The 57,671-nt window shown below is 41.1% G+C and carries 51 protein-coding genes, 1 pseudogene, 2 riboswitches and 1 other annotated feature (1 of these 55 running past the window's edge); of the genes and pseudogenes, 48 read left to right on the top strand and 4 right to left on the bottom strand.

Translation table 11 applies throughout. The features are described from left to right. The 21 genes from BLT_RS0112375 to BLT_RS0112270 form a co-directional block, all read left to right on the top strand. A protein-coding gene (locus BLT_RS0112375; protein WP_017728113.1) for a spore maturation protein crosses the window boundary here: on the top strand, positions 1-91 show its end. It extends 446 nt beyond the left edge of the window; only the last 91 of its 537 coding nucleotides appear in the window; its start codon lies beyond the left edge, outside the window; the stop codon is at positions 89-91. Between the two features lie 213 nt (positions 92-304). Beyond that, entirely contained in the window at positions 305-1,036 is a 732-nt protein-coding gene (locus BLT_RS0112370) for a pseudouridine synthase (protein ID WP_017728112.1), read from the top strand. A gap of 161 nt (positions 1,037-1,197) precedes the next feature. Next, complete coding sequence (resA, locus tag BLT_RS0112365; protein ID WP_017728111.1) at positions 1,198-1,725, top strand: thiol-disulfide oxidoreductase ResA; 528 nt, start codon at positions 1,198-1,200, stop codon at positions 1,723-1,725. Positions 1,726-1,739: 14 nt separating this feature from the next. Further along, complete coding sequence (gene resB, locus BLT_RS0112360) at positions 1,740-3,395, top strand: cytochrome c biogenesis protein ResB (protein ID WP_017728110.1); 1,656 nt, start codon at positions 1,740-1,742, stop codon at positions 3,393-3,395. Positions 3,396-3,408: 13 nt separating this feature from the next. After that, the gene (gene ccsB, locus BLT_RS0112355) at positions 3,409-4,602 is read left to right on the top strand and encodes a c-type cytochrome biogenesis protein CcsB (RefSeq protein WP_017728109.1); all 1,194 of its coding nucleotides are present in this window, start codon (positions 3,409-3,411) and stop codon (positions 4,600-4,602) included. A 290-nt stretch (positions 4,603-4,892) separates the two neighbouring features. Beyond that, on the top strand, positions 4,893-5,609 hold the full coding sequence (locus BLT_RS0112350) for a response regulator transcription factor (RefSeq protein ID WP_017728108.1): 717 nt from the start codon (positions 4,893-4,895) through the stop codon (positions 5,607-5,609). Beyond that, a complete protein-coding gene (locus tag BLT_RS0112345) occupies positions 5,609-7,387 on the top strand; it encodes an ATP-binding protein (RefSeq protein WP_017728107.1) in 1,779 nt (592 codons plus the stop codon). The genes BLT_RS0112350 and BLT_RS0112345 overlap by 1 nt, the downstream gene beginning before the upstream one ends. 541 nt (positions 7,388-7,928) lie before the next feature. After that, positions 7,929-8,118, top strand: a riboswitch (cobalamin riboswitch). Positions 8,119-8,293: 175 nt separating this feature from the next. Further along, positions 8,294-9,292 (top strand): helical backbone metal receptor, encoded by a 999-nt coding sequence (locus BLT_RS0112335; RefSeq protein ID WP_017728105.1) that lies wholly within the window; start codon positions 8,294-8,296, stop codon positions 9,290-9,292. Continuing rightward, entirely contained in the window at positions 9,255-10,316 is a 1,062-nt protein-coding gene (locus BLT_RS0112330; protein WP_026105103.1) for a FecCD family ABC transporter permease, read from the top strand. Before BLT_RS0112335 ends, BLT_RS0112330 begins: the two co-directional genes overlap by 38 nt. A gap of 14 nt (positions 10,317-10,330) precedes the next feature. Next, positions 10,331-11,800 carry a heme ABC transporter ATP-binding protein gene (locus tag BLT_RS0112325; RefSeq protein WP_017728103.1) on the top strand — a complete coding sequence of 490 codons (1,470 nt, stop codon included), beginning with the start codon at positions 10,331-10,333 and terminating at the stop codon, positions 11,798-11,800. Positions 11,801-11,803: 3 nt separating this feature from the next. After that, positions 11,804-12,760, top strand: coding sequence for an adenosylcobinamide-phosphate synthase CbiB (cbiB, locus tag BLT_RS0112320; protein WP_017728102.1), 957 nt, complete (start codon positions 11,804-11,806; stop codon positions 12,758-12,760). Further along, complete coding sequence (gene cobD / locus BLT_RS0112315) at positions 12,747-13,814, top strand: threonine-phosphate decarboxylase CobD (RefSeq protein WP_017728101.1); 1,068 nt, start codon at positions 12,747-12,749, stop codon at positions 13,812-13,814. The genes cbiB and cobD overlap by 14 nt, the downstream gene beginning before the upstream one ends. A 3-nt stretch (positions 13,815-13,817) precedes the next feature. Beyond that, positions 13,818-14,396 carry a bifunctional adenosylcobinamide kinase/adenosylcobinamide-phosphate guanylyltransferase gene (locus BLT_RS0112310; RefSeq protein ID WP_017728100.1) on the top strand — a complete coding sequence of 193 codons (579 nt, stop codon included), beginning with the start codon at positions 13,818-13,820 and terminating at the stop codon, positions 14,394-14,396. Then, on the top strand, positions 14,393-15,892 hold the full coding sequence (locus tag BLT_RS0112305) for a cobyric acid synthase (RefSeq protein ID WP_017728099.1): 1,500 nt from the start codon (positions 14,393-14,395) through the stop codon (positions 15,890-15,892). The genes BLT_RS0112310 and BLT_RS0112305 overlap by 4 nt, the downstream gene beginning before the upstream one ends. Positions 15,893-15,894: 2 nt before the next feature. After that, complete coding sequence (locus BLT_RS0112300) at positions 15,895-16,686, top strand: adenosylcobinamide-GDP ribazoletransferase (RefSeq protein WP_017728098.1); 792 nt, start codon at positions 15,895-15,897, stop codon at positions 16,684-16,686. Beyond that, a complete protein-coding gene (locus BLT_RS0112295; protein ID WP_017728097.1) occupies positions 16,644-17,270 on the top strand; it encodes a histidine phosphatase family protein in 627 nt (208 codons plus the stop codon). Before BLT_RS0112300 ends, BLT_RS0112295 begins: the two co-directional genes overlap by 43 nt. A 35-nt stretch (positions 17,271-17,305) precedes the next feature. Beyond that, positions 17,306-17,659, top strand: coding sequence for a bifunctional adenosylcobinamide kinase/adenosylcobinamide-phosphate guanylyltransferase (locus BLT_RS0112290; protein ID WP_161603244.1), 354 nt, complete (start codon positions 17,306-17,308; stop codon positions 17,657-17,659). A 15-nt stretch (positions 17,660-17,674) separates the two neighbouring features. Next, positions 17,675-18,265, top strand: a complete 591-nt coding sequence (locus BLT_RS0112285) for a cob(I)yrinic acid a,c-diamide adenosyltransferase (RefSeq protein ID WP_017728095.1) — start codon at positions 17,675-17,677, stop codon at positions 18,263-18,265. Positions 18,266-18,510: 245 nt separating this feature from the next. After that, complete coding sequence (locus tag BLT_RS0112280) at positions 18,511-19,428, top strand: VanW family protein (protein ID WP_017728094.1); 918 nt, start codon at positions 18,511-18,513, stop codon at positions 19,426-19,428. 274 nt (positions 19,429-19,702) lie between these two features. Then, complete coding sequence (locus BLT_RS0112275) at positions 19,703-20,680, top strand: M23 family metallopeptidase (RefSeq protein ID WP_017728093.1); 978 nt, start codon at positions 19,703-19,705, stop codon at positions 20,678-20,680. Between the two features lie 76 nt (positions 20,681-20,756). Further along, positions 20,757-21,140, top strand: coding sequence for a hypothetical protein (locus BLT_RS0112270; RefSeq protein ID WP_017728092.1), 384 nt, complete (start codon positions 20,757-20,759; stop codon positions 21,138-21,140). 208 nt (positions 21,141-21,348) lie between these two features. Here the strand turns inward: BLT_RS0112270 and serA are convergent, their stop codons facing one another. Beyond that, positions 21,349-22,974 (bottom strand): phosphoglycerate dehydrogenase, encoded by a 1,626-nt coding sequence (serA, locus tag BLT_RS0112265; RefSeq protein WP_017728091.1) that lies wholly within the window; start codon positions 22,972-22,974, stop codon positions 21,349-21,351. A gap of 150 nt (positions 22,975-23,124) precedes the next feature. Then, positions 23,125-23,356: a binding site (T-box leader), on the bottom strand. Positions 23,357-23,474: 118 nt separating this feature from the next. Here serA and BLT_RS0112260 point away from each other — a divergent pair. Beyond that, positions 23,475-24,548, top strand: a complete 1,074-nt coding sequence (locus BLT_RS0112260; protein ID WP_017728090.1) for a M14 family metallopeptidase — start codon at positions 23,475-23,477, stop codon at positions 24,546-24,548. Between the two features lie 139 nt (positions 24,549-24,687). Here the strand turns inward: BLT_RS0112260 and BLT_RS0112255 are convergent, their stop codons facing one another. After that, positions 24,688-24,936, bottom strand: a complete 249-nt coding sequence (locus BLT_RS0112255; protein WP_017728089.1) for a ferredoxin — start codon at positions 24,934-24,936, stop codon at positions 24,688-24,690. A gap of 417 nt (positions 24,937-25,353) precedes the next feature. On the opposite strand from BLT_RS0112255, the gene BLT_RS0112250 reads away from it, so the two are divergent. The 5 genes from BLT_RS0112250 to BLT_RS0112230 all read left to right on the top strand — a co-directional run bounded on the left by BLT_RS0112250 (position 25,354) and on the right by BLT_RS0112230 (position 29,421). Further along, a complete protein-coding gene (locus BLT_RS0112250) occupies positions 25,354-26,406 on the top strand; it encodes a helix-turn-helix domain-containing protein (protein ID WP_017728088.1) in 1,053 nt (350 codons plus the stop codon). A gap of 1 nt (position 26,407) precedes the next feature. Continuing rightward, positions 26,408-27,922, top strand: coding sequence for a RecQ family ATP-dependent DNA helicase (locus BLT_RS0112245; RefSeq protein ID WP_026105098.1), 1,515 nt, complete (start codon positions 26,408-26,410; stop codon positions 27,920-27,922). After that, a complete protein-coding gene (locus tag BLT_RS0112240) occupies positions 27,919-28,497 on the top strand; it encodes a CPBP family intramembrane glutamic endopeptidase (protein WP_017728086.1) in 579 nt (192 codons plus the stop codon). Before BLT_RS0112245 ends, BLT_RS0112240 begins: the two co-directional genes overlap by 4 nt. 165 nt (positions 28,498-28,662) lie before the next feature. Further along, a complete protein-coding gene (locus tag BLT_RS21855) occupies positions 28,663-28,914 on the top strand; it encodes a hypothetical protein (protein ID WP_017728085.1) in 252 nt (83 codons plus the stop codon). A gap of 69 nt (positions 28,915-28,983) precedes the next feature. Beyond that, positions 28,984-29,421: a DUF2663 family protein gene (locus BLT_RS0112230; protein WP_017728084.1), complete on the top strand. Its 438-nt coding sequence runs from the start codon at positions 28,984-28,986 to the stop codon at positions 29,419-29,421. 69 nt (positions 29,422-29,490) lie between these two features. On the opposite strand, the gene BLT_RS0112225 is transcribed toward BLT_RS0112230, so the two are convergent. Then, the gene (locus BLT_RS0112225; protein WP_017728083.1) at positions 29,491-29,712 is read right to left on the bottom strand and encodes a hypothetical protein; all 222 of its coding nucleotides are present in this window, start codon (positions 29,710-29,712) and stop codon (positions 29,491-29,493) included. Between the two features lie 615 nt (positions 29,713-30,327). Here BLT_RS0112225 and BLT_RS0112220 point away from each other — a divergent pair. The 9 genes from BLT_RS0112220 to BLT_RS0112180 all read left to right on the top strand — a co-directional run bounded on the left by BLT_RS0112220 (position 30,328) and on the right by BLT_RS0112180 (position 39,979). Continuing rightward, entirely contained in the window at positions 30,328-31,530 is a 1,203-nt protein-coding gene (locus tag BLT_RS0112220) for a M20 family metallopeptidase (protein WP_017728082.1), read from the top strand. Positions 31,531-31,807: 277 nt separating this feature from the next. Continuing rightward, positions 31,808-32,335, top strand: coding sequence for an RNA polymerase sigma factor (locus tag BLT_RS0112215; RefSeq protein WP_017728081.1), 528 nt, complete (start codon positions 31,808-31,810; stop codon positions 32,333-32,335). Then, complete coding sequence (locus tag BLT_RS0112210) at positions 32,335-33,282, top strand: hypothetical protein (RefSeq protein WP_017728080.1); 948 nt, start codon at positions 32,335-32,337, stop codon at positions 33,280-33,282. Before BLT_RS0112215 ends, BLT_RS0112210 begins: the two co-directional genes overlap by 1 nt. Before the next feature lie 211 nt (positions 33,283-33,493). After that, a complete protein-coding gene (locus tag BLT_RS0112205; RefSeq protein WP_081599660.1) occupies positions 33,494-34,216 on the top strand; it encodes a metallophosphoesterase in 723 nt (240 codons plus the stop codon). A gap of 138 nt (positions 34,217-34,354) precedes the next feature. Continuing rightward, the gene (locus BLT_RS0112200; RefSeq protein ID WP_017728078.1) at positions 34,355-35,263 is read left to right on the top strand and encodes a MerR family transcriptional regulator; all 909 of its coding nucleotides are present in this window, start codon (positions 34,355-34,357) and stop codon (positions 35,261-35,263) included. Positions 35,264-35,391: 128 nt separating this feature from the next. After that, a complete protein-coding gene (locus BLT_RS0112195) occupies positions 35,392-35,985 on the top strand; it encodes a genetic competence negative regulator (protein ID WP_017728077.1) in 594 nt (197 codons plus the stop codon). A 359-nt stretch (positions 35,986-36,344) separates the two neighbouring features. After that, positions 36,345-37,262, top strand: coding sequence for a D-alanine--D-alanine ligase family protein (locus tag BLT_RS0112190; RefSeq protein ID WP_017728076.1), 918 nt, complete (start codon positions 36,345-36,347; stop codon positions 37,260-37,262). A 378-nt stretch (positions 37,263-37,640) separates the two neighbouring features. Then, positions 37,641-38,903, top strand: coding sequence for a Glu/Leu/Phe/Val family dehydrogenase (locus tag BLT_RS0112185; RefSeq protein ID WP_017728075.1), 1,263 nt, complete (start codon positions 37,641-37,643; stop codon positions 38,901-38,903). 110 nt (positions 38,904-39,013) lie between these two features. Next, positions 39,014-39,979, top strand: coding sequence for a YpdA family putative bacillithiol disulfide reductase (locus tag BLT_RS0112180; RefSeq protein ID WP_017728074.1), 966 nt, complete (start codon positions 39,014-39,016; stop codon positions 39,977-39,979). Positions 39,980-40,002: 23 nt separating this feature from the next. On the opposite strand, the gene BLT_RS0112175 is transcribed toward BLT_RS0112180, so the two are convergent. Beyond that, positions 40,003-40,971, bottom strand: coding sequence for an asparaginase (locus BLT_RS0112175; protein ID WP_017728073.1), 969 nt, complete (start codon positions 40,969-40,971; stop codon positions 40,003-40,005). 137 nt (positions 40,972-41,108) lie between these two features. Between BLT_RS0112175 and prsW the strand changes: the two genes are divergently transcribed. The 12 genes and pseudogenes from prsW to BLT_RS0112110 form a co-directional block, all read left to right on the top strand. Next, positions 41,109-41,756 carry a glutamic-type intramembrane protease PrsW gene (gene prsW / locus BLT_RS0112170; RefSeq protein WP_026105096.1) on the top strand — a complete coding sequence of 216 codons (648 nt, stop codon included), beginning with the start codon at positions 41,109-41,111 and terminating at the stop codon, positions 41,754-41,756. Between the two features lie 28 nt (positions 41,757-41,784). After that, complete coding sequence (locus BLT_RS24235) at positions 41,785-41,946, top strand: hypothetical protein (RefSeq protein ID WP_017728071.1); 162 nt, start codon at positions 41,785-41,787, stop codon at positions 41,944-41,946. Positions 41,947-42,043: 97 nt separating this feature from the next. After that, a riboswitch (SAM riboswitch) is annotated at positions 42,044-42,151 on the top strand. 129 nt (positions 42,152-42,280) lie between these two features. Next, entirely contained in the window at positions 42,281-43,399 is a 1,119-nt protein-coding gene (locus BLT_RS0112160) for a methionine biosynthesis PLP-dependent protein (RefSeq protein ID WP_017728070.1), read from the top strand. A 15-nt stretch (positions 43,400-43,414) separates the two neighbouring features. Continuing rightward, positions 43,415-44,581 (top strand): cystathionine beta-lyase, encoded by a 1,167-nt coding sequence (metC, locus tag BLT_RS0112155; protein ID WP_017728069.1) that lies wholly within the window; start codon positions 43,415-43,417, stop codon positions 44,579-44,581. Positions 44,582-44,647: 66 nt separating this feature from the next. Next, positions 44,648-46,441, top strand: coding sequence for a bifunctional homocysteine S-methyltransferase/methylenetetrahydrofolate reductase (locus BLT_RS0112150; RefSeq protein WP_051045243.1), 1,794 nt, complete (start codon positions 44,648-44,650; stop codon positions 46,439-46,441). Positions 46,442-46,472: 31 nt separating this feature from the next. Continuing rightward, on the top strand, positions 46,473-49,916 hold the full coding sequence (gene metH, locus BLT_RS0112145) for a methionine synthase (RefSeq protein WP_017728067.1): 3,444 nt from the start codon (positions 46,473-46,475) through the stop codon (positions 49,914-49,916). Positions 49,917-50,461: 545 nt separating this feature from the next. Further along, a pseudogene (locus BLT_RS0112135) lies at positions 50,462-50,793 on the top strand (CNNM domain-containing protein); the annotation flags it as partial. A gap of 159 nt (positions 50,794-50,952) precedes the next feature. Next, the gene (gene asnB / locus BLT_RS0112130) at positions 50,953-52,860 is read left to right on the top strand and encodes an asparagine synthase (glutamine-hydrolyzing) (RefSeq protein WP_017728065.1); all 1,908 of its coding nucleotides are present in this window, start codon (positions 50,953-50,955) and stop codon (positions 52,858-52,860) included. 164 nt (positions 52,861-53,024) lie between these two features. Further along, the gene (locus BLT_RS0112125) at positions 53,025-53,714 is read left to right on the top strand and encodes a response regulator transcription factor (protein ID WP_017728064.1); all 690 of its coding nucleotides are present in this window, start codon (positions 53,025-53,027) and stop codon (positions 53,712-53,714) included. Continuing rightward, the gene (locus BLT_RS0112120; RefSeq protein WP_017728063.1) at positions 53,711-55,120 is read left to right on the top strand and encodes a sensor histidine kinase; all 1,410 of its coding nucleotides are present in this window, start codon (positions 53,711-53,713) and stop codon (positions 55,118-55,120) included. Before BLT_RS0112125 ends, BLT_RS0112120 begins: the two co-directional genes overlap by 4 nt. Positions 55,121-55,786: 666 nt before the next feature. Next, entirely contained in the window at positions 55,787-56,776 is a 990-nt protein-coding gene (sleB, locus tag BLT_RS0112115) for a spore cortex-lytic enzyme (RefSeq protein ID WP_017728062.1), read from the top strand. Between the two features lie 20 nt (positions 56,777-56,796). After that, on the top strand, positions 56,797-57,671 hold an 875-nt coding region (locus BLT_RS0112110), incomplete at its 3' end, for a PepSY1/2 domain-containing protein (RefSeq protein WP_017728061.1).

Here is a 57,671-nt window from a genome sequence, read left to right as displayed (position 1 = left end):
TGGCGATGCGCTGAAGGTTGGACTTATAGCAGATATAATTGGGATTACGGCTGCGATTGTCATTGTTACAATTGTATTTGGTGACATGTAGTGGCAAAATAAATGGAGCATGGAAAAACCCATGCTCTTTTATTTTGGAAACAGGACGTCTCACTTATAAGCCTGGAAAACGAGATTCTCATGAGGGTATAAGGGAGATGGCTGTTCTAAAAAAATGACGAAAAGACGAATTCTCCTCAAGCAAGAAGTGTGTCGCTTGTGTGAGGGTTCGACAGCGTATATGATGTTACTGAGGTGAAAAAGAATGGAACGGTTACAGAAAGTGATTGCACAAGCGGGTGTAGCGTCAAGGCGAAAGGCTGAGACGTTAATTGCTGAGGGAAAAGTGACAGTGAACGGGAAAATTGTTCGTGAGCTAGGTGTAAAAGTGACACCGAATAAAGATAAAATTGAAGTAAATGGGGTACCGATTGACCGAGAAGAACCTGTTTATTTTTTACTTTATAAGCCAAGCGGTGTCATATCCAGTGTGAAGGATGAAAAAGGTAGAAAAGTTGTCACTGATTTTTTACAGGACGTAGAGCAACGGGTTTTCCCAGTGGGTCGGCTAGATTATGACACGTCAGGCTTACTTTTGTTGACAAATGACGGGGAGTTTGCCAACCTGTTGATGCACCCTCGCCATAAGGTTGAAAAAGTGTATGTAGCAAAGGTAAAAGGGATTCCAAGTCGGGACAAGCTAAAAGTATTAGAAAAGGGCATTAAATTAGAGGATGGAGTAACAGCCCCTGCCAAAGTGAAGATGCTATCGCTCGATAAGAAGAAGCAAACGGCCATTATTCGTTTAACGATCCATGAAGGACGCAATCGTCAAGTAAGAAGAATGTTTGAAGCGATCGGTTACCCTGTCTTAAAATTAAAGCGCGAGCAATACGCTTTTCTCGATTTAAAAGGGTTAAATCCAGGTGAAGCAAGGCAGCTCAAACCAATAGAAGTCAAGCATTTACGGGAATTAGCTGACACAAAAAAGTCATAAAGGAAACCTGTTCGTGCACGATCGAAACGTTATAATGGAATCAGTCTTACATACAACTGATTCTTATTTGGATGGACAAATGTTTTTTCTAGTAGTACGAAAGAAAGGATACAAATGAGACAACAGAATGCTGTCTATTTGTATGATAAGGGGGAGACGTTATGAAACAGAGAAGACTCATCATGCGCTCGACCATTCTCGTCGTGATTGCTGTCGCCCTTGGTTATACGTTTTATTCGAACTTTTTTGCTGACCGTAGCTTAGCGAAAGAAGGCGAAACGGCAGTGAATTTTGCGTTAACGGATCTAGAAGGTCAACGAATTGAACTTGAGGGTCTCCAAGGAAAAGGGGTTTTTCTTAATTTTTGGGGTACTTTTTGCCCTCCATGTGAAAAGGAAATGCCAATCATGGAAGAGCTTTACCATGAATACAAAGATCAAGGGGTAGAAATTGTCGCCGTGAATGTCAATGAGCCAGAATTAACCGTTGAACGATTTGTTGAGCGTTACGGTTTAACTTTCCCAATTGCTGTTGATAAAGGATTAAATGTAACGGATGCATACGGAATCTCACCACTGCCGACGACAGTGCTTATTGATGAGCATGGCAAAATCGTGGAAGTTCATACAGGTGGAATGACAGAGGCGATGGTGAAGGATTTCATGGAGAAAATTAAACCAGGTTCGTAATGAGGTGTTCGTAAATGAATAAAGTGAAGTGTGAGTGCGGTCATGCCAATCCGTTTGGTACGGTTATCTGTGAATCATGCGGAAAACCGATCGAGGAAAATGTCGGCACCAATGAATTGCTTAACATGCGCTATGAAGGGGTGGCACGTCGCTCACAAACGTATACTCGAACGATTATCGACAAAATTTGGATGTTTTTCTCATCCGTAAAAGTAGGGATCTGGATTATTGTACTCACTCTACTTGCCTCTGCGCTTGGGACCATTTTCCCGCAACAGATGTACATTCCGCCGACGGTTAATCCGGCCCAGTACTATGCAGATGAATATGGGATCGCAGGGGAAATCTATTACCAGCTCGGTTTTCATAACTTATATGGCTCTTGGTGGTACATGCTGTTAATTGCTTCTCTAGGTGTTTCCTTAGTGATTGCAAGCTTGGACCGAGTTGTCCCTTTATATCGAGCTTTAAAAACACAGCGAGTGACACGACATGAGAATTTTTTGAAGCGTCAACGTGTATTTGGGACGTCGAAGGTCGAGAATGAGGAAGAGGTATTTGAACAAGTTAAGAAAAAGCTAGCCGAAAAAAAATATAATCTTTCTGAAGAAAATGGGAATCTTGTTGCTGAAAAAGGTCGGTTTGCAAGATGGGGTCCTTATGTGAATCATGTCGGTCTCATTATTTTTCTAATCGGGTGCATGCTTCGGTACTTCCCGGGAATGTATATTGATGAACATGTTTGGGTTCGGGAAGGGGAAACTGCTGTCGTACCTGGAACAGACAGTCAATATTATATTAGTAATGAAAGCTTCAAGCTTGAACTTTACGATCAAGAGGATGAGCTGTTTGGTGAAGCGATTGAGCGTGCAGGTGGTCTTGTCGTCAGTAATTATGAAACGGAAGCGGTTCTTTATGAACGCGAAGAATCTGGAACAGTTGGTGAAGTCGGAGACTTAGTGGAAGTGGCTAGACATAACATTCGAGTTAATGACCCACTAACGTATAATGGATTTTCTTTTTATCAATTGGATTATAAATTAAATGAGTTTAACGTTATGAGCTTTACATTGAATAATAAAGAGACAGGGGAGTCACTTGGTCAAATTGATATTGACCTTTTTAATCCACAGTCTGAGTACGATTTGGGTAATGGGAATAGAGTCATTATTCGTGACTATTTTCCTGATTATCAGTTAAATGATGCAAATCAACCATCGACACGTTCGAGAATTCCTGATAATCCAGCTTTTATTTTTGAAATGGTCACCCCAGAAACACCAGAGGGTGAAGTGAGCTTTGTGGCGATTCAGCAAAATTTAGAGCCGCTCGGAGAAAATGATTACGAAATGCGATTTGCAAACCTGGAAACGAAAAACGTGACAGGCTTAGGCGTAAGAAGAGATCGGACAATCCCTATTCTCATTGCTGGAGGGGTCATCTTTATGATTGGCTTGATCCAAGGCTCTTATTGGGCTCATCGCCGTATCTGGATTCAACGTAAGAATGGGGAAGTTTGGATTGCCGGACACACAAATAAAAACTGGCTGTCGCTGCGTAAGGATATTGATGATGCAATCGAAGGAACAGGCTTAACAGCACCGGTTGATCAAGTGGTAGAAGCCGAAAAAGAAAAAGAGAAAAACAATACAGAAGTAAAGAAAGCGTAAGGAGGACGAAGAGATGTCGACAGCATTAAGCAGTAATTTACTTTATGTTGCCTTCTTCCTCTATCTTGCTGCAACCATTGCGTTTGCCGTGTCAGTCACGGGACGAAAATGGCGCAACAAAGAAGGGGAAATACAAGGAAACCGTTGGGGACTGTTCGGCTATATTTTCGCAATTGCTGGGTCAATCTTTTCCATTGGCTACTTTATTACTCGGTGGATGGTAGCTGGACATGCTCCTGTTAGTAACATGTTTGAATACATGACGTTTTTAGGCATATCTATTGGGTTTGCGTTTCTCATTATTTATGGGATTTATAAATCAAACGTACTTGGGCTTTTTACGATGCCAACCGTCATGCTTATTATTGCCTATGCATCTGTATTTCCGAGTGAGGTTTCACCTTTAATACCAGCTCTACAAAGTAACTGGTTAGCGATTCATGTCATTACCGTATCGCTCGCTCAAGGAATTTTAGCAATTGGTTTTGCTGCAGGGCTTGTCTATTTAATCAGAACGATTGATTTTACTAAAACAAATAAGAAAACAAGAGCATTAGAATTTATCCTGTATACCCTTTTATGTTTGGTTGGGTTCATTTTAAAAGGCTACATTTTCGGTGCTCTAGACTATGAAACAACGTTCTCCTATATTAACGAAAATGGACAAGAGGCTGAGATCACGTACACACTTCCAGCTCTTATTGGACCGAATGAAGGTGAAGTTTTAACAGATGGTCGTATGGACCCGCTTCTAAACGCACCAGCAATTATTAAAAGTGAAGATTTAAATACAGTCATTTGGTCAATGATTATTGGGGTTGTTCTATATTGGCTTCTTCGTCTCATTTTGCACAAGCGAATTGGTGCGGCGATCCAACCGCTTATTATGCGCGTTAGCCCGCAGACGGTTGATGAAATTAGCTATCGCGCCATTGCGATTGGATTCCCTCTTTTTGCCCTTGGAGGACTTATTTTTGCAATGATTTGGGCTCAAATTGCCTGGACTCGCTTTTGGGGCTGGGACCCAAAAGAAGTATGGGCTTTAATCACCTTCTTGTTCTATGCTGCATATCTTCACCTCCGCTTATCAAAAGGATGGCACGGTGAGAAATCAGCTTGGCTTGGTGTGATTGGCTTTGCAATCATTATGTTTAACCTCGTCTTTGTTAACCTTGTCATTGCAGGGTTGCACTCCTATGCGATGTAATGCAATAACCCCCGCTTGATGCGGGGGTTTTCTTTACACGTTAAGCAGGGATATTTTTTTATAATAGAAGTTTATCGACGTAGTTAATAATTTGAAGGCTCAAATATACTTGCAATGAAGGCGTGCGCCATGAAGGACTTGGCGGAAAAGGCAAGCTTTCTATAGGAGAGGATTGATTCCTGATCTTCTCATGAAATCGCCTCTTAATCGATAATCTTTTAAAAAGAAATCGCCTTCATGGTAGAATAGAGATAGACACCAATTTAGAATTGTTTGTGGGAGGTCTTTAGATGGAAAAAGAAGCAAAAATTTTAGTAGTGGACGATGAAGAACGCATTCGCAAGCTACTGCGGATGTACTTAGAAAGAGAAAATTATCTAATCGAAGAGGCAGAAAATGGTGAGGTAGCGTTAGAGATGGCTTTAAATGCTGACTATGACCTTATACTTTTAGATTTAATGATGCCAGGCATTGACGGCATTGAAGTATGTACTCGTTTGCGGAAAACAAAAGCGACACCTGTTATCATGCTAACAGCAAAAGGGGAAGAAGCGAATCGTGTACAAGGATTTGAAGTTGGAACGGACGATTACATCGTCAAGCCTTTTAGCCCCCGTGAGGTTGTTTTACGTGTGAAGGCGCTGTTAAGACGTTCTTCATCAACGAAATTCCTACAAACGGATACTCAGGCGAAAGATGTGTTAGTGTTCCCTTACTTAACGATCGACAATGATGCTCACCGTGTAACGGTTGAAGGAAAGGAGATTAGTTTAACACCGAAGGAATATGAGCTGCTGTATTATCTTGCTCAATCGCCAGACAAAGTCTTTTCCCGAGAACAGCTTTTAAAAGACGTTTGGAACTATGATTTCTTTGGTGACTTACGTACAGTCGATACCCATATTAAACGACTTCGAGAAAAATTAAATCGCGTTTCTCCTGAAGCCGCTAGCATGATCTCAACCGTTTGGGGGGTCGGTTATAAATTTGAGGCTGTGAAGGAGTAATGCTTTGGAGAAGTGTTGTTGGTAAACTGTGGTTTACCATCTTATTACTCGTTTCTGTTGTCCTTTCTATTTTAATGGTGATGCTGCTACAATTTTTTGAGAGGTTTCATATTAATGAAGCTGAATCACAGCTCTTTAATCATGCCAACATGATTGCAACCATTTATGAAGACTACGAGGATCCTGATTTTGCCCGTTCCATGATTTCAGAATACTCAAATGCCTTTGAAACGAAGGTTGTTATTATTGAAGATCAAAGTCAATATTGGAATACGGGTCATTCAAGTCCAATTAATTTACCTTTAGAAACCTTTTTAGAGCATCCACTCCTTTCTCGTGTTTTTACTGGTCAGCAAACGGTTGTCATGGAAGGGGATTTTCCTAGTCTTGATGGGGTTGAAGGAATGGATACAGGCATGATGATTGTCGGTATTCCCCTTGATGAGAGTGAGCCAGGTAGTGCGGTCTTTTTATATCAACCACTCTCTGCAATCGAAGAGACATCTGCGGAGACGAAACGAATTGTTTATTTATCAGCAGCGATTGCGATCGTGCTGACGACGGTATTCGCCTTCTTTCTATCAACGCGTATTACCGCACCATTACGAAAAATGAGACAGGTAGCCTTAGAGGTTGCTCAAGGGAAATTTCAAACAAAGATCCCGATTTTAACTCATGACGAGATCGGTCAGCTAGCAATTGCCTTTAACCGAATGAGACGAGAGTTAAACCGAAGCATCACAGCCTTAAACCAAGAAAAAGAGCAGCTGTCACGAATTTTAAGCAGCATGGCTGATGGTGTCATAACTCTTGATCGAAAAGGACAGATTGTTGTGACCAATCCTCCTGCTGAGCGCTTTATTCAAGCTTGGTATTATGAGCAAGGGATGAATCACAAAGGAGAGGAGCTTCCGGAAACGGTTCAGCACTTGTTTCAGCAAGTCGTGGCTCTTGAAAAAGAACAGGCTACAGAGGTAGATGTTCAAGGGAGAAGCTGGGCGGTTCTGATCACACCATTGTACGATCATTCATTTGTACGTGGAGCGGTTGCAGTTGTACGTGATATGACAGAGGAAAGGCGCCATGATAAGCTAAGAAAAGACTTTATCGCGAATGTTTCTCATGAGCTGCGAACACCGATTTCAATGCTTCAAGGCTATAGTGAAGCGATTATTGATGACATCGCAGGATCAGATGAAGAGAAAAAGGAGATAGCTCAAATTATCTACGAAGAATCGTTAAGAATGGGACGACTTGTTAACGAACTGCTTGATATTGCTCGGATGGAAGCAGGACATATTGAATTAAGCTATGAAGAGATACAAGTAAAAGAGTTCTCAGAACGAATTGCGCGAAAGTTCCAAGGGCTAGCAAGAGAACAAGGCATACAGCTTCAGTTTATAATGGAAGGTGAGGACACCGTATTATTAGCGGATCCAGATCGTGTGGAACAAGTGTTAACAAACCTTCTTCATAACGCGATTCGCCATACCGGAGAGAATGGCACAGTTCGACTTCGTGTTCATCCAACACCTTCGGGGGTAAGGTTTGATGTAGAGGATACAGGTTCAGGCATTCCAGAAGAAGATTTGCCATATGTATTTGAACGGTTCTACAAAGCAGATAAAGCGAGGACCCGAGCCAAAAAAAGTGGCACCGGTTTAGGTCTAGCCATTGCAAAAAACATCGTGGATGCTCATGATGGCGAAATTTCGGTTCACAGTAAAGAGAACGATGGAACAACATTTACATGCTTTTTCCCGAAACGTGAGGCATAAGCTCGAAGAATGGGTGAGCGAGTTACTTTTATTTATGGAATGGAAAGAGAACGGTGGATATCATCTGTGACACGTATCATCATGGAGGTTGCAAGCGAGAGAGCATCTTGATTTTTCATGCTTTTCTTAGGCTCTGCCTCTTTTCCCAGAAACCAGCATAAGTAGCAGGCTCTTCCCACTTGGATGAAAACGAGTTTGACAAGAAACGCTGAGCAACCTTTCAATGGAGGTGGTGTGAGCGGAAGGACTTCATTGATTCTGCAACTTGAACTGAAGCTTTGACCCCTTTTCCATAGAAAAAAATAAAGTCGAATAATATTGTTTCATACGGAACAGGAATTAATGATTGTAGGATTTATTTTTAGCCAATGCGTTTAGTCATGTGTGATTTACGTGAATCGATAACGAGTAGCGCAAGCCTGCCAAGCCTGCTGGTGCAGTAGCTAGACAGCTTTGAAATGCTATCCTTTCTTAACCTTTGAAAAAAACAATGAGATTTTGTCTACTTTCATGTATAATAGGAACGAGTTATCAATGAAATTACATATTGTTCGCTGCGAGGTCACTCACATTTATTTGAGTGTTAAAAGGGAAGCCGGTTAGAATCCGGCACGGTCCCGCCACTGTAGTTGCTAGAGCTTTTCTATAGACCACTGTTGCTTAAGAGTAATGGGAAGGGTGAAAAGCTTGTATGCATAAGTCAGGAGACCTGCCTTCAGTTCGTTGTGTAACCTTCGAGGAAAAGGTGAAGCAGTCCGTTCTATTTAAGCATTGTCTTAAACAGATACGACTTGTTTTGTCTTTGAAAGCACTTCTGGAGGGAGTGCTTTTTCTATTTTCACAAATTGACACCTCGCACGACAAATAGAGAACCATTGATATAAACATAAAAAAAGGGGATGAAAAATGATGCGATTAAAGATGCAAGCACTTATTCTCGCAATGCTACTTGCTGTGATCCTAACAGCATGTGGCTCAAATACTACAGAAGAAGCACCAGCTAACACAGATGCAGAACAAGCAACAAATGAAGGTGAACCGGCAGAAGAGGGAGAGTCATTTCCGAAAACAATCACAGATGCTTTAGATAATGAAGTGACATTAGAAGCAGAACCAGAACGAATTGTCACATTGATTCCAAGCATTACGGAAACTGTCTATGCACTAGATCAAGGAGATAAGGTCGTTGGACGGACAGATCATGACAATTATCCAGCAGAAGTTGAAGAGGTTGAAAGCATTGGCGGCATGGACTTTGATGTGGAAAAAATTCTTTCATTAGAGCCAGACTTAGTGCTAGCTCATCAATCAGGTGCCCATAATTCTGAAGAGGGCTTAAACCAACTCCGCAATGCGGATATTCCAGTTATCGTTGTTCATGATGCAACTGAAATTGATGCTGTGTACCGATCAATTGCATTAATTGGTGAAGCGATTGGTGCCGAAGCAGAAGCTGAGGAAGTCGTTCAAGGAATGCAAGAGAGGTTCGCTGCACTTGAAGAAAAAGCAAGTGAAATTTCAGAGGATGATCGTGTAAATGTTTGGGTTGAGGTATCTCCAGCTCCTTCAATTTACACGACAGGACAAGGAACGTTTCTTCATGAAATTTTAACGTTAATTAACGCAAATAATGTGGCAGGAGACGTGGAAGGCTGGGTGCAATTTTCTGAAGAAGAGGCAGTTGCTCTTCAACCTGACGTCATTGTAACAACCTATCATGGTTATACTCAAGATGATTCAGCGCAAGAAATCAATGAGCGTACTGCATGGCAAGATGTTCCTGCCGTAGTAAATGATCGAATTTATCACGTGGAGCCTGATCCAGTAGCACGTTCAGGTCCTCGTTTAGCAGAAGGAGCCGAGGAGCTTGCCAAGGTTATTTATCCAGAGGTATTTGCAGAATAATCGAGTTCTTATCTATCTAGGAAGCATTTGTTTTTTATTTGTTTCAATGATTGTCAGTATCGGAAAGGGAAGCGTTGATCTTCCCTTTTCGACTGTTCTTTACATACTCGGTCAACAGTGGTTTCATCTTCCATTAAACGCTACACTTGACCCAATGCATATTAACATAGTAATGGAAATACGGCTCCCACGCGTATTGCTCGCTCTGTTTGTTGGTGCATCTCTTGCTTTAGCTGGGAGTGCTTTTCAAGGATTGTTGAAAAATCCGTTAGCCGATCCGTACACATTAGGGGTTTCTTCCGGGTCTGCATTAGGGGCAGTTAGCGTCCTTTTTTTCGGTATATCTATTCCTTTTTTAGGATCATTTACACTTCCGGTTGTTAGTATTATAACTGGCTTTTTTACGTTGATCATTGTGATGAGCTTTGCTCGCCTCGTACAGCGCTCAATGTCCGCAGAGACGATTATTTTAGCGGGAATTATTTTTAGTTCGTTTTTAGGTGCACTTATTTCATTAATTATTGCTTTAACTGGAGAAGAGCTCAGACAAATTATTAGCTGGCTGATGGGTAGTGTTTCAATGCGTGGGTGGAGCTATGTTTGGCTCATCATTCCTTGTTTTTTCGCAGGAATGCTTCTATTATTGGCAAACAGCCGAGAGTTAAATGCCCTTGCATTTGGTGAGGAAACCGCAAAACATCTTGGTGTGGATATCCGCCTAAGAAAGCTTCTCATTTTGCTTGGAGCTGCTACATTAACAGGATGTGCTGTCGCTGTCTCTGGTTCGATCGGTTTTGTTGGTCTTGTCATACCCCATTTAACAAGGCTTATTTGCGGGTCAGATCACCGGCATTTAATGCCACTATCAATGATCATTGGCGGTGGATTTTTGATGCTGACGGACCTTTTAGCGCGTACGATCATCGCACCTACAGAGCTACCGATTGGTGTCATTACAGCCGTCGTAGGAGCACCTGTTTTTGGTTTTCTCTTATTGCAGCAGCGTCGAAAGCACCTTTCATAAGGAGGAGGTCAGTCATGCTCGAAGCGAAAAATGTGTCAATTGGTTATGATGCTGAATTGGTTGTAAAGGATCTGTCCTTTCATGTGAATAAAGGTGAGATTTTTGGGATATTGGGCCCGAATGGGAGTGGGAAGACAACTCTTTTAAAAGCGATTAGTGGACTTTTGCCTCTTCAACAAGGTTCGATTACGTTACATGGGAAAGCGATCCATGCTTACAGGTCAAAGGAGCTTGCACAGCAAATCGCTGTATTGCCACAGGATAGCGCTACAGCCTTCACCTATCATGTGGAGGAAGTCGTTGGATTAGGGCGGTATCCGTATCAAAAAGGGTTGCTTGGAAGAGAAACAAAACAAGATCAGGACATCGTCATCGAAGCCTTAAAAAAAACCGATACGCTTCAGTTTCGAAATAAACCCTTACAAACCCTCAGTGGTGGTGAAAGACAGAGGGTCTTACTTGCTCGCGCTTTGGCTCAGGAGCCTGAAATGCTCTTACTAGATGAACCGACAAATCATTTAGACATTTCCCATCAAATGAGCTTGTTAAATTCGCTGAAGCAATGGTCACGGACACGGGAATTAACCGTCATTGCGATCTTACATGATTTAAACATGGCGAGTCTTTATTGTGATCGGATCCTGTTATTAGATGAAGGGCAGATGGTGGAGTTAAGTACCCCTCGCTTTATCATGGAACAAAAACAGTTAGAACGTGTTTATCATGCACCATTGAGAATTAAGGAGCATCCTGAGGTACCACGTCCGTTAATAACATTTGTTCCAGAGGTGCCAAAATCAGAACATCAATCACCATTAGAAGCATTAAAGATTGAAGCCACATATCATTACTTGAAGGTGTGGAGCGTGATTCGCTGGAAAACACTTTCTTCTGCAGTACTTGGGGCAGGTTTTCGTTGGCATCAAACGTTTGTCAATCGTCATGTGGACAAAGAGTACTGTTGCGACGATCCTGAAAGTGAATTTAGTCAATATCTCGCAGAGCAGGGGATTGATGCACGTGATGTTCTTGGAATGATGACAGCAGCTATGCTAGAGGATGTAGTGATATCCAAAGAAAGCAACGACTCCTTTTCCTTGCAGGTAATGATCACAGCGGGCACGTCCAATGCTGTAGACGTCTCTAGAGCCTACGAGCAAAAGCCACGGACAGAAAAAATTGGAACGATCAATACATGGGTGTTTATTGAAGGCAAGCTGGCAGAAGCGGCTTACGCACAAGCATTGATGACGGCAACGGAAGCGAAGGTAAAAGCGATGCATGATGAGAACATTCGTGATCCTCACTCAAATACACTTGCAACAGGAACATCAACAGATAGTGTCATGATTGCTGCTTCGCAAACCGGTGAGTATTTACCTTACGCAGGGACGATTACACCGATCGGTGCTGCCATTGGCAAGCTTGTCTATGAAGGAACGCGCTTAGCCATTCAGAAATATCAAAAGAGAAGGGAAGCTTAGCTCATGCTGTTTCATTTGATAGCTGTTGGGCTTGCATATTTATTAGACAAATGGATTGGCGATCCTAGGTGGCTGCCCCATCCTGTTGTTGGAATAGGAAAAATCATTCATATTCTTGATCGAAAGCTAAATCAAGGACGGGGGAAAAAAGGGAAGGGGATGTTGCTTGTTGCACAAGTCCTTGTTGTTGTTGCCTTTATCACTGTTTCCTTGCTTGTTATCGCTTATACGATCCATCCTTTTCTCGGGGTGCTGGTGGAAGCCTTTATCATGGCTACAACGATTGCCACAAAAGGCTTACGGGAGGCTGCAGAGCAAGTTGCCGTTCCTTTGAAAAATCAAGATTTACCAGAGGCAAGACGGTATTTATCTTATATCGTTGGACGTGATACCGATCAGCTGAACGAGCATGACCTTGCTAGAGGAGCGATTGAAACAGTAGCAGAAAACACCAGTGACGGTGTGACTGCTCCTCTTTTTTATGGCCTTATAGGAGGTGCACCACTTGCGATGATTTATCGTGCCATCAATACGTGTGATTCAATGCTTGGCTACAAAAATGAGCGATATGCGCAATTTGGATGGGCGGCAGCCCGCTTGGATGATCTCGCTAATTTGATTCCGAGTCGATTAACAGGTGTGCTTATGGTTTTCGTTAATGCACAGATATGCAAGAAAAAACTGGGTGATTGTTTTAACGTGCTGTTTCGTGATGCACCGAAGCATCCAAGTCCGAATAGTGGCTGGGGAGAAGCGGCGATGGCAGCCCTTTTAAATATAACCCTTGGCGGAAGAAATACATACAAAGGAATGGTTTCATATCGTGCGAAAATGGGAGACGGAAAAGAGAGGCTGGATGCAGGCAAAATTGAGGAAGCAATCACGATTATGGAAAGAACCGTATTCTCATTTGTTTTATTATTATTCGTAACAGGGGGTGTGTGGATTGTCATTACCTAATCATGGAGCCAACCCACAATCACTAATGAGGGCTTTAGGATTGCCATATAACGAACGTTCACTTGATTTTAGTGTCAATACAAATCCGTTTGGGCCACCTGAAACGATAAAAGAAAGAATCGTTGAGCTTTTACCATCATTGTATGATTATCCTGATCCAGAAGCCCTTCGCCTTCGTCAGAAAATCGCGTCAATTGAAAAAGTTGAGCCTGAGGCGATTTTAATCGGAAACGGAGCCGCTCAGCTCATTTTTCTTCTTGCCCAGCACTTCCGCAAAAAGCGAGTCCTTATTATTGAACCGGCTTTTTCAGAGTACCGAGATGCGTGTGAAGCAAACGAATGTGAAGTGACGGGCTTTGTGCTGCAAGAGCCTTGGCAGCTTGACCCTGATCACTTACGGTCTCAGTTAGAAAAGGTGGATGTCCTGTTTCTATGTCAACCGAATAATCCAACAGGAAGTATGATGGAACCCAATCGCATTGAGCGTCTAATTCAGCTAACGGAAAAGACAGGAACAACTTTGGTGATGGATGAAGCATTTTATGATTTTATGGAGCATCCCCACAGCTTTGCAAATCGTACTTCAGCGTATGAACACCTTGTTGTCCTGCGTTCCATGACGAAAATGTTTGCCATTCCTGGTGCTCGTCTCGGCTATGCAGTCTCTTCTCCTTCGATCATTGCCAACTTAAAAAGACATCAACCACCGTGGAGTGTGAATGGCCTGGCACAAGAGATTGGTTTACTTTGCTTAGAGGAAACGTTGTTTGTACAACGCACTGTCCAAGCTATTTCCAAAGAAAGACAACGAGTCAAACGTGCGTTAGAGGAGCTTGGCTTTCAGGTCTCTGAATCGGTCGTTAATTTTTATCTAATATCTGAACCAAAAAAGGGCGAGATGATCTCATTCATGACTTACCTGATCCAGCAGGGAATCATCCCTCGTCATACAAACAATTTCGCAGGACTTGATGGTCATTATTTACGTCTTGCTGTGAAAGATTTAAAGAGTAATGATCAGCTACTTGACGTTGTTGCAGAGTGGAGGCGATGACGGTTGCTTCTATTCGTAACAGGGGCGGTGCGAAGCGGGAAAAGCTCCTATGCAGAAAAGCGTGCCATTGATTATGTAAAAGCAGTCGGTGGTTCACTCCATTATATTGCAACAAGTCAGGTAGAGGATGAGGAAATGAAAAAACGAATTGATCTTCATCAGCAGACGAGAAAAAAAAGCAACGTAAGCTGGATGGTTTATGAACAGCCCTATGACTTGCAAAATCTCCTGCCTCGATTTCAGCAAAAAGATGTCGTCCTGATTGATTGCTTGACGACGTTATTAAACAATGAAATGTTTCGTGAGTGGCAAAAGGGAGAGGATTACATTTTAAATAAATGCTACCTTAACACAATCTACGAGAAATTAGCGGAAATGCTGTCTAGCTATGCTCATGGACCTTGGACTACGATTGTTGTTTCCAATGAAATAGGAGAAGGGCTACCTCATACTGAAAAGGGAACTATGGCCTATTTAGCTCTATTAGGCAAGCTTCATCAATGGGCTGTACAGTTGGCAGATGAAGCAATTCTTGTAGAGTATGGTATACCTATTTTAAAAAAGGGGGTCTCACAAGAATGAAAGGGATTATGCTACAAGGGACTTCATCTGATGTAGGAAAAAGTGTGCTCTGTACCGCCTTATGTCGAATTTTTGCACGGAAAGGCTTCCGGACAGCTCCTTTTAAGTCACAAAATATGTCTAATAATTCTTACATTACATATGATGGAAAAGAAATTGGCCGGGCACAGGGAATACAAGCTGAAGCGGCGATGCGTGAAGCAACGGTTGAAATGAATCCAATTTTGCTAAAGCCGAGAAATGATCGTGATGCAGAAGTGATTTGTTTTGGAAAGGTCGTTTCCTCCATGTCTGGCTTAAATTACCGAAAGCATTTTTATGAGCGGGGACTTGAAGCGATTGAAGAAGCGTTGCAAAAGCTTGAGTCGAACACAGACTATCTCGTCATTGAAGGTGCGGGCTCGCCTGTGGAGGTGAACCTCAATAAACGGGAGCTAGTAAACATGAAAGTAGCGGAGCTTGCTGATGTACCGGTCATTTTAATTGCTGATATTGATCGAGGAGGTGTGTTTGCAAGCTTAACTGGCACGATTCAGCTTTTAGAAGAGACACAGAGAAAGCGTGTCGTCGGTATTTTTATTAATAAATTTCGTGGAGATATTCAGCTGTTTCAGGACGGGATCGAGTGGATCGAAAAAAACTTGAACGTGCCTGTTTTAGGGGTAATCCCCCACTTGGAGGGGCTGTTAATTGAAGGGGAGGATTCATTATCGAAGGAGCAAATCACGTCAGACTTACCGAAGCATCGCAGTCTTGATCTTGCAGTGATTGACTTGCCATACGTATCGAATTATACCGATATGGAGCCGTTTCGCTTTGAAGACGATGTGTCCGTTCGTTTCGTTGATGATGCAAGAGACTTTAAACATCCAGATGCGGTTATCATTCCTGGAACTAAAAGCACCTTTCATGATTTATCGTTTTTGAAAAAGCAAGGACTTGACGTGGTGATCAAGCGTTATGTGGAGGAGGGAGGAACGGTTGTCGGCATTTGTGGCGGATATCAAATGCTTGGTGATTCCCTGTATGATGAGGCAGGAACGGATACAGGTGAAGCAGGTGCAGAAATGACGGGGCTTGGTATTGCGCCAATCAAAACGACGTTTGCAAAGGATAAGAAGACGGTTCGATCTGTAGGGAAGCTGCTCCATCCGTTTGATGAGAATGATCAAATCACAGGATTTGAAATTCATCTAGGTGTAACAGAACGTACCGATCCTGCCTGTTCTTCTTTTTTAGATGTAGGTACCCATGAAGATGGTGTCTATTTGAAAGACGGTCGGGTGATTGGTACTTATTTTCATCACCTCTTTTTTAATGATGAGTGGCGAACCTCGTGGCTAAATGCATTGCGACGGAACAAAGGACTGCCTGAAAAAACTGTTCATAACATTGCCGCGTTTCGAGAACAGTCGTATAACCGTCTTGCTGATGCAATAGAAGAGGTTGTTGACGTAGAAACATTAATACGGTTGATCGATGAATGGAGAGGCTGACTATGCTGAAGGTTTTTAAGGATGGGATGCTTCTTGCTTTTCAGTTTCTAACGATTATTCCGATCCGTAAGCAAATCGCCTGGGATGAAAAGCGAGCGAAAGCAATGGTTGCCCTATATCCGCTTACAGGTGTTGTGCTAGGTGCTTTCCTTTCAGTTCTTTATGGAATTTTCTTTCATCATTCTTCGGTTACACCTCTTGTCTTAACAATGCTCATACTTAGTGCTTCGATTCTCTATTCAGGTGGACTTCATTTGGATGGCTGGATGGATATGAGCGATGCGTTTTTATCGCGTAGAGATCGGGAAAAAAAGCTTGCCATACTTAAGGATTCTCACGTAGGAGCTTTCGGAGTGCTTAGCCTGCTATTCTTACTCGGCTGGCGCTTTGCTTTTCTTTATGAACTGATGATTCAAATAGGATCTGCGATGGTTCCATTACTATGTATCATGCCCATTTTGACACGATTTCTAATCGGCATTCAGCTATCGTTCGGAGCTCCTGCAAGTGAGTCAGGAATGGCAGCAGCTCTTACTCCTTATATCACGAAAGGTGTAAAGAGAGCATATGGTGTATGGTTTTTCACATTAGCTACGGTGATGCTCTATTTTCTGCCATTTGTTCATACTGCTGTCATTCTTATGTTCATCCTTCTGTTTCCGGTTGTTTGGGTGCAAATTTGTAAGCGACAAATTGGTGGAATCAATGGGGATACAATTGGGGCAGGAATTGAAGGAGGGGAAACGCTATTATGGGGCGTACTTTGGCTATTACTCTGTTTCGGCATGGCTTAACGCAAGAAAATGTGGAAAGGAGGTATAATGGTTGGACCGATGTACCCCTTTCCAAGAAGGGGGAAGATGAGGCGATGAAGCTTCGGTTCTTTACCCCAAATGGCTACGAGCGTATTTTTGTGAGTGATCTGCTTCGCGCAAAGCAAACAGCAAAACTGCTGTTTCCACATGTTGAAAGGATTGAATGCCCTGCATTGCGAGAAGTGAATTTTGGTAGTTGGGAAGGCCGTACAGCAGATGACTTACGCGAAGAACCGTCTTATCAAGCATGGCTGAACAACCCTGAGAGCTTTGCTCCTAATGGTGGTGAAACGATGGAAGTCTTTAAAAGTCGTGTGATGACAGGCTGGAGCAAAATCATCGATCGGATGCGGCAAGAGGAGCTTAGCAATGTGGCATTGGTGGCGCACGGCGGCGTGCTGCGTGTTTTGCTAGAAGCTTTTGCCCCAAGGAAGCGCTTATTTTGGGAGTGGGAGGTCGCTTTTGGTACCGCATTTCGTCTTGTGGGAAACGATGAACAAGGGAGGGGAGTAAGATTCACTTCATTACAGGTGGAGCCTTTAATGGAAAAAGTCAATGGGTAAAAACCAAGTATCATGTTGATACAAGCAGTAACACATTGTGGTACAATGCGTACAAGTACAAGGATCATAATAAAAGGGTTCCCCTTTCCAGCGCTACAGCAAAGATGATCGTTGTCAGCGGACTTGAATGCTTTATTCGCTCTTTTTTAAAAGACGAGTCACCACGTCATTCATTTTCAACTTGGCTAGATGATATGCTAGTATGGGAAGGGGAAGAAGAAGAGCGTCAATTAATATTAATTGGCAATGAAATTGGCAAAGGAATTGTTCCGTATGAAAAAGAAGAGCGTCAGTGGCGGGATGTCGTTGGTTGGTGCTATCAAGACATCGTGGGAAAGGCAGACCGTGTTGATCAAATATGGTATGGACTTCCACAGCGATTAAAATAGGAAGGATGATGAAGGATGAGGCTATATACACGTACAGGGGATGAAGGGAAGACAAGTGTTATCGGAGGGAGGTTACCGAAAGATGACACACGCGTTATTGCATATGGAACAACAGATGAGCTCAACTCGTTTGTAGGCCAAGCAATCGCCCAGCTAGAAGGGGAAAAATTTGACGACATTCGCCAAGAACTTGTGAAAATCCAACATGAGTTATTTGATTGTGGCGGTGATCTTGCGATGCTAAAAGTGACAGAGGAACGACCGTATAAAGCGAAGCAAGAAATTGTTGATTACCTTGAGACGCGAATCGATGAGTACATAAAAGAAGCACCTGAACTAGAGCGCTTTATTCTTCCAGGCGGTTCACCCGCAGCAGCAACCCTTCATGTCTGCCGTACAGTAACGAGACGCGCGGAACGGTATGTGTCTCGTTTAAAAAATGAGGGAGACATTAATCCAATCGTCTTAAAATATTTAAATCGCTTATCCGATTATTTCTTTGCGATTGCCCGTGTGGTTAATTTTCGCTTACATGTAAAAGATGTAGAATATGAACGCAGCGCGATTGTTTTTCGTGGTGGAAAACGCAAGGAAGACAAAAAATAAAGCATGTTAAAGGGGAGTCGTTGAGACTTCCTTTTTATAATGGAAACGAGCAGAGGAAGGTGAGAAGCGTAATCAAACTACCTTTTTTGAAAGGGGTACAGAAATAAAAAACGAACATATGTTGTTCTATGTGAGAATGAACCCATTTCATTGGATAAATATGGGTTCATTTTTCTTGTGTACAAGGTAATTCTTGAAAATCCCTACATACACTTAGTTATTGAAAAAGAAAGAGGGGGAGCAGTATGAACGTAAAATGGTTGTACGTAGGGATAGGGATGCTAAGTTTTGCTAGCTTTCATCAACAGGATGTGCAAGCAGCAATGCTTGCAAGTCATCATGTAAGTGTCAACTTGAATACATATGTTGAGAAGGCGCCTGTGATTCAAGTTGTATCTTTGATCGATGAGCGAACAGGAGAGGAGGTAGAACTAAATTTAAATGAGTATGGATACTGGCCAGGTAGGGAAATGAATATTGAGGGATTAAAAGAGTACGCAGCTTCTCTCGCATCGACGATTGATACGCCAATGCAAAACCCAAAAATAAATCAAGCTGGTGAGATTACACCAGGAAAGAATCGTGTGATTCTTTCCGAGCAAGAGTTGGTTGATTCAATCGTAAAGCTAGATTTTGATGAGGGGCAGCTCATCCTTCCTATTTACGAGACACCTCCCACCGTTTCAGAAAACGAGCTAAAAGGAATCGATGAAAAGGTGATTGGTGAATATTCTAGTTCCTTTAATCCAAGCGTTTTAGGTCGTTCTGAAAATATTGCCCTTTCTGCCAAGGCGATACAAGATGTCGTCCTTGGTCCAGGAGATCGATTTTCATTTAACCATGTTGTTGGAGAAAGGACGGTAGAAAGAGGCTACAAAGAAGCGAAAGAGATTGTCAATAAACAGTTTGTAATGGGGATTGGTGGAGGGATTTGTCAAACCTCTTCGACCCTTTTTAACGCGGTTGATGAAGCAGGTCTTACAATCATTGAGCGATACACTCACTCTCGTGAAATTGGCTATGTTCCCGCTGGGCGAGATGCGACAGTCTCATGGGGTGGTCCTGATTTTCGATTTGAAAACAGTTTAGAAAAACCTATCATTATTCGCACAAACATTGAAAACGGACGAATTACAGTCACCGTATTAACCTATAACGGGTAGAGGATAAAACCTTCGTTTTCTTAACGGAGGTTTTTTCAATAGATAAGAAAGAGTGTATAGTATTTTTTTTATCTTTTCATACTAACTAACATGCATATACTCGGTTATATGAATGCTTGTATTCTTGCAGTGTCTATTGTTTTATTGTTTAAATTTGTGATCGGAATTTGAAAAGTGTCATAAACCTTGAATCGTTTCCATAGGATAACATTGTAAAAAAATTAAGAGTTTGTTTGCCAATTTCTATTAGCTGGCACACTTGAAGGAGGAAGCAATGCTCGATTTCTTAAAAAGGATCATTATTGCCTTAGCCATTGGGGCGTGTATTGGGATTTTATTTATCGGAACAAACATTAGCTTTGCTCAAGAGCAACAGTATAATAGCCCATTGAACGGTGACCATATTTGGCCGACAATGGGAGAACTGACGGATTCTTTTGGGACAAGAGGTGGAACTCACTATGGAATCGATATTGCAGCACCTGAAGGGACCCTGGTTATGACGATCGCAGATGGTGTCGTGCGACGATCTTATTATTCTGATTCTTATGGGCATGTTGTTTTTGTTCAACATCAAAGTGGATTGGAAACGGTTTATGCTCATTTAAATCAGCGCTTCGTTTCTGAGGGTGATGCTGTAAGGGAAGGGGAAGAGATTGGTACGGTTGGAAATACAGGGCGTTCTTCTGGCAATCATCTTCATTTTGAAGTACATAAGGGTGAGTGGAACTTAGAAAAATCAAATGCGATCGATCCTTTCCTCGTTATCGCAAAAGAATCCTCGCCTCTCTACGTCAATGAGCACAAACAGTTGACAATTGAGGAAAATAATAGAGCATCTTCTCAAGAAGAAAAATTGATAAACGAAGATGCAGTTGCAACATTGCACTATATGGATAGTCCGAAACATGAGCATGAGGAACCCAACAAGAATCAACATAATGATAATAGTGAAAAAGCCGTCTCCTTTACTGTACAAGAAGGAGATACATTATGGAGCATTGCCAATCATTTTGGTGTTGGGCTCGAAGCGTTAATGGAATGGAACGAGCTTGAATCATCACTTATTATTTCCGGAGATGTATTGACTGTTTTTGTTCATGAGCAAGAGCATTATCAGGTTCAAAAAGGGGACACGCTTTCATCGATTGCTGAAGATCATGCTCTCTCTGTTGCGCTTTTAAAAAAACAAAATGATCTGACGGATGATCTTATTTTTCCAGGAGATGTGCTTTGTGTAGAGCGTAATTAACGGACTATTTCAATAAAAAAGGGAGTGTGTTACACTAGCAGTAGGTTAGACCAAAGTCGAGGTTGAGATTGCAGCTATGGAAGATCGCATAAACGTACACACTGAACTTTTTCAATGGCTAAATCAGCAAACGGATTTGTCGAGTTATCAAGTAGATTTAGTAGATGGTTTTGTTTTTATGTTAAAAAAAATAAAGAGACACAAATTGATACGTTTAACGAGGAAGGGGGAGCTGCATCCTCGCTTCTGGAAATCCCATGATCGTACGTTTGGTTATCAGCTGATGAAGGGGAAAAAGCAACAAACAGCTCATCTATATCGTTTTTATGTTGACGTTGCAATGGCTGAACAATTGCTTGTCGCCAATGGCGATCGTATTCAGCTCACAGATAAAGGGGACGAGTATCTCAAACTATCTGCTGATGGACAGCTTGATCTGCTTTTTCGCCATATTTGGTAGTGATGAGCGGACCGTCTGGCTTGGCTACGAATTCATCATACAAAATTGTGAGAAGAAAAAGCAGGACATCCGTTTAATCGGGATGTCCTGCTTTTTTAATAAGATAAGAAAATAGAAAACTTTAAAGCTGTCTAGCTACAGGAGCCAGTGGCGACAATCGCCTTGCACTTTTCTTTGTTGCTTGAATGGCAATTTTCCTTGTCCTATCCTACAATTCAATGCGGTCAGCAAAATGAATATCGTCAATGCTTTGCAATGCGGCAATAACCTCATCGCTTGCTACTTTATCGACAGCAAGCATCATAATGGCTTCTCCGCCTTCTTCTTTACGACCTACCTGCATTGTTGCGATATTTACTTGATGCTCGGCTAAAAGCTGACCCATTTTTCCGATAACACCAGGGCGGTCATTATGTTGGATGTAAATTAGATGCCCTTCTGGTGTGAAATCGACGTTAAAGCCGTTTACTTTGACAATGCGTGGTCCGTACTCTTTTACATACGTACCGTGAACGTCAAATGTACGGTCTTCGCCTTTAACTACAGCGTGAATAATGTTCGCATAGCCAAAGGTGTTGTTGCTTGTATGCTTTTCGCCAAAGTTAATCCCGCGTTCTTTGGCAATCAATGCTGCATTGACGTCATTAACGGCCGCGTCAACACGTGGTTGAAGAAAACCAGCCATTAAGCTGCGCGTTGTAATCGATGTCTCGATATCGACAACATTCCCACCGTACGTAACGACGATTTCCTGTACCGGTGTTTTCATAATTTGTGATAGAAGGTTCCCCATTTTCTTTGTTAGCTCATAATATGGCTTGACCTTATCATATACTTCCTTTGAAAGGGTCGGAAGATTAATGGAATTGCTGACAGGATTGCCTTCAAGAAAATGAAGCACTTCTTCTGATACCTGTGCTGCAACATTTAATTGTGCTTCTTTTGTTGATGCTGCAATATGAGGCGTTGCAATGACATTATCAAAGGCCAAAAGCTCTTCGTCAGCTACCGGCTCTTCTTCAAATACATCAAGAGCTGCGCCAGCAATATGTCCAGTTCCTAGGTAATGCTTTAATGCATTTTCATCAATGATGCCACCGCGAGCACAGTTGATAAGAAAAACACCCTTCTTTGTTTTCGCAATGTTCTTCATTCCAAGAAGCCCTTTGGTTTCTTTTGTTAGAGGGGTGTGAACTGTGATAATGTCAGCTGTCGCTAACAGATCATCTAGACTTACAAGGTTTACACCTAGCTTTTCTGCCCGATCCTTTGTTAAAAATGGATCAAATACATAGACAGTCATTTCAAACGCTTTTGCACGCTTTGCTATTTGAGAACCGATACGACCAAAACCAACGATCCCTAAATTTTTTCCGCGAAGCTCTGTTCCTTGGAAGGCTTTACGATCCCATTTCCCGCTTTTAATGGATGCATAGGCTTGTGGAATTTTACGCAGTAAGGAACTAATCATTGCAAATGTGTGCTCAGCAGTAGAAATCGTGTTTCCGTCAGGCGCATTGACAACAACAATTCCCCGTTTTGTCGCCGCGTCAATGTCAATGTTATCAACCCCGACCCCAGCACGAGCAATGATTTTTAATGATGGCATTTTTGCCATGACTTCATCGGTCACCTTGGTTGCACTACGCACTAGCAGGGCATCGAATTTTGTTAAATCGTCGACATTATCGACATTTTCTTGGACACATTCCACACGGCTGTCTTTAAGTAATGGCAGAAGACCTTCTTTACTCATGGCGTCTGAAACGAGAATACGGTATGTTGTTTGGCTTCCTTTTGTTTCAATCTTTTCAACGGTTGCTTGTTGATTCATCTTTACTCCAACTCCTCTACTTTCATTAATCTCCCCAAATTTTACATCTCTTTGATTTAGTAAAGCAACAAAGTTTGCAAAAAATGCATTCCTCCTTATGGAAATGTAAGCGTTTCAATAAAAAAACCTTCTGCCCACACGACGGATGTCGTGAGGGGCGGAAGGTTCAGACCGCGGTGCCACCCTCATTCGCGTATCACGATATGATACACCTCAGGGAGAGAATACATCTCCAAGATAACGGATTAACCGTATGCTCCTACTGACACGTTCAGAGCATCAACTCAGAAGTGCTATGAAAAATCGGACCAAACTAGTTCGCAGCGACCACTAGCTCTCTGATATTGGCAGCCAATTTTTCTTTCTTCATCATCGTTTTTTTCGTCAAAAAATTCATTTAATTGCTTGATAATGTACCACACTAGAAGGACATTTGTCAATTAGCTTCTTCTTATTTTAAAAATTTCTCATACATTAAAGTGAGAGGGGGAGTCGATAGCATGAACTATCAAGTAAATCGTGGAGACACGATTGCAAAAATTGCCGTTGCCCATCACGTACGCCCGATCGATCTTGTCAAGGCAAATTCATTTCTTAAAAATGAAAAGGCGTATGTTCAACCAGGAATGACAATCACGATCCCAACGAATCAGAAATTTACTTATGAAAAGAATCCATACGAATGTGTGTGTGAATATGGACCGTCTGATTTAGAAAAGGATCTTCCTGAGTTGGAGAAGAGAGGGGTTAAGCAGTCGATTATTGGGTATTCTGTTATGAAAAAACCGATTTATGCATTTAAGCTCGGGAGTGGACCTGTTTCGATTTTCTATTCTGGTGGCTGGCATGCCAATGAATGGTTAACAACAAAGTTTCTCATAACATTTTTATGTAAACTTGCAAATGTGAGGTCTAAAAATGAGAAACTTTTTGGGTATGACGTTAACACATGGCTGCGTAAAGTAACTCTCCATGTGGTTCCTCTTGTTAATCCTGACGGGGTGGAGCTCGTCCAGCAAGGAATTTATCCGTCTCATCCTTTTTACAATGAGGTTTTATCGATTAATAAGGGTAGTCAACAATTTGATCATTGGTCCAGTAATATACGTGGGGTCGATTTGAATCATCAATGGCCAGCTGGATGGGAGGAGGAAGCAAAAGAAAGTCCTCAGCAGCCATGGTCTCGTCATTATAGTGGATCTGCCCCATTGACGGAGCCTGAAGCACGTGCGGTTTATGAGTACACTCTTTGGTACAATTTTGCTTATGTTCTTGCTTTCCATTCACAGGGACAGGTGATTTACTGGGGGTACAGGAATTTAGAGCCCCTTGAGAGTGAAGAGATGGTGACAAGATTATCCCTTGTGAGCTCATACAGCCCGATTCGCACAGCTGACAGCGATGGTGGTTACAAAGATTGGTTTATCCAAGAAACAGGGCGACCAGGCTTTACAATTGAGGTAGGTGTTGGAATAAATCCTCTCCCGTTCAAGGCTTTTTCAGAAATTTGGTCAAATAATGTGATGTTAGCCCTTGAAGGTCTAACATTATGGGATGAAAAGAACAGACCGTAAAAAATTACGGCTTTTTAGTAGGCCTGATAAAAGAAAAAAAGATGGTGCTTTCACCATCTTTTTTAAATGAATAAGAAAGTATTAAAGTTCCAAGCTGTCTAGCTACAGGTGCCGCTAAGCGCCTGCAGCATTTCTTGAACTACTCGAATTTTAATGGGTCACCATCAAACGGTTCGTCTGCTACCTTGATCGAATCCGTTGGACAGCCTTCTTGCGCATCAATCATGTCTTCAATTAAAACCTCTGGAATTTCAACGATACCTTGGTTATCGTCAAGGGTAACGAAAGCAATTCCTTCATCATCGTAGTCGTAAATATCAGGTGCTGCAGCACCACATGCACCACATGCGATACATGTGTCTTTGTCAACAATTGTATATTGTGCCAAGTGAAACCCTCCTAATTTAATATGAATATATGCTTCCTTATACAAAACATATGTATGATAAGAACAGTATGTTCCCGGAGCTTTTGTGTAAGGAATTCGTTCGTAGCTATTGTCTATTGTATCGGTGATTGTCTAACTTTTCAACAACGAAATCAGTCAAGTTTCAAGAATATACAGAAAAACAGTGAACCTTCAACATTAATGCTTATCTCTCATACTGGATTATAAGATTTTAGCTAGAGTAAAACTCTTTTTTTGCTCGCATTCCTTTTTTAGCACGTATCGATAAAGCCAATGAATTTGCAATCATCTCGGCTCGCTATGATTAACTCTTCCCGACTTAAGCGTAAATAAACCCATTTTTCTCGCTATTTTGCTACAATATTTTATAGGAGAAAGGATGGGAGGGTGACGTCTTTGAATGAGTTGACGGAAGGATTGATTTTGACGACGCTTGAAGCGTTTGGTGAAGAACGAACCATTTATGGGGCTTATCATTTGCTTCAGGGAAAGCGTTCCGCTCAAACGATTCAGGATGGACATCTCTTCCACCTATCAGGCTTTTTCGGATTGTTGTCTGCTTTAACGAGGGACAGCTTCACTTCAACGGTAAAACAACTTGAGCGATCTGGATGCCTCGTCTTACAAAATGAAAACTATGCGTCTGTCACAAAAGCAGGAAGAGAGAAAAGCCGTGAATTTTTGCAAAAGTATCCATCAATTAAAAAGGCAGATGGCTGGAATTTAAAAGGGCTTGTTAAGCCTTTTTGGCTTCGACTCACTCTTTATGTTCAAGCGCTCTCTCATCTTGCTGCAGGTGAAAATGAGTTTTATCCTGTCACGCTTGATCGAAGGGTTCATCGATGGGTAAAACAACATCTTCCTACCAGCATTGAAGACCGTCAATTACGTTTGGACAAGCTTTATCATGAACTGACAGCATTACTGGAGGGAGTGCCAGCTCAAGAGGCGGAAATTTTTGTGCAACAATTAAGTGGATACAAGCGGTATGGATTAACGCTTGAGCAGGTGGCTGCAATTCTTAAGATTACGGTCATCGAAGCAGATGTGCTTCATCAATTACTGATCCAACGAATTGTTCGAACAGTTAGAGGTGAGAAGAAACAGTTTCCGCTGCTCCATTTATTTATCAGCGATTTACACGAATCACAGTCACTTACAGCATCTGCTGAAAAAACGTATAAGCTTTATCAAGCTGGGTATTCCCTAGAACAAATAGCTAGTATAAGAAAATTAAAAATAAGCACAGTGGAAGATCATTTCGTTGAATTCTCTTTACAAATCCCTACCTTTCCACTTCGGGATTTTGTTCCTGAATCGATTCAAGAGGACATTAAACGAATCGTTCAAACGAAGCAGACAAAACGGCTCCGTGTCATTAAAGAGGAGCTAAACCAAGAGACCAGTTATTTTATGATTCGATTGATGCTAGCAAAGTTGGGAGAATAAGATGATGCTCGAACAAGCATTAAAAAAATGGTTTGGTTTTACGGATTTTCGAGAGGGGCAAAAAGAAGTAATTGAAGCACTTCTCAAGCAGCAGGATGTTTTTTCGATGCTTCCAACAGGAACGGGAAAGTCGATATGCTATCAGCTCCCTGCACTTTTGGCGGAAGGTATCACGATTGTTGTTTCACCGCTTCTCTCATTAATGGAGGATCAAGTTCAACAGCTGAAAAGTAAAGGAATCAAGCAAGTTGCAGCTCTTAATAGCTTTTTAACGGAACAGAAACGAAAAGAAGTGATGGCCAGCATTCATCATTTTAAGTTAATGTATGTTTCACCTGAAATGCTGCAGCAACCATCCGTTCTCACTCTTTTGCGCAGTCAAAAGGTGTCCTACTTTGTCATTGATGAGGCCCATTGCATTTCCCAATGGGGGCAGGAATTTAGACCAGATTACTTACGGCTTGCTGATGTGCGTAAGCAGCTTGGAACGCCGCCGTGCCTAGCAATTACGGCGACAGCGACGAAAGACGTTCAAGACGATATAAAAAGACGTCTTCGTTTACATGAGGCAACAAACATTGTCTATAGCGTCGATCGACCAAATATTGCGATGATGGTTGAGCGGTATCATTCGACAAAGGAGAAGCTGCAGGCGCTCATTACCTTCGTAAAGAACTTAAAAGGCCCAGGAATTATTTATTTTTCAAGCCGTCAATGGACAGAGAAAATCAGTTACGCCTTACGTGAAGCGGGGATTGATAAGGTGAGTCATTACCATGGAGGAATGAGTAATGAAGACCGGATTTTGATCCAGCAGCAATTTATGGAAGGGCAATTATCTGTCATTTGCTGTACAAGCGCCTTCGGTATGGGTATTCATAAACCGGATGTTCGTTTTGTGATTCATTTTCATTACCCGACACAGCTTGCCTCATATGTGCAAGAAATTGGCCGGGCAGGACGAGATGGACGAAAGAGCATTGCCATCTTACTCTACAGCCAAGAAGACAAAGGAATCCCCCGTTCTCTTTTGGACTTAGAATTGCCGTCCGAACAAGAAATTGATGCTTACATTCAGGCGGTCATGAATGTAAGCCGCTTGACGAAAGAGCAAGAAGAACAGATTCGGATCATTTCTGGTGGTTCGGAAACGTCCTGGAGACAATTAAAGTACCTTTTAGAAGAGCGTGGCATTATGAAGGGGACGGAGGTTCGACGGTTTTCAGCCGATGCCATTAAGGCTGAATTAAGGAACCATGTATCTCAGCGTAGAGCGGAAAAACAACAACAATTGACCGAGTTTGAACGATGGATTCATTCTTACAGCTGTAGAAGAGAAAAGCTTCTAGCCCATTTTTCTGAAGCATTACAATCTCGGCCTCCTCATTGTTGTGATAACTGTGGGGTTACATATCAAAGCTATCAGAAACGAAAAGAAGAGGGAGAAGAAAAAAAATCAGATTGGAAAACCATATTAGCTCAACTGTTTCATCAGTCAGAGGGGGGAGCTTCATGACAAGGCAACAACGATTGATTGAACAGATGACGGACAAAGAAATTCTTTTAAATCTTTATTTATCACAGGCAATCATGTTTGTTATTGCAGTCGTTTTAGGTTTCTTTTTGTTTGAGCGTTGGGTAGATTTTTGGGCTTATTTTCACTGGGACGTTCAACAAATCTTCCTCTTTGGCGGTGGAGCAGCACTTTTTGTTCTTCTGATTGATTTCATTTTATATCGTACTTTACCAAAAGCTTGGATGGATGATGGAGGGATAAATGAACGAGTTTTTCGAAATCGTTCTGTTCCGCACATCTTCTTTCTCGCATTTGTTGTCGCAGTTGCTGAGGAAACACTGTTTCGCGGTGTGCTGCAAACACAGTTTGGCCTTTTTGCTGCAAGTGCGATTTTTGCTTTGATCCATTTTCGCTATTTGCAAAAACCCGTTTTATTTTTAAGTGTCTTGCTCATAAGTTTTTTATTAGGCTGGCTGTTTCTAGTAACAGGAAATTTGCTCGTTACGATTTTTGCCCATTTTCTAATCGATTGCATTTTAGGGCTTGTTATTCGGCAAAAACCGAAACATGCATAAGTGCTGCCTCTGCCTTAAATATATGAAACAAGTCGTTAACATCCATCGTATAACATGATATAAAGCAGCATTGTATCTTCAACCTGCTCTTAAGCTCCGCCCTTTTTCCATCAACCGATAGAAAAATTCATTCACCTTTATTATAAATAAAAAGGGGGATTTATGATGACTTCAAGATATAAACGGGATCAAGCAGAAAATTTACGCGAACAAGTACAAAACAGACGATCAAGATCAACAAATGAGGAAGCGACTGAAAAGCTACCTTCTCGGATTGAAGTACACCGAAACCGAAGAAATAAAATGAAATGGAAGCTAAAGTTTCCGCTCGTTCGTTTTTTATTATTGCTTTTTATCCTTTTGGTTATTGTTGCCTTAAGCTCACCGTACTGGATCGATCGGTTCTTTTCGTCTTAAGCATACGTACTAAACCAGCTCTCACTTTCATATAGGTAGAATAACCGGAAAATAGGGGGGAGGTTGCTCTTGCTTTGGACATTTAAGCAAAATGAAGCATCAGAGGTGGCAATCGTGATGCTAGAGGAGCTGATAACGAGAAAGAAAAAGTGGGACAATTACGACAAATTAAAGAGCCGATGGGCGTTTACTGGACTTAGTCTCATTGCTATTGTTGTTTGTTACTTCTTTTATTTCTATGCATCGAGGCAGCCTTCATCCGTGCTCCAATTAATCGGCGGGGATAGTAGCTTCATCTTTCTTTCATTAGCGGTTGCCTTTGCTTTTTTTCAAGTGAAATATTATTACTTGAAAAGTGAGAAAGCAGAAAAGGAATTTGACGCTCTCCGTGAAGAGTTAATCGAACGTTCAACGGAATTATGGTATACGGAAGAGCAGTGGAATAACCGAAAACAAGTGTATGATAAGATGAATAAAGACTATGGTATTAATTTATTTTTTAAATAAAAAAGAAGGGTGTCCTATCGAACAAAGATAGACAACCCTTCTTTTTTCGGTTGGAATTTTCGAACCAGGCTAGGAAGTTAAAAAAGGATGCCCGAAAAAAAGATGACATTGACGACTAAACGATTGACCATTAATAATTATGGATTGGTCATTGTATGACTCAATTCGACCGAATGCAAGAGTTTCTACGCGCTTAGAGCAATAGACTTCAATCGGCAAACCGATACGATGGTTGAATTCCAAATCCTGATTCGTGACGAGCGATTTATCTGTAAGCTTCGTTAAAACCACAACAGTCACTCCTTTAGTTTGTAAGATCTCTGTTGATAATTGAAAGCGATTTCATTACATATAGTATAGTTTAATTTTACTGAATTTTCAAATCTTTTGTTTGGATTATTACGATGAATCATGTTCATTATGTCATTCTGTAAAGAAAACAAGAGATGCAAAACAAGTCTAAAAAAATAAAAAACTGTTACGAGAATTGACACATTTAGCACTGAATTAGACAAAAACCATATGTTATTATTTTTATAAGTTAAAAGAAAAACGAAGCACAAAGTATTTTTGGATGGGGAGTGGAGTGAATCATGACATTGGTACAACTGACGGCTGTGTTAGGATTCGGTTTCATGGCAATGATTTTAGCCATTACGATGGCATACGGTTTTTATAAGTTCTCAGACCTCTCAGAGTAAGTAGCTGTATTTTTAAAATTGTGACCAAGCTGGTATCCAATCGGGTATCAGCTTTTTTAATGTTTTATGAACCGTGTCATATATGGCTTGGTACACTGCACTTTGATAAAGAGGGTGATGAGATGTTTTCACGGTTTTCTTTTTTCTGGTAGAAAGGTACAATCATTCTAGAGATAGTAGATGGATCAAAAGTGGAGGGATGTTCGTGCTTGAGCTATTAAAAGAGAAATTAACCTCGTTCTATCCAGAAATGGTAGAAGTGCGGAGATTTTTACATCAACACCCTGAGCTGTCTTTTGAAGAGGAAAAGACCCCTGCATTCATTGCCGATTATCTAGAAAGGCTTGGCGTTGAAGTGAAACGAAACGTTGGCGGCAGAGGTGTTGTTGGCTACATAAAAGGTGGTAAGCCAGGTCCTACGGTTGCCCTTCGTGCAGACTTTGATGCGTTGCCTATTCAGGAAGAAACGGGTGTTGACTATGAATCAACGGTTCCTGGGGTTATGCATGCCTGTGGGCACGATGGTCATACCGCAACACTTTTACTTGTGGCAAAAGTACTAATGCAAGAGCAAGAAAACTTGCCAGGGACGGTTGTATTCATTCATCAATTTGCAGAAGAATTAGCACCAGGTGGCGCCATTGAAATGATCAACAACGGTTGTTTAGAAGGCGTCGATGTGATATATGGGACACATTTATGGTCAACGATGCCATATGGAGAAATTGGCTATCGCACAGGAGCAATTATGGCCGCAACCGATAAGTTTGAAGTAACTATTCAAGGAAAAGGTGGGCATGGCGCCTCTCCTCATGAGACAGTCGATGCGATCGCAGTAGGTGCAGCCGTTGTGCAAAATCTTCAGCATATTGTTAGTCGAAATGTGGACCCTCTTCACTCAGCAGTCTTAAGTGTGGGGGCGTTTCAGGCTGGTGGACCATTTAATGTGATTGCAGACAAAGCGACGCTTATTGGTACAGTACGAACCTTTGACGAAGCTGTTCAAGAGATGATCATTGAGAAAATGGAACAAACCATTAAAGGGGTTTGTGAAGGAATGGGCGCTGGGTACGACTTCTCATACAAAAAAGGGTATCCTGCAGTCATTAATGAGGCGACTGAAACAAAACGGGTAATGAAGGCTGCTAAACAGGTGACTTCGACCGTCTATGAGATGGCTCCAAATATGGGAGGAGAAGATTTTGCCTATTATTTACGACAGGTTCCTGGTAGCTTCTTCTTTACAGGTGCTGGAAATATTGAAGAGGGAATTGTATATCCTCATCATCACCCTAAATTCAACTTTGACGAACGGGCCATGCTTGTTGCTGCTAAAGTCCTTCTAACGGCAACGCTTGATTATTTAACGGAACATTCGACAGACCTTGTCAAAAGCACGCGGGGATAGCGAGATTCACTGTGATTGATAGGGAATTGCCGAATTAAAAAAGGAAGAATAGATGACGAGGCTGACTCAATAAACAATGAATCTGTTCACTTAGATAATGCCAGCATGAAAACCAAAGCATGCGACTCATTAGCTGAGAGAATAGATGTTTTAATGAGTTGTCCTCGTTTTTTAAATGGAATTGTAACTGAAAAAATTCTTGTAACCTTGCAGGGAAAGTGGACGTTAAATAGAGTAGACATAGGACGGTGTACACTAAAATCGGAGGTTAACCACGATGGAAGAACAATTGTTAAATCGTGCAAAAAAGGGGGAGGATGATGCGTTCCATCAACTGATTGAGCGCCATCTGAAGACAGTCGAAAAATTTGCCTATCAATTAGGCGTCTCATCTGCTCATGTGGAAGATGTGACCCAGGAGGTCTTTTTAAAAGTGTATCGCTTTTTGCATAAGCATGACCGTGGAAAATTCACCACGTGGCTATATTCCATTACATTAAATGTTGTTCGGGATTTTTACCGAAAAGAACAACGGATGAAGCGTAAAACGATTGAACTACAACGTCAAGCACCTGAACAAATGTATGTTGAGGATCATTTTGATGAGGTGACGCGAGCACTTCATGAGATGATTCAACAGCTTGATGAAAAATATAAAATTCCGATTGTTCTACATTATTTTCATGCACTTAGCTATCAAGAAATTGCGAAGATAATGAATGTATCAGAAGGGGCAATCAAAACACGGATGCTACGTGCAAAACAACAATTAAAGCTACAGTATGAAAAAGTAGGTGAAAAATGATGAGCGATAATCAATTTGACAAATTGATGGAGCAGCTAAAGAACGATTACGATAAAATGCCAACACAATCCTCCCCTACTAAAATTATGGCTGGAATTAAAAAGCAGAAGAAACGGAACTGGTTTATTTTTTTTCGACAATGGCAAGTCGCAGCCATGATCATCCTCACAATTGGAATTGGTTCTGTGCTTGTTATGAACCAAATCGGGAGTCAAAACGAGACGAGTTTGGAGGCGAATGATCGCTCAACCGTCAATGAATCAACGGCTATAGACGAAGCAGCTGAGCTTTTCTCTACTGAAATGGAGCAAGGGGATTTAGCTGAATTACAGGGAAATCAAAAAGAAGATGTAGGCGAAGAAACACCCGATGGAGCGGTAGCAGAGGATACATCTGAGGAGGCAATGGTAGGTGCTTCAGCGATCGAGCCCCCTGATGAAGAGGCGGCACAATTTTTGTTAGAAGGTACAGAAGGGGAGTTAAATGTTTCTCCTTTGCAAGATGATAAGCTCAGCTTTTATACGTATTACGATTCACGATTTGATGTAGAGCGTGTTACAGATGAAGAAATGACCGGCTATGAAATTTATATGAATTTTAGCAATGGTCCAATTGAACCATCTGTGTTTGAAATCGCCCTTGTTTCTAACAATCAAGCTGTAAATGAAGAAATTGAAGCGATACGCCAACATTATGTGAACGGCGGGTATGCTGAAATTTCCGCAAATAGCTATATGATTGAACGAATACCTGCACAAGTCATTACTGAGTTTGCTTTTCAAAAGGACGGCTATGATACACATGTTGCCGCAGTAGAGTTTGGTGAAGAGCTTTACTTTTTTACAACCCATAAAGTTAGCAAAGATAATGTGGACCAAATTGAATTGAATGAGGCGTATGAAAATCATTTTCGCTATATCGCAAGTCAGTTCCGCTGGCTTTATTAATGGGTTTTGGTTATCGAACAAACTTAAGCTTGTAGGTCGATGGATAGTAGGCTATAAATTGGATGATTGTTGTCTCCTGCTCCTGGTCGGTTACTTTGGCGCTTTTATGGTATAATGGATGTCGGTTTGTTAACGCGAGAATTGTGAAGGAGGGAGACAATTGGTTTATCTTGGATTCATTGGGGCTGGACTTTTCAGTCTGTTTGTCTACATGTATTTTGAGGCAAAACGGAATCGTGTGAAAACACACACTCTCTATTTTGACAGTCTTCCCTCCTCCTTTGATGGGGTAAGGCTCTTTTTTATTTCTGATATCCACCGTCGCCAAATTTCCCTTTCGATTATAGAGGAAATCAAAGGGAATGTGGATGTGATCATTATCGGTGGTGATTTGTTAGAGAAGGGTGTACCGTTATCAAGGGTGGAAAATAATCTCCGTTTGCTGAGGAGTATTGCTCCAACTTATTTTGTGTGGGGGAATAATGACTATGAAGGGGATGTAAAAAAGCTAGATGCTCTTCTCCTTGAGAATCAAATTCATGTTTTGGCAAATAGTCTCGCTGTTTTTGAGCAGAATGAGGATAAACTCGTCCTAATAGGAGTGGATGATATCGGTCAAAAACGTGATAATATCGAGGAGGCAATGACTGAGTGCCCCGATGGATTTCATATTCTCATTAGTCATAATCCATTGATTACAAAAAAGCTTACATCAAATATACCGATACACTTAATATTAAGTGGTCATACCCATGGTGGCCAAATTCGGATATTGGGGTGGGGGCTTGAAAAAAAAGGAGCGATTCATTTCGAAAATTCTCGGGTACATTTAATCAGTAATGGCTACGGCACTACAAGTGTGCCTTTGCGACTTGGTGCGCCTGCTGAAACTCATTTAATCTGTTTAAGAACAAAGACCCATACAAAGCCTTGACATCAAGTTGTACAAAGTTTACACAAGGTGCATTCTTCGTTATACTACTTTATAGAAAAGGAAGCTAAATCCTTTTAAAAAAGGGTAAGCGCTTGTGTATTTCATGCAAAAGTCAAGACATGATATGGGGGAAAACACATGTCTCAAAATGAAGGCAAATATAATATAAAAGCCATTTCAACAATGCTAGGAATCCAGCCAGGAACCTTACGAGCTTGGGAGCGGCGCTATCAGATCTTTGAACCGATTCGAAATCAAGCGGGTCATCGATTATATTCCGATGAGCATGTTGCGATTTTACGCTGGCTGATCGATAAAGTGAACAAAGGCTTTACAATTGGACAAGCGGTTGACTTATTGGAAAAAGGGAATATTACAGTAGAAGAGCAAGAAACAGCCAGGTATGATGATTACTCTGAACAGTTGGCAGAGGATATTTTGCAAGCGTTGCTCTCTTTTCAAGAAGCAAAAGCACACCAATTATTAAATCAAGCATTTAGTTTATTTAGCATTGACAAAGTGACCATTGACATTTTGGGGACATTGCTCGTTCGTGTCGGTACAATGTGGGAGAACAACGAAATTACTGTCGCTCACGAGCACTTTGTCACAGCTTTTTTACGAACAAAAATCGGAAACATTTTTCACGGGATGCCAATTGATGGGTTTTTGCCAAAGGTTGTGGCAGTATGTGGACCAAATGAAACCCATGAGCTTGGATTACTCATCTTCAATTTATTTTTACGTAGAAAAGGATTTGAAGTGATTTACTTTGGGGCAGGGATTCCCGAGGATAATGTTGAACTTGTCATTCGAGAAGTGAATGCCAAATTGTTTTTCACATCTTGTACAATGCAACAAAATTTGCAAGCAACGCTCTCTCTCATTGAGCAGCTTCAAGTAAAGTTTCCTTGTTTATTGGTTGGAGCGGGAGGCTTTGCTTTTGATAAATTAACGAAGGAACAGAAAGAGAGATACAAGTCCGTATTGATTGGGAAAACGAAACAAGAATGGGAACGCTGGTTAATGAATCATCTTCATATATGATTAGGTTCATCTACACTTGCTGATTTTCGAACCTTCTTTTCGATTCTCACATATTGTATAGTAAAACTTCAATCGGGACCCGGTCACTGTGGACAGTAGGGCAGGATCCGTCATGAGGAGGGTCATAAATGCGTTTAGAGCGTTTGAACATTAATAAAATAAAGGTGTTTTTGACGTTTGATGACCTGCAAGAGCGTGGCATCACGAAAGAGGACCTTTGGCAGGACATTCCGAAAGTGCATGACTTGTTTCGAGATATGATGCTTGAAGCAGATGATGAACTTGGATTTAAAGCAGATGGTCCCATTGCAGTCGAAGTGTTTGCCCTTCCTGCTCAAGGTATGGTTATTATCGTTACGAAAGGTACGACAGAATTTGATGAAGACAGCTTTGAAGAAGGCTACATCGAAATGCAAGTAACGTTAGACGAAAGTGATGAAGTCTTCTATGAATTCGCAGAGCTTGAGGATGTTATTGCTCTCTCTTCCCGTCTTTTTCCGTTCGGCGTAACGGGTGGAGTGCTTTATCATTTTGAAAATAAATATTATGTTAAGTTTGAGGACGAAGATCTTGAAGAGATAGAAGAGCAAGCATTTATTTCATTGCTTGCAGAGTTCGGTAATCCATCGACCATTTCAACCTATCGAGTCGGTGAATATGGAAAGTGTTTAATGGAAAGCCAAGCCATCCACCGTCTTTTTGAAACCTTTATTAAACGTTAAAAAACTGATGAAGCGTTTTTCATCAGTTTTTTTAAGGATAAGAATGATAAATTCGATGATGTCTAGAAAGTGCCTTTTTTTATCATGAATGAGAGTAGGGGCTGACAAAAAGAGAACCTATACATTTTTGAGGAAGCAGTCATGATAACTCTTAAATAACATTAACTAGCCTGTAGGTAACTGACATGAATTTTTAGTAAAAGTAAAATGAAGGTTGGCGGTTGAAAACAGAAGATGGGGAAAAAGACAGGCAATTTCAAAAGGTGGGTATGTTACAATAGGAACGTTCATACATAGTTCCATCGTTGAATAAGACGAATATACTGTCGTATAGGTCGGAGAAGTAGGAGTGATGCAAGATGAAAATAGCTGTACTATATGGAGGGACATCTGCTGAACGGGAAGTGTCTCTTTCATCAGGAAAAGGAATTATGAATGCCTTGAAAGCCAATGGACATGAGGTAATCGGAATTGATTTTCAACCATCAAGTATTCGCGAATTGCTTGATTTAAACGTTGACCTTGTCTATATTGGGCTACACGGTCGGTTAGGAGAAGATGGGAAGGTTCAAGCCATTCTCGATATGCTTGACATTCCTTATGTTGGAACCGGTGTACAAGGATCAGCATTAGCAATGGATAAAGCAAAATCAAAACTATTCTTTGCCAGAGAGGGAATTCGTGTGGCAAAAGAACACATACTATACAAGCATACATTTGATAAAGCTTCATTTGAGCATACGCTTTCCTATCCAGTCGTCGTAAAACCAAATCAAGAAGGTTCTACGATTGGCTTAACCATTGCGGAAGAGGAGAGCGTTCTTCTTGAAGGAATTGAGCAAGCTTTTCAATACGATGATACGGTTCTATTGGAAGAATTCATTTCAGGCAAAGAAGTAACGGTTGCTGTCATTGGGAACAAAGGCCAAGAAGAAGCATTACCAGTCGTAGAGATTGTACCGAAGAATAAGTTTTATGATTATGAAGCGAAATATGCACCAGGCATGAGTGAGCACATTGTTCCTGCCCGCTTATCAGAAAAACAAACAGCCTATGTTCAATCGGCCGCTGTTCGTGCTCATCAGGCTTTAGGCTGTGACATCTACTCTCGCGTCGACTTTATCGTTCCGGAGGATGGCGCGGATCCAGTTATCCTTGAAGTCAACACACTACCTGGAATGACACCAACGAGTCTTTATCCAGATGCAGCAAAAGCAGTTGGCTTGTCTTATGAGCAAATGATTGAAAAGCTTGTTGAACTATCATTAAAAAAATAAACGACCTATGTACGGTTGCTTTCCCGAGGTGTTGTGAAATTAAGTTCACAAGGTAACGCTGAGCAACCTTCAATGAAGGTGGTGCGAGTGAAAGTACTTCTTTGTTTCCTCAATTTGTACTGAAGCTCCGCCCCTTTTTCATGATAAATGTGCTTTCGATTGAGGGCATAAGAAGAGGCGCTCTTTTTCTCGAACATTTGTGATAAGCAAGGAGGAAATGTGAGCATCACGAAGTGAAAAATGAGTTTTATAGGTATTTTTTCCTTGAAAAGGTGGAAAAAAGATGCTGCTTTCATTATAGTTAATAGTAAAGAATGACAATTGATTGCATCCGTTGATTTGATGATAGGCTAGATATAGTGGCTAGAGGTGAAAGGAATGGAAGAAAAAGACAAGCAAGCGGAAACATTGGACGTGCTCGCTTCCACGCAAAAGGTCATTAAAAAAGCGCTCGACAAATTAGGATACCCAAATGAAATGTATGAACTGATGAAGGAGCCCATTCGAATGCTTACGGTTCGAATCCCTGTACGAATGGATGATGGTTCAACAAAAATTTTTACTGGGTTTCGCGCTCAACACAATGATGCAGTTGGTCCTACAAAAGGTGGAGTCCGCTTTCATCCAAACGTGACAGAAAAAGAAGTGAAAGCGCTGTCAATTTGGATGAGCTTAAAAGCAGGGATTGTGGATTTACCTTATGGTGGAGGAAAAGGCGGTATTATTTGTGACCCGAGAAACATGTCTTTTCGCGAGCTTGAACGTCTTAGTCGAGGCTATGTTCGTGCGATTTCTCAAATTGTTGGACCAACGAAAGATATTCCTGCACCGGATGTGTTTACAAATTCTCAAATTATGGCATGGATGCTTGATGAATATTCACGGATACGTGAGTTTGATTCACCAGGCTTTATTACAGGGAAGCCGATCGTATTAGGAGGTTCGCATGGGAGAGAATCTGCTACTGCAAAAGGTGTGACAATTTGTATACGTGAAGCAGCGAAGAAAAAGGGAATTGACCTTCAAGGAGCACGTGTTGTCATACAAGGCTTTGGCAACGCGGGAAGTTTTTTAGCAAAGTTCATGCATGATGCCGGTGCGAAGGTGGTTGGGATTTCAGATGCGTACGGGGCTCTTTACGACCCAGAAGGACTTGATATTGACTATTTGCTTGACCGTCGTGACAGTTTTGGAACGGTAACGAAGCTATTTAAAAATACAATAACAAACGAAGAGCTTTTAGAGCTTGATTGTGACATCCTCGTTCCAGCCGCCATTGAAAATCAAATAACTGAAAAAAATGCTCACAACATCAAAGCTTCGATTGTTGTTGAAGCAGCGAATGGTCCGACAACAATTGGGGCAACGAAAATTTTAACGGAGCGAGATGTTCTTCTTGTGCCTGATGTGCTTGCAAGTGCTGGAGGTGTCACCGTTTCCTATTTTGAATGGGTGCAGAACAACCAAGGCTACTATTGGACGGAAGAGGAAGTGGAAGGAAAGCTTGAAGCCGTTATGGTCCAGTCATTTGAAAATATTTATAAGCTGTCAAAAGGGCGAAAGGTCGATATGCGGCTTGCAGCTTATATGATTGGTGTACGTAAAATGGCCGAGGCTTCTCGCTTCCGTGGCTGGGTATAATTACGTATAATAGAATCTAGCAGGGATCTTCCCCATTTATGCACCCTTTATAAAGTGATCCTACTTTATAGAGGGTGCTTGTTTATCGAAAAGGTAATTGAGGTGAAAATGTGCAAACAGAGCAAGTGATCATCGTCGGAGCAGGGCCTTGTGGACTGGCTGCTGCGATTGCATTGAAAGAAAAGGGGATTAATCCCCTTTTGATTGAAAAAGACAATGTAGTAAGTGCAATCCATCGTTACCCGACCCACCAGACATTTTTTAGCACAAGTGAAAAGCTAGAAATTGGGGGTGTGCCATTTATTACAGAGCAGCGGAAGCCAAAGCGAAATCAAGCCCTTGTTTATTACCGTGATGTCGTAAAAAGAAAGAAACTGCGTGTCCATGCGTTTGAACGGGTAACAGGTGTAGAAAAAACAGAAAACGGGACCTTTGTTGTAGCAACGAACAAAGAGACGTATCAATGCTCTGCAGTTATTATTGCTACAGGCTATTATGACCAGCCAAATAAATTAGGTGTTCCTGGTGAAGAGCAAGCCCATGTTTTTCATTATTTCAAGGAGGCGCATCCATACTTTGATCAAGATGTTGTCGTGATCGGAGGGAAAAACTCTGCGGTGGATGCAACACTTGAGCTCGAAAAAGCAGGTGCGCGGGTGACGACGCTTTATCGCGGCGAAACCTACTCAGAAAGTGTAAAGCCTTGGATCTTGCCAGAATTTGTGTCCCTTGTGAAAAACGAAAAAATCACCATGGAGTTCCAAGCAAAGGTGAAAGAAATTACCCAAACCCACGTCATTTATGACGTCAATGGTCAAGAAAAAAAGGCGAAGGCCGATTTTGTGTTCGCCATGATTGGGTATCATCCTGACCATCAATTTTTACAAAAGATGGGGGTTGAAATTGATGAAGCGACAGGGCGGCCCCTTTTCTCAGCAGAGACGATGGAAACAAATGTTGAAGGTATTTTTATTGCAGGTGTCATTGCTGCCGGGAATGATGCGAATGAGATTTTCATTGAAAATGGTCGATTTCATGGAGGCTTCATTGCAGAAGCGATTGCAAAACGCATGTAAAAAACCCTGGTCTTCAGGGTTTTTTACATGAGGAAAATGGTTTGTAGCTCTGCATGGTTTTTCGTTTTTTCAAGGGCAACCATTAATTTCAACCGCGCCTTTTGCCCATTTAAGCCATTTGTAAAAATAACACCCATTTCCTTTAATTTTCGACCACCGCCTTCGTAGGCATAGGTGTCTTGAACGATACCACTCACACTTCGAGATACGAGGACGATCGGAATGTTTCGATTGAGCAGTCGCTGCAAGCCTGGCACAACAGCAGGCGGTAAGTTACCTTGACCAAACGCTTCAATGACAAGTCCATCGATTTCTGTTCCAGCAATGGCATCAATTATCGTCGAATCCATACCTGCATAAGCCTTTAAGAGGGCTACTTTCGTTTCGAGTTTAGTGATCGCATAACTTTCATGACGAACAGGTGTATGATGGAAGATAACACCTCGTTTCGTTACTGTACCGATTGGCCCATATTGGGGACTTTGGAAGGTTGCAATATTACTTGTATGGGTTTTCGTTACGTTTTTTGCTGTATGAATTTCGTCATTTAAAACGATGAGGACACCTTTTCCAGTCGCCTCATCTGATGCGGCTGTTTTTAGTGAAGCAATAAGGTTATGTGGCCCATCTGCTCCTAATTCGTTGCTTGAACGCATGGCACCAGTGACAACGACAGGAACGTGCAAATCAAGCAACAAGTCTAATAAATAGGCGGTCTCTTCAAGGGTGTCCGTCCCATGGGTAATCACAACACCATTAAAGTTTTCCTTGCTCACCTGTTCTTTGATACGCTGGGACAACGAAAACATAAGAGCTGGTGTCATATGAGGCGAAGGGAGATTCAGGAAGTCATCGACTACGACGTTTGCAATCGTTGAAAGAGATTCAATTGTGGAATATAATGGATTTGTTGCATTTGGCTCAATCTTACCTTGCTCATCTTCACGCATGGCAATGGTGCCGCCAGTATGTAAAACTAAAATTGTTTTCATATGACTCGACTCCTCAGCTTTTTTTCGTATATCATACATTTTTTATCTTAGCACAGTCTGGTTCCTTTAATCACACGTTGGCTCGTTTCTTAGCTAACGTGCACGAACCACAAACAATTAGAGAGGTTGAGGACATTGTGTTTGGAATAGTGACGGCTGCAATTGCTCCCTCGATGGCAATGCTCTCATATTTTTACATAAAAAATGAATATGGGACCACGCCATTCGGTCTTGTCTTTCGCGTCTTTTTAGTCGGGGCATTAGTGATGTTCCCCGTTATGGTTTTACAGTATGCATTTACCACAGAAGGCTTTTTTCAAGGCCCCATTTACCGAGCGTTTATTCTTTATGGATTTGTGGAAGAGTTTTTTAAATGGTTTTTACTTTATTTTTTTGTTTTTAAACAGATTGAATTTAGTCGTCATTATGACGGGATTATTTTTGGTGTCGCTCTATCATTAGGCTTTGCATCAATGGAAAATGTGTTGTATCTTGTTGCAAATGGTGTGGAGACTGCAATCGGAAGAGCGCTGTTGCCTGTCTCAAGCCATGCGATTTTTGGAATTATTATGGGGTATTATTTAGGGAGAGGGAAGCTAGAGCCTATGATGAGACGGAGATGGGTCGTTTTTTCCCTTCTTTTTCCTGTTGTTCTTCACGGAGTGTATGATTCTATCTTGATCGTGATGAATTCATATTTTTTATATGGTATGATTCCGTTTATGTTCATGCTTTGGTGGCTTGCTATTAAAAAAGTGAAGCTTGCCTATCAATTTGATCGGTAGACGAACTAGAAGGAAAGGAGAGTATGTGATGGTTGAGGACCGTTACCGTGTTGTCATTCGTTGCCTAAGATGTGGGGAGAAATACATTTTGAGAGGGCGCTTAAATGAAAAAGGTGAATATGGAACAGGATTTAAGAAATGCATTTGTGGAAATGACCATCATCTGTACGTGGAGGGTTCTCCTGAATAAAAGAAAGAGGTCTAAATCTAGAAAAATGAAAATTTTCCTTGCAAAGAGACTAGAATTGTTGTAATTTTGTCTAAAGGCAAATAATTAAATATACGAGTTCTTATCAAGAGAGATGGAGGGAATGGCCCGACGAAGTCTCAGCAACCAGCCAAATCCTTTGGTCAGGTGCTAAATCCATCAAGCGAGGTCGCTTGAAAGATAAGGAGAAGTGATTTGAGGCAAACACCTTCTTCTTATTGTGAGGAAGGTGTTTTTTAATAAATACAAACGATATTCCCATAAAAGAGAGAACGTGGCTCAAAGGTAGAATGGGTAGGAGAATAGGAGGAGCAACATGAATCGAGATAAACTCGAAAGTGTTTTGGTTCAAATTGGAAATCGGATTGATGAGCGTACAGGGGCTGTTAATACACCTGTTTATTTTTCGACGGCTTACCGTCATACTGGAATTGGGGAATCGACAGGATATGATTATGCACGAACAGGGAATCCAACCCGTGAAGTGCTAGAAAATGCCATTGCCCTTCTAGAAGAAGGAGATAAGGGGTTTGCCTGTAGCTCTGGCATGGCTGCCATTCAAACTGTGTTTTCATTGTTTGAATCTGGTGATGAAGTGGTCGCTTCCCAAGATCTTTACGGAGGGACGTATCGTTTATTCGAGCAGGGCTGGAAGCGTTGGGGGTTAAATTTTTCTTATGCCGATCCGCGTAACATTCAGGCGGTTGAAGAGGCGATTACAGAACGTACGAAAGCACTATTTATTGAAACGCCAACAAATCCCCTTATGCAAGAAGCTAGCATTCAAGAGCTTGCAAAGGTTGCAAAGAAGCACAACCTCTTGCTCATCGTTGATAATACGTTCTATACACCACTTCTCCAGCAACCGATTGTAGAGGGAGCAGACATTGTCATTCATAGTGCTTCAAAATATCTAGGTGGTCATAATGATGTGATTGCTGGGTTGATTGTTGCGAAGGGTGAAGCAGTATGTGAACGAATTGGCTATTACCATAATGGCATTGGAGGGACGTTATCGGCTTTTGATTCATGGCTTTTAATTCGCGGCATGAAGACGCTAGCTTTACGAATGGAGAAGCATCAAGAAAATGCGAAAAAGATTGCTGCATACCTTGAAGCTCATGAAGGGGTCGTTGATGTGCTTTATCCAGGACGTGGGGGGATGCTGTCCTTCCGTATCGCCTCTGAAAGCCACGTGAACCCATTCTTACAGCAGTTAAAATTAATATCATTTGCAGAGAGCCTTGGTGGAGTAGAGAGTCTAATGACCTATCCTGCTACTCAGACTCATGCAGATATTCCTGAAGACATTCGTCTTGCAAATGGAGTATGTAACCGTCTCCTCCGTTTCTCTGTAGGAATTGAAAATGTGAATGATTTAATTGCTGATTTAGAGCAAGCATTTGCTTATGTACGGGAGCATGCCACGAAGTAGAAAGGATGAATTCATTTGACACGGAACTATAGTTTGCAAACAAGGCTACTGCACAATCAACATAAATTCGATCCAGTGACAGGAGGAGTAAGTGTTCCGATTCAGCACGCTTCGACCTTTCATCAGCAAGATTTCGATACGTTTGGAAAGTACGATTACAGCCGTTCTGGCAATCCAACGCGGGAAGCGCTGGAAGAAGCGATCGCTGAATTAGAAGGCGGGAGTAGGGGCTTTGCTTTTGCCTCGGGAATGGCAGCGATCTCTACAGCATTTATGCTCCTTTCAAAAGACGATCATATTGTTCTAACAAAAGATGTGTATGGTGGGACGTTTCGACTTGTAACTGAAGTGCTGACAAGGCTTGGCATTGACCATACCTTTGTTGATATGACGAACCTGCAAGAAGTGGAAGCAGCGATTAATGAAAAGACGAAAGTTCTTTATATGGAGACACCTTCCAATCCTACCTTAAACGTGACAGACATTCGCGGAGTGGTAGAATTAGCCAAGCAGCATCAGTGTTTAACGTTTTTAGATAATACGTTTTTGACACCTGCTTTGCAGCGACCGCTTGAGCTAGGTGTCGATGTCGTATTACATAGTGCGACGAAATTTATTAGCGGTCACAGTGATGTAGTTGCTGGACTTGCAGTTGTAAAGGATGAGGAGCTTGCTTCACGGCTAGCCTTTTTACAAAACTCGTTCGGTGCAGTCCTTGGTGTACAGGATGCTTGGCTTGTTTTAAGAGGTTTAAAAACATTGCACGTGCGTATGGAGCATGGGCAAAAAGCGGCATTGATGCTTGCAGAATGGCTTGAGACCGTGCCTGCTGTAAAGCACGTCTATTACCCTGGATTAGCCCATCACCCAGGTCATGAGCTTCAAAAAGAGCAAGGCTATGGCTATGGGGCGGTCTTGTCCTTTGAATTAGAAAGTGAAGATGCAGTCCGAGCATTTGTCGACAAGGTGGAGCTTCCTGTTTTTGCTGTTAGCTTAGGAGCAGTGGAGTCTATCTTATCGTACCCAGCGAAAATGTCCCATGCAGCGATGCCAAAGGAAGAGAGAGCAGCAAGAGGGATTAGTGACGGACTTTTGCGCATTTCGCTAGGTCTAGAAAAGCCAGAGGAATTAATCGAAGACTTTCAACGTGCGTTTGCAGCGATTGAAAAATCATTCACGTAGAGGGGGATTCACTTGAGTCGTTTGCTTCAAGCATTAGAACAGCAAGTATTAATCGGAGACGGGGCAATGGGGACCCTCCTCTATGAACAAGGTGTCGATCGTTGTTTTGAAGAGTTGAACATTACCGACCCCCAACGTATACTAGAGGCGCATCGTTCCTATGTTAAGGCTGGTGCGAATGTGCTGCAGACCAATACCTATGCAGCAAATCGAATCAAATTAGAAAAATATCAATTGCAAGATAAAGTGCAACGAATCAATCAAGACGCAGTTCGCTTAGCAAGAGAAGCGGCTGGGGAAGATGTGTTTGTTGTTGGGACGATCGGAGGCGTTCGTAGCCTCCAGCTTGAAGCTGTGTCCATTCGTGAAGTAGAAGAGGCATTTAGCGAACAGCTCAATGCTTTGCTTGAGGCAGGCGTTGACGGAATCTTGCTCGAAACCTTTTATGATTTGGACGAAGCAAAAATGGCTGTAGGTCTGGCTCGAAAGCTAACAACATTACCAATCATTGTACAAGTGTCCATTGCCGAGGTTGGCGTTATGCAAGGTGGTGTTTTGCTAGAGAATGCTTTAAAGCAGCTGAAGGCGACTGGGGCAAATGTAATTGGACTAAATTGTCGTATGGGTCCTTTTCATATGCTTCGTTCCTTCGAGGCGGTACCGTTGTTTGAAGATGCATTTTTGTCCGCTTATCCGAATGCTAGTTTACCAGATTACCGAGACGGTCGTTATTTCTACCAATCTAACCCTGATTACTTCTATGAAATGGGGAAGCGTTTTGTTGAGCAAGGAATACGATTACTTGGCGGTTGCTGCGGAACAACCCCAGAACATATAGAGGCTTTTTCAAGAGCAGTAAAAGGAATGACTCCAATAACAAAGAAACGAGTGAAAATTCAGATTCAAAACGAACGGTCTTACGGAACAGGTGGCCCAAAAAGCCATGAGCCTATTGCTGAGGTTGTCAAACGTCGACCGTCGATCATTGTTGAGCTGGACCCGCCAAAAAAGCTTCGTGTCGATCGCTTTCTTCACGGGGCAAAGGTACTGAAAGAGGCAGGGGTTGATGCTGTTACGATGGCTGATAACTCTCTAGCATCTCCACGTGTGGACAATTTGGCATTAGGAGCGATGGTAAAGGAGCAGGTTGGTGTGAGGCCTCTCGTCCACGTCACGTGCCGTGATCGAAATTTAATTGGTCTTCAATCTCATTTAATGGGGCTACACGCGCTAGGTATTACCGATTTATTAGCGATTACAGGGGACCCGACAAAAGTGGGGGATTTTCCAGGCGCCTCATCTGTCTATGATGTGTCTTCCTTTCAATTAATCTCGTTAATAAAGCAATTGAATGAGGGTATTTCCTTTTCAGGAAAAGATCTTGGAGAAAAGGCGTCCTTTTCGATTGGGGCAGCGCTTAATCCAAATGTTCGTCATTTAGAGCGAGCTGTTCAACGAATGGAGAAAAAAATCGAGAGTGGTGCCGACTACTTTATGACGCAACCAATCTATAGTGAAAAGCAAATCGAAGAAGTGTACGAGGCCACAAAGCATATCGATAAGCCCATTTATATTGGGATTATGCCTTTAACAAGTGGACGTAATGCAGAGTTTTTACACAATGAGGTTCCAGGCATTAAGCTAACAGACGATATACGTGAACGGATGGCGGCTGCAGGCGAAGATAAAGAAAAAGCAGAAAGAGAAGGGATTGCCATCGCAAAATCACTTGCTGATGTAGCGGCGCAATACTTTAATGGCATTTATTTAATTACTCCATTTTTACGCTATGAAATGACGGTGGAGCTCACCCGATATTTAAAGCAAAAAACCGAGAGTTCCTTAATCAATAAAGAATGATGGAATGTGGTTATATGAAAGGACGATATTCATGACGAAGTCTTTGTTTGAACAGCAATTAGAGAAAAAAATCCTCATTCTCGATGGCGCAATGGGTACAATGCTTCAAAACGCCAATTTAGGGCCTGAAGACTTCGGTGGTGAAGAGTACGAAGGCTGTAATGAGCATTTGAATGAAACAGCTCCCCACGTCATCGAAAGGATTCATCGGGCCTATTTAGAAGCAGGTGCTGATATTATTGCAACGAATACATTTGGTGCGACTGATATCGTACTAGATGATTATGATATAGGGTACAAAGCAGAAGAGCTAAATCGCCTCGCTGTCGAAATTGCCAAGAAAGTGAAGGAGGATTTTTCAACACCTGAATGGCCTCGTTTTGTCGCTGGAGCGATGGGACCAACAACAAAATCGTTGTCGGTTACAGGTGGCGTTACGTTTGAGCAATTAAGTCATTCATACCATGAACAGGCGCGAGGACTTATTAAGGGTGGAGCGGATATTCTTCTTCTTGAAACAAGTCAGGATATGAGGAACGTAAAAGCAGCGTTTATTGGTATGACGCGTGCTTTTGAAGAAACAGGTGTCAAGCTTCCGTTAATTATTTCTGGAACGATTGAACCAATGGGGACAACCCTTGCTGGACAAAACATTGAAGCCTTTTACTTATCATTAGAGCATATGAAGCCGACGGTTGTCGGGCTTAACTGTGCAACTGGACCTGAATTTATGCGTGATCATATTCGATCGCTTTCTGAGCTTTCCACATCGTATGTGAGCTGTTATCCGAATGCAGGTTTGCCGGATGAGGAAGGGCATTATCATGAATCACCTGAATCTCTTGGTGCAAAGCTTGCTGGTTTTGCAGAAAAAGGCTGGCTCAACCTTGTCGGTGGCTGTTGTGGAACAACCCCTGAGCATATTCGAACGCTTGTTGATGTCTTAAAGGATTATGAGCCACGTAAACGAAAGGACCGCCATCCCCATGCTGTATCAGGGATTGAACCATTAATATATGATGATAGCATGAGACCGCTTTTTGTTGGGGAACGAACGAATGTTATCGGCTCTCGTAAATTTAAACGTTTGATTGCGGAAGGAAAATACGAGGAAGCCTCTGAGATAGCTCGTGCTCAAGTGAAGCGCGGCGCCCATGTTATTGATGTCTGCTTGGCAGACCCTGATCGTGATGAGCTTGAGGACATGAAAGCCTTTTTACAGTTTGTCGTGAACAAGGTGAAGGTCCCTCTTATGATTGACTCTACGGACGAAGTAGTCATTGAAAAAGCATTAACCTATTCTCAAGGGAAAGCAATCATTAACTCGATTAACCTTGAAGATGGGGAGGAGCGATTTGAGAAAATTGTTCCCCTTGTGCACAAATTCGGGGCTTCTGTCGTTGTTGGAACGATTGATGAGGAAGGGATGGCCGTTTCAGCAGAACGAAAATTAGAAGTGGCGAAGCGGTCATATGATTTGCTTGTCAATAAGTATGGAATAAACCCATCAGACATTATTTTTGACCCCCTTGTCTTTCCAGTCGGTACAGGGGACGAGCAATATATTGGCTCAGCGAATGCCACAGTTGAAGGGATTCGCATGATTAAAGAAGCGTTACCTGAATGCTTGACGATTCTTGGGGTAAGTAATGTTTCCTTCGGTTTACCGCCTGTTGGACGTGAAGTGTTAAATGCGGTTTATTTGTATCATTGCACACAAGCTGGGCTTGATTACGCGATTGTCAATACTGAAAAGCTAGAACGCTATGCCTCGATTTCTGATGAAGAAAAGGAGATGGCGAAAAAGCTTCTATTTGAAACGACGGATGAGACACTCGCTACATTCACAGCATTCTATCGCGGGAAAAAAGCAGAGAAAAAGACCGAAGTTTCAAACCTATCTTTGGAAGAGCGGCTCGCAGCATATATTGTTGAAGGAACAAAGGAAGGCTTAATTGAAGATCTTGATAAAGCCCTTGCCAAATACGATGATCCACTAGATATTATAAATGGTCCGCTGATGGATGGGATGGATGAAGTTGGTAAGCTGTTTAATAACAATGAACTGATTGTCGCCGAGGTACTCCAAAGTGCAGAAGTCATGAAGGCGTCTGTGGCCCATCTCGAACCGCATATGGAGAAAAAAGCGGATGATAACGGGAAGGGTAAGATTATCCTTGCTACTGTTAAAGGGGACGTCCATGATATCGGAAAAAACCTTGTGGAAATTATCCTTAGTAACAACGGCTTTAAAATCGTCAATTTAGGAATTAAAGTGACATCCAATGAGCTAATTGAAGCGGTAAAACGGGAGAATCCGGATGCAATTGGATTGTCAGGCCTACTCGTAAAATCTGCACAGCAAATGGTATTAACAGCACAGGATTTACGTCAGCAGCAAATCTCGATTCCAATTTTAGTTGGAGGAGCAGCGTTGACACGTAAATTTACCGACACGAAAATTGCTGCTGAATATGAAGGACTCGTTCTTTATGCGAAGGATGCCATGAATGGATTAGAACTTGCGAATAAGCTCGTTAAGCCTGAGGAAGCCGAGCGTCTTGCAACAGAACTAGCTGAAAAACGTGCAGCCAAAGAAGAAGCTAAACCATTTGCAAGGCAGCGAGAAGCGGTGGCTACACTGCCGAAGCGCTCAAGTGTTTCAACAACGGTACCTGTTGCCGTGCCAGCTGATACACAGCCGCATATTTTAAAAGATTATAAGCTTTCACATCTTGAGCCGTACATTAATATGCAAATGCTGCTCGGGCGTCACCTTGGCTTGCAAGGAAAAGTGTCTCGCTTACTAGAAGAAAGAGACGAAAAAGCCATGGATTTAAAAGAAAAGGTCGACAACTTATTGCAACGAATCAAAAAAGAGAACTTACTGAAAGCTCACGGAATGTATCAGTTTTTCCCGGCCCAATCCGATGGAGATTCGATTTTAATTTATGGGCCTGACCATAAAACGGTCATTGAAACCTTTGAATTTCCACGTCAGCAGCATGAACCGTTTCTTTGCTTAGCAGATTACCTACGTCCTGTGTCCAGTGGGGAGATGGATTATGTTGGCTTTTTGGCTGTTACTGCAGGTCAAGGCGTTCGCCAAATGGCAGAGGATGCAAAGCTTGCTGGAGATTATCTGTTTAGTCACTTAATTCAAGCGACGGCGCTTGAAGTAGCAGAAGGATTTGCCGAACGGACGCATCAACTAATGCGTGACAAATGGGGATTCCCTGATTCTGCTGATTTTACAATGGAGGAACGCTTTGCTGCTAAATACCGCGGTGTCCGGGTTTCATTTGGCTATCCAGCATGTCCCAACCTAGAAGACCAGGAAAAGCTTTTTGGGTTATTACAGCCTGAAAAGATTGGCATCCATTTAACTGAAGGATTTATGATGGAACCAGAAGCATCTGTTACCGCAATGGTGTTTGCCCATCCTGAAGGAAGATATTTTAATGTGCTTGCTTAAGGCTTATATATCAAGGGTTTAAACAATATTTACGAATATTTGATGCCTTTGATTTCAAAATATTGTTAAATAATTCATTCTAAATGGAATTATGAAACCGTCTGTTAAATTTAAACCTCTTTTCGTTTACTACAAACGGAAGGGGGTTTTTATGTTGTGCAAAAGAAACGAAAGAAAGCCAGACGAAACACACAAAAACAATTTTTCGTGCGTATTTATTCACAGCTGTTTCTAAATACGCACGAAAAATTTCGGTAATAATATCTTGTTTTTGGACTAGAGCTTGGACAATATCTGTTGTAAACTGATTCATAGGGAGGACCTTTTTTCTAGGATTGGTTGCGGTGACTTAATTCTACCAAGAAAAGGTCTTCCTTTTTCTATGTCTTTAGTTAATTACACAAAATATTTTATACTCTCATGAAAAACGTGAAAAAAAACATATGGTGGAATTGTTAGAAACGATTGATACTAAACAAGTTCAGGAAATAGTTAAATATATGCTGGCACCTTAAGGATAGGAGAGATGATTCATCTAGTCCAACATACCTTTGAATTTAGTACTCGTGCTTATCACCTCACTGATCTTGTCAGCGTTGTTTTCTCTTCAGATGAAACAGCCTACTCAAGTGTAAATAAATTAAGACTAAAAAGCTATACAGATGAGAATAGACCTGGTGGTGTGAAAGCCTTCTTTATCTTGCAACATTTTGAACAGGCTCTTTCAACTAATTTGATTGGAAATAACCTAGTGAACATTGCAGCTGCGACCATATCCGCACAGGTTGCAACAGCTTTATTTGGTGGCAATACAGGACTACTAATTAGCACGATGGTCATGGCCATCCTTATCCTTGTCTTTGGAGAAGTACTCCCTATTATAATTCTCATAATAAACATGACCTCAATATTTTCTCCATATTTATTTGATATTGTACGAGTATCGCTTTTTTAACTGAAAAATTTGGTTCTGATTGTATGTTAGACATCAACGGTTAATAGGTGAAAAAAGAATACAATTAGGTAGGTGAATCAAATGTGTGGATTTATTGGTTGTCTGTATGATAAACCTCAAAAAATGAATTCCGATACGATGAATCAATTTATAGAAATGAATTCGATGCTTATGCATAGGGGACCTGATGATGAGGGTTATTACGTAGATGATCACATTCATTTTGGATTTAGAAGATTGAGTATAATTGATATAGAAAGTGGACATCAACCTCTATCCTATGAAAATGAAAGGTACTGGATAATCTTTAATGGAGAGATCTATAACCATATAGAACTTCGAAAACAATTACTAAATAAAGGCTACCACTTTTCTACTCATTCTGATACAGAAGTTCTTCTTGCTCTTTATAGCCACTATAAAGAACAATGTGTTCAAAAATTAAGAGGAATGTTTGCTTTTGTTATATGGGATAAAGTAGAGCAAAAATTATTTGGAGCAAGAGATTATTTTGGTATTAAACCTTTTTTTTATTCTGAACAAGATGGCTTAACTTACTTTGCATCTGAAAAAAAGAGTATCCTTATAGCATTGAAAGGTGATTTAAATCATACTTCATTGCAACATTATCTTAGTTATCAATATGTTCCTGAACCAGAAACAATGATGATGCAAATAAAAAAAATACCTCCGGGTCATTACTTTACCCAAAAGCCGAGAAGTAAAATGAATATTAAGAGCTATTGGAAACCAGAATTTAAACCAGTGTATAGGCCAGAAGATGAAAAGGTAAAAGAAATTCGCAACGCGCTTATCGACTCAGTAGATGTGCATATGCGAAGTGATGTTCCAGTTGGAGCATTCTTATCAGGAGGAATAGATTCTTCATATATCGTATCGTTAGCAAAGGAAGTTAATCCTAATTTAAAAACATTTTCCGTTGGCTTTGGAATAGATGGATTTAGTGAAATTAATGTTGCTAAAGAAACAGCTGCCGCGCTAAACTTGGAAAACATTAGCTATGTTATTACACCAGGAGAGTTTTTGGCGGAACTCCCTAAGATTATTTGGCATATGGATGATCCGCTTGCAGATCCATCAGCTGTGCCTTTGTATTTTGTAGCACGTGAGGCGAGAAAACATGTAAAAGTTGTCTTGTCGGGGGAAGGAGCAGACGAGCTGTTTGGGGGATACAACATTTATCGTGAGCCGCACTCTCTCAGACTTTTTAATTATATCCCTGATCCAGTAAAGTATCTATTGCAAAGATTAAGCCGGATTCTACCAGAAGGAATTAAAGGGAAGAGTTTTATTGAACGAGGAGTGACTCCTCTAGAAGAAAGATATATTGGAAATGCCAAAATATTTGATGAAAAAGAAAAGGAATTATTATTAAATAATTACAATCCCCATTTTGATTATAGAAGTATTACAAGACCAATTTACAATCGAACAACTGGATATGACGCTGTAACTAAAATGCAATATATTGATCTCCATACTTGGTTAAGAGGAGATATTTTATTAAAAGCAGATAAAATGACAATGGCACATTCGATTGAGTTAAGAGTTCCTTTCTTGGATAAACATGTTTTTGATGTGGCATCTAAACTTATAACAAAGGATAAAATAAATCATAATACAACAAAGTATTTACTGAGAAAAGCTGCAGAGGGAATTGTTCCAGTCAGTGTGCTTAATCGAAAAAAATTGGGATTTCCAGTTCCTCTTCGTCATTGGCTCAAAGATGAATTATATGATTGGGCAAATCATTTAATTCATATAAGCCAAGTTGATTACATCTTTAATAAACATGAAGTCTATAAATTATTAGAGGAACATGTAAATAACAAAAGAGATAACAGTCGGAAGCTATGGGTGATTTTAATGTTTATGATGTGGCATCAAGTTTATATTGAAGGTGAATATGATATGACCAAACTAGCTACTCATCAACAACAGAAAAAATTGCAAGTTGAATATTCCTAGTAATCAGTTTGTAAATAGTTCTCAATTTTTACTCCTATCTAGATAAATACCATCTGATAGGGGTACTTTTTGTTATATGAAACTTATTGTGGTTCAAATATATATTCTGGAATTATATAGAAAATCGAACCGAAATACCGAAAACTACATAAGGGGTGGTACGAATGAAAGGGATACGAATTCTTATCGTTGAGGATGAGGCCCCAATGCGTGAATTATTACAATTACATTTGAAAAAAGAAGGTTATGTGGTAGACGAAGCAATAAACGGTATAGAGGCCATTAAAAAAATAGAAGAAAAATCATATTCTATTGTTTTGTTGGATGTAATGATGCCTGAAATGGATGGGTTTGAAGTTTGTAGAAGGATACGAAAGGTTTCACAGGTCCCTGTCATTATGTTAACAGCACGTACTCAAACCTGGGACAAAGTAGAGGGGCTAAAAATGGGGGCAGATGACTATTTAACCAAACCATTTGAACAAGAAGAGTTACTCGCTCGTATTGAAGCGGTCTTACGAAGATATGGAGTTGGTGAACAAGAAACAAGAGGTAACACGTTATTTTTTAATGGTCTAGTAATGAAAAGAAAAGCACACCAAGTTTTTTATTTAGAGAAAGAAGTATCACTTACACCAAAAGAATACGCAATCCTTGAATTACTATTATTAAATAAAAATCGTGTATTTAGTCGAGACGATATTTTAGCGTTAGTATGGGGTTATGATTTCATTGGTGATTATCGAGGTGTAGATACACATGTTAAACACTTACGTGATAAATTAACAGATGCCGGGATTTCCGGCCAAAGTGTAATCAAAACAGTATGGGGAGTGGGGTATAAGTTAGGGTGAAAAAAAGAAAAATAAACAGTATTTCTGTTAAATTAGGCACACTTTTGTTTGCAATATTTTTTATTCTTATTATTAGTATTGTGAGTATCTTGTACTTGTTTTTTGTTAACTTTTATACGCAAGATACAATTGATGAACTTATTCAACGCAGTCAAGCTTATGCAGAGGTACTTAGCAACCACTATGATGAAGCATTAATTAATCATGCTGGCCTTATTGAAAGTACAACATCAAAGATGATATTAGTTGTTAATAATAACGGTGATATTTTAGCTGCATCTGAAAGAATTACGCAGCTTTCTCCCGATTATCTAAATGAGGTAATTACTCATGGATATGAGGGTCATGGTCCTACTATAGCTTCAGATTGGAAGAATGAAGATTTTTTTGTTACCGAATCTTATATAAAACAAAATGATGAAACGGTTGGTAAAGTTTTGATGTTTAGTCCGACTGACCTCGTTCGTCAAGTTGTTGCTTTTCTTCAAAAGATATTTATCATTATTGGTTTTATTACTTTGGTCATTAGCGCACTACTTATTTATGTCACTTCAAATAAAGTAGTGCAACCCTTGTTGAAAATTATTAGAGTAACTAAATTACTTTCAGAAGGAAATCATAACTGGAAATTAAATACAAAAGGATCTGATGAGATTGCGATTTTATCCCATTCTATTAATCAAATGTCAAAGAACATCCAAAATTATGAACAACAACGCACACAACTATTTGTAGATATATCGCATGAATTGCGGACTCCCTTGACCTACTTTAAAGGGTATGTAGAAGTCTTATTAAATGAGGAAGTAATGAGTGAGGAAGATAAAATAAAATATTTAACCTTGTTGAATAAACAAAGTGGGCGACTTCAACGATTAGTACAGGATTTATTTGAATTATCTACTATGGAACATAAAGGATTTACGATGCAACAAACACGGATTTCGATTGAAACGGTCATGATTAATGCCTTAGACTTAATCGGTCCATCTATCGAGCAAAAAGGAATTCAATTGAATGTCCAGCTATCACCAATTCCTGTATATGTTATAGGAGACGAATATCGGCTCCAACAAGTCATTATTAACCTTCTTGAAAATGCAAAGAAATATTCTCCAGCTAGTGGAAAAATCAATGTCTTAACTTATAAAAAAGACAGCAATTGCATCATTGAAATTGTTGACTATGGTATTGGTATACCTGAAAAGGACCTTCAGCGTATATGGGAACGTCTATATAGAGTAGACAAATCACGATCCCGAGAAACGGGTGGTTCAGGTCTTGGGTTAACTATTTCCAAAAAGATTATTGAGTTGCATGGCGGGCAGATAACTGTTAATAGCGAAGAGGGAAAAGGATCGACTTTTAAGATTATACTTCCGATCTTAGGGGGAAAGAAATTATAAAAACAGAATTAAAACAAGTGAAAAGTTTCAAGGGTTTTAGTCAGGGATTATTATAAAATCTTTCTTCCAAAATGCTCAATTAGTTGAAGAAAACATTTGGTTTAAGGGGTTATTTTGCTACGCAGTACAACGATTATGTTCAGTTAATTTAAATGAGCGCAAGGAAGATTTGATTTTGAATAGCCGTTTCGCTCATACCATAAGGATATCTACGTGCTGCTTGAGCCATTTAAAGAATAGCTCAATTGCCCATCGTTAGCGGTAAATTTCACTAATCTATTCTGGAGTCCATCATCTATTAGTGCATCGCTCATCTCTTCTAGGCTCTCGAATCCTTGTAGTTGAGCAAGTAATAATAGCTTTTGTTACCGCAATGGTGTTTGCCCATCCTGAAGGAAGGTATTTTAATGTGCTTGCAAGTAAATGAATAGAAATGAAAAAAACACAGTGAGCTTTCCACTGTGTTTTTTTCAATTTATCGGCATAAAGGTTTTAGATTTGTTGTAAAGAAGGGGTCTTAGTGAATTTCAACTCTAACTGAATAAAAACAATTTGCCAACAAACACTATCCTTAGTGTGAGAGACAAACGATGCTTTATATGTATCGAATTGGTTATTGCTACAAGTAGCGCGATTAATTTAGGAAAGCTAAGGAGGTCTTACAACATGAGCTGCAAACGAATAATAGGAAAGCTTTCTCTCATTGTATTTTTTGCTGGCATATGCTTTTTGAGTCAAGGGATGAATGCAGAGGCATTTACTGACCAAGTGATACAAAAGGGTGCCACAGGTGATGATGTTGTTGAGCTTCAATCACGCCTTCAGTACATCGGTTATTATAATGGGAAAATTGATGGCGTATACGGCTGGGGCACATATTGGGCTGTGAGAAATTACCAATCTGAATTTGGTCTCGATGTCGATGGGCTTGTTGGTCCGGAGATGAAGGATATGCTCGCTCGCTCCACGTACTATAACGAAAAATTTGTGCAAAAAGCTCTTCAAGAAGGAAGAAAGTTCACCCATTATGGAGGTACGCCAAAACACATTCAAAAAGGGCCGAAGGGAAGCGCGACAAAAAAACAACAACCGCAGCCTGCTCCAAAGGAACCGCAAAAACAACCAGTAAAAGAACAACAACCGGCACCACCGCCGCAAGGGGAGCAGCCGCCTGCAGAAGGGCCAGCACCACCGCCGCAAGCAGAACAACCACCTGAAGAGCCTGTACCATATGAAGAAGTACCAATAGAGCAAAACAATGAGCCAACGATAGAAAAGGCGATGAATGTTCCATCAGGCTATTCAGATAATGATATTCAATTGATGGCCAATGCAGTATATGGTGAAGCGAGAGGTGAGCCTTATGTTGGGCAGGTGGCTGTAGCAGCAGTCATCATCAACCGAGTTAATAACCCAATTTTTCCTGATACGGTTTCTGGTGTTATTTTCGAGCCGCGCGCTTTTACAGCGGTAGCGGATGGACAAATTTGGCTTGAGCCGGATGAAACGGCTAGACGAGCCGTATTGGATGCCCTAAACGGACAGGATCCGAGTGGAAATGCGCTTTACTATTTTAACCCAGATACAGCGACGTCAGGTTGGATTTGGACAAGACCACAAATTAAAAAAATTGGAAAACATATCTTTTGCGAGTAATTTATTGGAGGTGATTGGTGATGATACGAAATTTTATTATTGGTATTTTAGCATTAGCGCTTATTGGGACTGGCTATTGGGCATATCAAGAAAAGGATCGAAACCAAGTGCTTGCATTAAATGCAGAATCTCATTATCAGCGAGCTTTTCATGAATTGGCATACCATTTAGATCAAATTGAAGATGAGTTGGGAAAAACACTTGCAATGAATACACAGCGACAGTTAACTCCTTCACTTGCAGAAGTTTGGCGGGTAACAAGTTTAGCAAAAGAAGAGGTTGGGCAGCTGCCTTTAGCTGCGGTAGATCTTACAAAAACAGAAGAGTTTTTAGACAAGCTTGGTACATTTAGCTACAAAACATCGATTCGTGATTTAGAGAGTGAACCACTGACTGATAAAGAATACGGAACCCTTGAAAAATTATATAGCTATTCTAAGGATATTAAAAATGAACTGAGAAAAACACAGGCAACAATGTTAAAGCAGGACATGCGGTTTCTAGATATTGATAAAGAGTTTAAGGCACAGGAACAACCATTAGATAATGCTGTGTTAAATGGCTTTCATCTAATGGATGAAAAAATGAAGGGCGTGAGCGAGGTTGAGTGGGGCGCTGGGATGGCAGCTCAAAACATTAACGAAGACAAGCTTGCGAAACGACTCGACGGGAAAAAAATTTCGAAAGCAGAGGCGAAAAATATCGCTCTAGATTACCTGGAGATGGGTGAAAATACCAAAGTGGAGGTGAGTGAGACAGGTAAAGGGTTACCGTATCAAGCCTATAGCTTAGTGATCGATGACCCTAATGAAAAATCCCATTATTATATGGATATTACAAAGCAAGGTGGTCATCCCATTTGGTTTTTACAGGAGCGGCAAATTTCTGATCAAGA

The sequence above is a fragment of the Halalkalibacterium ligniniphilum genome, from assembly GCF_000334155.1.
Taxonomy (GTDB): Bacteria; Bacillota; Bacilli; order Bacillales; family Bacillaceae_D; genus Halalkalibacterium; species Halalkalibacterium ligniniphilum.
This window is presented reverse-complemented; position numbering and strand designations above follow the sequence as displayed.

Excerpts from the sequence above, each read along its gene's own strand:
- BLT_RS0112370 (WP_017728112.1), top strand. The coding sequence starts at position 305 with ATGGAACGGTTACAGAAAGTGATTGCACAAGCGGGTGTAGCGTCAAGG.
- resA (WP_017728111.1), top strand. The coding sequence starts at position 1,198 with ATGAAACAGAGAAGACTCATCATGCGCTCGACCATTCTCGTCGTGATT.
- resB (WP_017728110.1), top strand. The coding sequence starts at position 1,740 with ATGAATAAAGTGAAGTGTGAGTGCGGTCATGCCAATCCGTTTGGTACG.
- ccsB (WP_017728109.1), top strand. The coding sequence starts at position 3,409 with ATGTCGACAGCATTAAGCAGTAATTTACTTTATGTTGCCTTCTTCCTC.
- BLT_RS0112350 (WP_017728108.1), top strand. The coding sequence starts at position 4,893 with ATGGAAAAAGAAGCAAAAATTTTAGTAGTGGACGATGAAGAACGCATT.
- BLT_RS0112345 (WP_017728107.1), top strand. The coding sequence starts at position 5,609 with ATGCTTTGGAGAAGTGTTGTTGGTAAACTGTGGTTTACCATCTTATTA.
- BLT_RS0112335 (WP_017728105.1), top strand. The coding sequence starts at position 8,294 with ATGATGCGATTAAAGATGCAAGCACTTATTCTCGCAATGCTACTTGCT.
- BLT_RS0112325 (WP_017728103.1), top strand. The coding sequence starts at position 10,331 with ATGCTCGAAGCGAAAAATGTGTCAATTGGTTATGATGCTGAATTGGTT.
- cbiB (WP_017728102.1), top strand. The coding sequence starts at position 11,804 with ATGCTGTTTCATTTGATAGCTGTTGGGCTTGCATATTTATTAGACAAA.
- BLT_RS0112305 (WP_017728099.1), top strand. The coding sequence starts at position 14,393 with ATGAAAGGGATTATGCTACAAGGGACTTCATCTGATGTAGGAAAAAGT.
- BLT_RS0112300 (WP_017728098.1), top strand. The coding sequence starts at position 15,895 with ATGCTGAAGGTTTTTAAGGATGGGATGCTTCTTGCTTTTCAGTTTCTA.
- BLT_RS0112295 (WP_017728097.1), top strand. The coding sequence starts at position 16,644 with ATGGGGCGTACTTTGGCTATTACTCTGTTTCGGCATGGCTTAACGCAA.
- BLT_RS0112285 (WP_017728095.1), top strand. The coding sequence starts at position 17,675 with ATGAGGCTATATACACGTACAGGGGATGAAGGGAAGACAAGTGTTATC.
- BLT_RS0112280 (WP_017728094.1), top strand. The coding sequence starts at position 18,511 with ATGAACGTAAAATGGTTGTACGTAGGGATAGGGATGCTAAGTTTTGCT.
- BLT_RS0112275 (WP_017728093.1), top strand. The coding sequence starts at position 19,703 with ATGCTCGATTTCTTAAAAAGGATCATTATTGCCTTAGCCATTGGGGCG.
- BLT_RS0112270 (WP_017728092.1), top strand. The coding sequence starts at position 20,757 with ATGGAAGATCGCATAAACGTACACACTGAACTTTTTCAATGGCTAAAT.
- serA (WP_017728091.1), bottom strand. The coding sequence starts at position 22,974 with ATGAATCAACAAGCAACCGTTGAAAAGATTGAAACAAAAGGAAGCCAA.
- BLT_RS0112260 (WP_017728090.1), top strand. The coding sequence starts at position 23,475 with ATGAACTATCAAGTAAATCGTGGAGACACGATTGCAAAAATTGCCGTT.
- BLT_RS0112245 (WP_026105098.1), top strand. The coding sequence starts at position 26,408 with ATGATGCTCGAACAAGCATTAAAAAAATGGTTTGGTTTTACGGATTTT.
- BLT_RS0112240 (WP_017728086.1), top strand. The coding sequence starts at position 27,919 with ATGACAAGGCAACAACGATTGATTGAACAGATGACGGACAAAGAAATT.
- BLT_RS21855 (WP_017728085.1), top strand. The coding sequence starts at position 28,663 with ATGACTTCAAGATATAAACGGGATCAAGCAGAAAATTTACGCGAACAA.
- BLT_RS0112215 (WP_017728081.1), top strand. The coding sequence starts at position 31,808 with ATGGAAGAACAATTGTTAAATCGTGCAAAAAAGGGGGAGGATGATGCG.
- BLT_RS0112210 (WP_017728080.1), top strand. The coding sequence starts at position 32,335 with ATGAGCGATAATCAATTTGACAAATTGATGGAGCAGCTAAAGAACGAT.
- BLT_RS0112205 (WP_081599660.1), top strand. The coding sequence starts at position 33,494 with ATGTATTTTGAGGCAAAACGGAATCGTGTGAAAACACACACTCTCTAT.
- BLT_RS0112200 (WP_017728078.1), top strand. The coding sequence starts at position 34,355 with ATGTCTCAAAATGAAGGCAAATATAATATAAAAGCCATTTCAACAATG.
- BLT_RS0112195 (WP_017728077.1), top strand. The coding sequence starts at position 35,392 with ATGCGTTTAGAGCGTTTGAACATTAATAAAATAAAGGTGTTTTTGACG.
- BLT_RS0112190 (WP_017728076.1), top strand. The coding sequence starts at position 36,345 with ATGAAAATAGCTGTACTATATGGAGGGACATCTGCTGAACGGGAAGTG.
- BLT_RS0112185 (WP_017728075.1), top strand. The coding sequence starts at position 37,641 with ATGGAAGAAAAAGACAAGCAAGCGGAAACATTGGACGTGCTCGCTTCC.
- BLT_RS0112175 (WP_017728073.1), bottom strand. The coding sequence starts at position 40,971 with ATGAAAACAATTTTAGTTTTACATACTGGCGGCACCATTGCCATGCGT.
- BLT_RS24235 (WP_017728071.1), top strand. The coding sequence starts at position 41,785 with ATGGTTGAGGACCGTTACCGTGTTGTCATTCGTTGCCTAAGATGTGGG.
- BLT_RS0112160 (WP_017728070.1), top strand. The coding sequence starts at position 42,281 with ATGAATCGAGATAAACTCGAAAGTGTTTTGGTTCAAATTGGAAATCGG.
- BLT_RS0112150 (WP_051045243.1), top strand. The coding sequence starts at position 44,648 with ATGGGGACCCTCCTCTATGAACAAGGTGTCGATCGTTGTTTTGAAGAG.
- metH (WP_017728067.1), top strand. The coding sequence starts at position 46,473 with ATGACGAAGTCTTTGTTTGAACAGCAATTAGAGAAAAAAATCCTCATT.
- asnB (WP_017728065.1), top strand. The coding sequence starts at position 50,953 with ATGTGTGGATTTATTGGTTGTCTGTATGATAAACCTCAAAAAATGAAT.
- BLT_RS0112125 (WP_017728064.1), top strand. The coding sequence starts at position 53,025 with ATGAAAGGGATACGAATTCTTATCGTTGAGGATGAGGCCCCAATGCGT.
- sleB (WP_017728062.1), top strand. The coding sequence starts at position 55,787 with ATGAGCTGCAAACGAATAATAGGAAAGCTTTCTCTCATTGTATTTTTT.